65 protein-coding genes (1 of these 65 only partly in view) are annotated in these 53,073 nt (G+C 66.3%); 16 read left to right on the top strand and 49 right to left on the bottom strand.

Annotated elements, in window-relative coordinates:
* A protein-coding gene (gene gltX / locus AC1DOM_RS15195) for a glutamate--tRNA ligase (protein WP_498964781.1) crosses the window boundary here: on the bottom strand, nucleotides 1-388 show its beginning. Its footprint begins 1,019 nt before the window's first position; 388 of the gene's 1,407 nt are visible here — the first part of the coding sequence; the start codon lies at nucleotides 386-388; the stop codon falls past the left edge of the window.
* A 61-nt stretch (nucleotides 389-449) separates the two neighbouring features.
* Here gltX and AC1DOM_RS15190 point away from each other — a divergent pair, with 61 nt between their 5' ends.
* Complete coding sequence (locus AC1DOM_RS15190) at nucleotides 450-1,172, top strand: UDP-2,3-diacylglucosamine diphosphatase (RefSeq protein ID WP_498964779.1); 723 nt, start codon at nucleotides 450-452, stop codon at nucleotides 1,170-1,172.
* A 1-nt stretch (nucleotide 1,173) separates the two neighbouring features.
* Here the strand turns inward: AC1DOM_RS15190 and AC1DOM_RS15185 are convergent, their stop codons facing one another.
* The 6 genes from AC1DOM_RS15185 to serA are packed head-to-tail and all read right to left on the bottom strand — an operon-like array spanning nucleotide 1,174 to nucleotide 8,027.
* Entirely contained in the window at nucleotides 1,174-1,989 is an 816-nt protein-coding gene (locus AC1DOM_RS15185; RefSeq protein WP_498964777.1) for a ferritin-like domain-containing protein, read from the bottom strand.
* Nucleotides 1,990-1,993: 4 nt separating this feature from the next.
* Nucleotides 1,994-3,463, bottom strand: coding sequence for an amidophosphoribosyltransferase (gene purF / locus AC1DOM_RS15180; protein WP_498964775.1), 1,470 nt, complete (start codon nucleotides 3,461-3,463; stop codon nucleotides 1,994-1,996).
* 21 nt (nucleotides 3,464-3,484) lie between these two features.
* The gene (locus tag AC1DOM_RS15175) at nucleotides 3,485-4,474 is read right to left on the bottom strand and encodes an SPOR domain-containing protein (protein WP_498964773.1); all 990 of its coding nucleotides are present in this window, start codon (nucleotides 4,472-4,474) and stop codon (nucleotides 3,485-3,487) included.
* Nucleotides 4,475-4,520: 46 nt separating this feature from the next.
* Entirely contained in the window at nucleotides 4,521-5,813 is a 1,293-nt protein-coding gene (gene folC, locus AC1DOM_RS15170) for a bifunctional tetrahydrofolate synthase/dihydrofolate synthase (RefSeq protein ID WP_498964771.1), read from the bottom strand.
* On the bottom strand, nucleotides 5,813-6,457 hold the full coding sequence (locus AC1DOM_RS15165; protein ID WP_498964769.1) for a histidine phosphatase family protein: 645 nt from the start codon (nucleotides 6,455-6,457) through the stop codon (nucleotides 5,813-5,815). The genes folC and AC1DOM_RS15165 overlap by 1 nt, the downstream gene beginning before the upstream one ends.
* Nucleotides 6,458-6,464: 7 nt before the next feature.
* Nucleotides 6,465-8,027: a phosphoglycerate dehydrogenase gene (serA, locus tag AC1DOM_RS15160; protein ID WP_498964767.1), complete on the bottom strand. Its 1,563-nt coding sequence runs from the start codon at nucleotides 8,025-8,027 to the stop codon at nucleotides 6,465-6,467.
* Nucleotides 8,028-8,212: 185 nt separating this feature from the next.
* On the opposite strand from serA, the gene AC1DOM_RS15155 reads away from it, so the two are divergent.
* Nucleotides 8,213-8,611 carry a DUF3224 domain-containing protein gene (locus AC1DOM_RS15155; protein ID WP_498964765.1) on the top strand — a complete coding sequence of 133 codons (399 nt, stop codon included), beginning with the start codon at nucleotides 8,213-8,215 and terminating at the stop codon, nucleotides 8,609-8,611.
* Between the two features lie 3 nt (nucleotides 8,612-8,614).
* Here the strand turns inward: AC1DOM_RS15155 and AC1DOM_RS15150 are convergent, their stop codons facing one another.
* Nucleotides 8,615-9,079, bottom strand: coding sequence for an SgcJ/EcaC family oxidoreductase (locus tag AC1DOM_RS15150; protein WP_498964763.1), 465 nt, complete (start codon nucleotides 9,077-9,079; stop codon nucleotides 8,615-8,617).
* An 88-nt stretch (nucleotides 9,080-9,167) separates the two neighbouring features.
* Nucleotides 9,168-11,309 (bottom strand): S46 family peptidase, encoded by a 2,142-nt coding sequence (locus AC1DOM_RS15145; protein WP_498964761.1) that lies wholly within the window; start codon nucleotides 11,307-11,309, stop codon nucleotides 9,168-9,170.
* Nucleotides 11,310-11,419: 110 nt separating this feature from the next.
* Here AC1DOM_RS15145 and tdh point away from each other — a divergent pair, with 110 nt between their 5' ends.
* Together tdh and kbl are read left to right on the top strand one after the other, a co-directional pair.
* Nucleotides 11,420-12,442, top strand: coding sequence for an L-threonine 3-dehydrogenase (tdh, locus tag AC1DOM_RS15140; RefSeq protein ID WP_498964826.1), 1,023 nt, complete (start codon nucleotides 11,420-11,422; stop codon nucleotides 12,440-12,442).
* A 4-nt stretch (nucleotides 12,443-12,446) separates the two neighbouring features.
* Nucleotides 12,447-13,637 (top strand): glycine C-acetyltransferase, encoded by a 1,191-nt coding sequence (gene kbl, locus AC1DOM_RS15135; RefSeq protein WP_498964759.1) that lies wholly within the window; start codon nucleotides 12,447-12,449, stop codon nucleotides 13,635-13,637.
* Here kbl and AC1DOM_RS15130 read toward each other — a convergent pair.
* From AC1DOM_RS15130 to AC1DOM_RS15115, 4 genes are all read right to left on the bottom strand, one after another.
* Complete coding sequence (locus AC1DOM_RS15130) at nucleotides 13,627-14,373, bottom strand: pseudouridine synthase (RefSeq protein WP_498964824.1); 747 nt, start codon at nucleotides 14,371-14,373, stop codon at nucleotides 13,627-13,629. The genes kbl and AC1DOM_RS15130 overlap by 11 nt on opposite strands.
* A 6-nt stretch (nucleotides 14,374-14,379) precedes the next feature.
* A complete protein-coding gene (locus AC1DOM_RS15125) occupies nucleotides 14,380-14,943 on the bottom strand; it encodes a hypothetical protein (protein ID WP_498964757.1) in 564 nt (187 codons plus the stop codon).
* Nucleotides 14,944-15,087: 144 nt separating this feature from the next.
* Nucleotides 15,088-16,197, bottom strand: coding sequence for an OmpA family protein (locus tag AC1DOM_RS15120; protein WP_498964755.1), 1,110 nt, complete (start codon nucleotides 16,195-16,197; stop codon nucleotides 15,088-15,090).
* A gap of 162 nt (nucleotides 16,198-16,359) precedes the next feature.
* Entirely contained in the window at nucleotides 16,360-17,814 is a 1,455-nt protein-coding gene (locus AC1DOM_RS15115; protein WP_498964753.1) for a bifunctional 2-methylcitrate dehydratase/aconitate hydratase, read from the bottom strand.
* 159 nt (nucleotides 17,815-17,973) lie between these two features.
* Between AC1DOM_RS15115 and AC1DOM_RS15110 the strand changes: the two genes are divergently transcribed.
* The 5 genes from AC1DOM_RS15110 to AC1DOM_RS15090 all read left to right on the top strand — a co-directional run bounded on the left by AC1DOM_RS15110 (nucleotide 17,974) and on the right by AC1DOM_RS15090 (nucleotide 22,692).
* Nucleotides 17,974-18,759, top strand: a complete 786-nt coding sequence (locus AC1DOM_RS15110; protein WP_498964751.1) for a dioxygenase family protein — start codon at nucleotides 17,974-17,976, stop codon at nucleotides 18,757-18,759.
* Nucleotides 18,760-18,820: 61 nt separating this feature from the next.
* Nucleotides 18,821-20,875, top strand: a complete 2,055-nt coding sequence (locus tag AC1DOM_RS15105; RefSeq protein WP_498964749.1) for an oxidoreductase — start codon at nucleotides 18,821-18,823, stop codon at nucleotides 20,873-20,875.
* A gap of 51 nt (nucleotides 20,876-20,926) precedes the next feature.
* Nucleotides 20,927-21,283: a DUF1428 domain-containing protein gene (locus AC1DOM_RS15100; RefSeq protein WP_498964747.1), complete on the top strand. Its 357-nt coding sequence runs from the start codon at nucleotides 20,927-20,929 to the stop codon at nucleotides 21,281-21,283.
* 251 nt (nucleotides 21,284-21,534) lie between these two features.
* Nucleotides 21,535-21,993: a cell wall hydrolase gene (locus AC1DOM_RS15095; protein ID WP_498964745.1), complete on the top strand. Its 459-nt coding sequence runs from the start codon at nucleotides 21,535-21,537 to the stop codon at nucleotides 21,991-21,993.
* Between the two features lie 84 nt (nucleotides 21,994-22,077).
* Nucleotides 22,078-22,692, top strand: a complete 615-nt coding sequence (locus AC1DOM_RS15090; protein ID WP_498964743.1) for a glutathione S-transferase family protein — start codon at nucleotides 22,078-22,080, stop codon at nucleotides 22,690-22,692.
* Nucleotides 22,693-22,774: 82 nt separating this feature from the next.
* Here AC1DOM_RS15090 and prpC read toward each other — a convergent pair whose 3' ends face one another.
* Genes prpC through AC1DOM_RS15070 form a run of 4 tightly spaced genes read right to left on the bottom strand, consistent with a single transcriptional unit; the run spans nucleotide 22,775 to nucleotide 27,106 of the window.
* Nucleotides 22,775-23,920, bottom strand: coding sequence for a bifunctional 2-methylcitrate synthase/citrate synthase (gene prpC / locus AC1DOM_RS15085; protein WP_498964741.1), 1,146 nt, complete (start codon nucleotides 23,918-23,920; stop codon nucleotides 22,775-22,777).
* A 2-nt stretch (nucleotides 23,921-23,922) separates the two neighbouring features.
* Nucleotides 23,923-24,810, bottom strand: coding sequence for a methylisocitrate lyase (prpB, locus tag AC1DOM_RS15080; RefSeq protein ID WP_498964739.1), 888 nt, complete (start codon nucleotides 24,808-24,810; stop codon nucleotides 23,923-23,925).
* A 49-nt stretch (nucleotides 24,811-24,859) separates the two neighbouring features.
* Nucleotides 24,860-25,843, bottom strand: a complete 984-nt coding sequence (locus AC1DOM_RS15075; protein WP_498964737.1) for a malate dehydrogenase — start codon at nucleotides 25,841-25,843, stop codon at nucleotides 24,860-24,862.
* 57 nt (nucleotides 25,844-25,900) lie between these two features.
* A complete protein-coding gene (locus AC1DOM_RS15070) occupies nucleotides 25,901-27,106 on the bottom strand; it encodes a pyridoxal phosphate-dependent aminotransferase (protein ID WP_498964735.1) in 1,206 nt (401 codons plus the stop codon).
* Between the two features lie 28 nt (nucleotides 27,107-27,134).
* On the opposite strand from AC1DOM_RS15070, the gene AC1DOM_RS15065 reads away from it, so the two are divergent.
* The 3 genes from AC1DOM_RS15065 to AC1DOM_RS15055 are packed head-to-tail and all read left to right on the top strand — an operon-like array spanning nucleotide 27,135 to nucleotide 29,667.
* The gene (locus AC1DOM_RS15065) at nucleotides 27,135-27,893 is read left to right on the top strand and encodes a hypothetical protein (RefSeq protein ID WP_498964733.1); all 759 of its coding nucleotides are present in this window, start codon (nucleotides 27,135-27,137) and stop codon (nucleotides 27,891-27,893) included.
* Entirely contained in the window at nucleotides 27,890-29,068 is a 1,179-nt protein-coding gene (locus AC1DOM_RS15060) for a M48 family metalloprotease (RefSeq protein WP_498964730.1), read from the top strand. Before AC1DOM_RS15065 ends, AC1DOM_RS15060 begins: the two co-directional genes overlap by 4 nt.
* The gene (locus AC1DOM_RS15055) at nucleotides 29,068-29,667 is read left to right on the top strand and encodes a hypothetical protein (RefSeq protein ID WP_498964728.1); all 600 of its coding nucleotides are present in this window, start codon (nucleotides 29,068-29,070) and stop codon (nucleotides 29,665-29,667) included. Before AC1DOM_RS15060 ends, AC1DOM_RS15055 begins: the two co-directional genes overlap by 1 nt.
* Before the next feature lie 7 nt (nucleotides 29,668-29,674).
* Here the strand turns inward: AC1DOM_RS15055 and AC1DOM_RS15050 are convergent, their stop codons facing one another.
* Nucleotides 29,675-30,169 (bottom strand): peptidylprolyl isomerase, encoded by a 495-nt coding sequence (locus AC1DOM_RS15050; RefSeq protein WP_498964726.1) that lies wholly within the window; start codon nucleotides 30,167-30,169, stop codon nucleotides 29,675-29,677.
* 118 nt (nucleotides 30,170-30,287) lie between these two features.
* Here AC1DOM_RS15050 and typA point away from each other — a divergent pair, with 118 nt between their 5' ends.
* The 4 genes from typA to AC1DOM_RS15030 all read left to right on the top strand — a co-directional run bounded on the left by typA (nucleotide 30,288) and on the right by AC1DOM_RS15030 (nucleotide 35,217).
* A complete protein-coding gene (typA, locus tag AC1DOM_RS15045; protein WP_498964724.1) occupies nucleotides 30,288-32,141 on the top strand; it encodes a translational GTPase TypA in 1,854 nt (617 codons plus the stop codon).
* 20 nt (nucleotides 32,142-32,161) lie between these two features.
* A complete protein-coding gene (locus AC1DOM_RS15040) occupies nucleotides 32,162-32,638 on the top strand; it encodes a DUF2127 domain-containing protein (protein ID WP_498964722.1) in 477 nt (158 codons plus the stop codon).
* Between the two features lie 193 nt (nucleotides 32,639-32,831).
* On the top strand, nucleotides 32,832-33,398 hold the full coding sequence (locus AC1DOM_RS15035) for a DUF4760 domain-containing protein (RefSeq protein ID WP_498964720.1): 567 nt from the start codon (nucleotides 32,832-32,834) through the stop codon (nucleotides 33,396-33,398).
* Nucleotides 33,399-33,492: 94 nt separating this feature from the next.
* A complete protein-coding gene (locus AC1DOM_RS15030) occupies nucleotides 33,493-35,217 on the top strand; it encodes an amidase (RefSeq protein ID WP_498964718.1) in 1,725 nt (574 codons plus the stop codon).
* Here the strand turns inward: AC1DOM_RS15030 and AC1DOM_RS15025 are convergent.
* The 31 genes from AC1DOM_RS15025 to AC1DOM_RS14875 all read right to left on the bottom strand — a co-directional run.
* Complete coding sequence (locus AC1DOM_RS15025) at nucleotides 35,168-36,226, bottom strand: WD40/YVTN/BNR-like repeat-containing protein (RefSeq protein ID WP_498964717.1); 1,059 nt, start codon at nucleotides 36,224-36,226, stop codon at nucleotides 35,168-35,170. The two genes, AC1DOM_RS15030 and AC1DOM_RS15025, sit on opposite strands and share 50 nt — an antisense overlap.
* Nucleotides 36,223-37,617: a class II 3-deoxy-7-phosphoheptulonate synthase gene (locus tag AC1DOM_RS15020; protein ID WP_498964715.1), complete on the bottom strand. Its 1,395-nt coding sequence runs from the start codon at nucleotides 37,615-37,617 to the stop codon at nucleotides 36,223-36,225. The genes AC1DOM_RS15025 and AC1DOM_RS15020 overlap by 4 nt, the downstream gene beginning before the upstream one ends.
* Nucleotides 37,618-37,696: 79 nt before the next feature.
* Nucleotides 37,697-38,203 carry a disulfide bond formation protein B gene (locus AC1DOM_RS15015; RefSeq protein ID WP_498964713.1) on the bottom strand — a complete coding sequence of 169 codons (507 nt, stop codon included), beginning with the start codon at nucleotides 38,201-38,203 and terminating at the stop codon, nucleotides 37,697-37,699.
* A gap of 113 nt (nucleotides 38,204-38,316) precedes the next feature.
* Entirely contained in the window at nucleotides 38,317-38,691 is a 375-nt protein-coding gene (gene rplQ / locus AC1DOM_RS15010) for a 50S ribosomal protein L17 (protein WP_498964711.1), read from the bottom strand.
* Nucleotides 38,692-38,875: 184 nt separating this feature from the next.
* Complete coding sequence (locus AC1DOM_RS15005; protein ID WP_498964709.1) at nucleotides 38,876-39,874, bottom strand: DNA-directed RNA polymerase subunit alpha; 999 nt, start codon at nucleotides 39,872-39,874, stop codon at nucleotides 38,876-38,878.
* A gap of 68 nt (nucleotides 39,875-39,942) precedes the next feature.
* On the bottom strand, nucleotides 39,943-40,572 hold the full coding sequence (gene rpsD, locus AC1DOM_RS15000) for a 30S ribosomal protein S4 (RefSeq protein WP_498964706.1): 630 nt from the start codon (nucleotides 40,570-40,572) through the stop codon (nucleotides 39,943-39,945).
* 14 nt (nucleotides 40,573-40,586) lie between these two features.
* Entirely contained in the window at nucleotides 40,587-40,982 is a 396-nt protein-coding gene (gene rpsK, locus AC1DOM_RS14995) for a 30S ribosomal protein S11 (RefSeq protein ID WP_036167714.1), read from the bottom strand.
* 12 nt (nucleotides 40,983-40,994) lie between these two features.
* A complete protein-coding gene (gene rpsM, locus AC1DOM_RS14990) occupies nucleotides 40,995-41,351 on the bottom strand; it encodes a 30S ribosomal protein S13 (RefSeq protein WP_498964704.1) in 357 nt (118 codons plus the stop codon).
* 331 nt (nucleotides 41,352-41,682) lie between these two features.
* Complete coding sequence (gene secY, locus AC1DOM_RS14985) at nucleotides 41,683-43,035, bottom strand: preprotein translocase subunit SecY (protein WP_498964702.1); 1,353 nt, start codon at nucleotides 43,033-43,035, stop codon at nucleotides 41,683-41,685.
* A gap of 7 nt (nucleotides 43,036-43,042) precedes the next feature.
* Nucleotides 43,043-43,480 carry a 50S ribosomal protein L15 gene (gene rplO, locus AC1DOM_RS14980; protein ID WP_498964700.1) on the bottom strand — a complete coding sequence of 146 codons (438 nt, stop codon included), beginning with the start codon at nucleotides 43,478-43,480 and terminating at the stop codon, nucleotides 43,043-43,045.
* Between the two features lie 4 nt (nucleotides 43,481-43,484).
* Entirely contained in the window at nucleotides 43,485-43,682 is a 198-nt protein-coding gene (gene rpmD, locus AC1DOM_RS14975) for a 50S ribosomal protein L30 (protein WP_498964698.1), read from the bottom strand.
* Complete coding sequence (gene rpsE, locus AC1DOM_RS14970; protein ID WP_498964696.1) at nucleotides 43,675-44,214, bottom strand: 30S ribosomal protein S5; 540 nt, start codon at nucleotides 44,212-44,214, stop codon at nucleotides 43,675-43,677. The genes rpmD and rpsE overlap by 8 nt, the downstream gene beginning before the upstream one ends.
* 135 nt (nucleotides 44,215-44,349) lie before the next feature.
* The gene (rplR, locus tag AC1DOM_RS14965; protein ID WP_498964694.1) at nucleotides 44,350-44,703 is read right to left on the bottom strand and encodes a 50S ribosomal protein L18; all 354 of its coding nucleotides are present in this window, start codon (nucleotides 44,701-44,703) and stop codon (nucleotides 44,350-44,352) included.
* Nucleotides 44,704-44,731: 28 nt separating this feature from the next.
* On the bottom strand, nucleotides 44,732-45,259 hold the full coding sequence (gene rplF, locus AC1DOM_RS14960; RefSeq protein ID WP_498964692.1) for a 50S ribosomal protein L6: 528 nt from the start codon (nucleotides 45,257-45,259) through the stop codon (nucleotides 44,732-44,734).
* A gap of 13 nt (nucleotides 45,260-45,272) precedes the next feature.
* Nucleotides 45,273-45,668, bottom strand: coding sequence for a 30S ribosomal protein S8 (gene rpsH, locus AC1DOM_RS14955; RefSeq protein ID WP_498964690.1), 396 nt, complete (start codon nucleotides 45,666-45,668; stop codon nucleotides 45,273-45,275).
* A gap of 61 nt (nucleotides 45,669-45,729) precedes the next feature.
* The gene (rpsN, locus tag AC1DOM_RS14950) at nucleotides 45,730-46,035 is read right to left on the bottom strand and encodes a 30S ribosomal protein S14 (protein WP_498964688.1); all 306 of its coding nucleotides are present in this window, start codon (nucleotides 46,033-46,035) and stop codon (nucleotides 45,730-45,732) included.
* 12 nt (nucleotides 46,036-46,047) lie between these two features.
* Entirely contained in the window at nucleotides 46,048-46,587 is a 540-nt protein-coding gene (gene rplE / locus AC1DOM_RS14945) for a 50S ribosomal protein L5 (RefSeq protein ID WP_498964686.1), read from the bottom strand.
* Nucleotides 46,588-46,607: 20 nt separating this feature from the next.
* Nucleotides 46,608-46,922, bottom strand: coding sequence for a 50S ribosomal protein L24 (gene rplX / locus AC1DOM_RS14940; RefSeq protein ID WP_498964684.1), 315 nt, complete (start codon nucleotides 46,920-46,922; stop codon nucleotides 46,608-46,610).
* A gap of 14 nt (nucleotides 46,923-46,936) precedes the next feature.
* Nucleotides 46,937-47,305, bottom strand: a complete 369-nt coding sequence (rplN, locus tag AC1DOM_RS14935) for a 50S ribosomal protein L14 (RefSeq protein WP_036167737.1) — start codon at nucleotides 47,303-47,305, stop codon at nucleotides 46,937-46,939.
* Between the two features lie 16 nt (nucleotides 47,306-47,321).
* Nucleotides 47,322-47,585 carry a 30S ribosomal protein S17 gene (gene rpsQ, locus AC1DOM_RS14930; RefSeq protein WP_498964681.1) on the bottom strand — a complete coding sequence of 88 codons (264 nt, stop codon included), beginning with the start codon at nucleotides 47,583-47,585 and terminating at the stop codon, nucleotides 47,322-47,324.
* A gap of 10 nt (nucleotides 47,586-47,595) precedes the next feature.
* Complete coding sequence (gene rpmC, locus AC1DOM_RS14925; protein WP_498964679.1) at nucleotides 47,596-47,793, bottom strand: 50S ribosomal protein L29; 198 nt, start codon at nucleotides 47,791-47,793, stop codon at nucleotides 47,596-47,598.
* The gene (rplP, locus tag AC1DOM_RS14920; protein ID WP_156641288.1) at nucleotides 47,793-48,206 is read right to left on the bottom strand and encodes a 50S ribosomal protein L16; all 414 of its coding nucleotides are present in this window, start codon (nucleotides 48,204-48,206) and stop codon (nucleotides 47,793-47,795) included. Before rplP ends, rpmC begins: the two co-directional genes overlap by 1 nt.
* 2 nt (nucleotides 48,207-48,208) lie before the next feature.
* On the bottom strand, nucleotides 48,209-48,952 hold the full coding sequence (gene rpsC, locus AC1DOM_RS14915) for a 30S ribosomal protein S3 (protein ID WP_036167748.1): 744 nt from the start codon (nucleotides 48,950-48,952) through the stop codon (nucleotides 48,209-48,211).
* 15 nt (nucleotides 48,953-48,967) lie between these two features.
* Nucleotides 48,968-49,303 (bottom strand): 50S ribosomal protein L22, encoded by a 336-nt coding sequence (gene rplV, locus AC1DOM_RS14910; RefSeq protein ID WP_498964674.1) that lies wholly within the window; start codon nucleotides 49,301-49,303, stop codon nucleotides 48,968-48,970.
* Nucleotides 49,304-49,313: 10 nt separating this feature from the next.
* On the bottom strand, nucleotides 49,314-49,583 hold the full coding sequence (rpsS, locus tag AC1DOM_RS14905; RefSeq protein WP_036167751.1) for a 30S ribosomal protein S19: 270 nt from the start codon (nucleotides 49,581-49,583) through the stop codon (nucleotides 49,314-49,316).
* 6 nt (nucleotides 49,584-49,589) lie between these two features.
* Nucleotides 49,590-50,417: a 50S ribosomal protein L2 gene (gene rplB, locus AC1DOM_RS14900; protein ID WP_498964672.1), complete on the bottom strand. Its 828-nt coding sequence runs from the start codon at nucleotides 50,415-50,417 to the stop codon at nucleotides 49,590-49,592.
* 10 nt (nucleotides 50,418-50,427) lie between these two features.
* Nucleotides 50,428-50,733 (bottom strand): 50S ribosomal protein L23, encoded by a 306-nt coding sequence (gene rplW, locus AC1DOM_RS14895; RefSeq protein WP_498964670.1) that lies wholly within the window; start codon nucleotides 50,731-50,733, stop codon nucleotides 50,428-50,430.
* Nucleotides 50,730-51,335 carry a 50S ribosomal protein L4 gene (gene rplD / locus AC1DOM_RS14890; protein WP_498964668.1) on the bottom strand — a complete coding sequence of 202 codons (606 nt, stop codon included), beginning with the start codon at nucleotides 51,333-51,335 and terminating at the stop codon, nucleotides 50,730-50,732. Before rplD ends, rplW begins: the two co-directional genes overlap by 4 nt.
* Nucleotides 51,336-51,337: 2 nt before the next feature.
* Complete coding sequence (gene rplC / locus AC1DOM_RS14885) at nucleotides 51,338-51,994, bottom strand: 50S ribosomal protein L3 (protein WP_498964667.1); 657 nt, start codon at nucleotides 51,992-51,994, stop codon at nucleotides 51,338-51,340.
* A gap of 11 nt (nucleotides 51,995-52,005) precedes the next feature.
* Entirely contained in the window at nucleotides 52,006-52,317 is a 312-nt protein-coding gene (rpsJ, locus tag AC1DOM_RS14880; protein ID WP_036167766.1) for a 30S ribosomal protein S10, read from the bottom strand.
* Nucleotides 52,318-52,679: 362 nt separating this feature from the next.
* Nucleotides 52,680-53,073 (bottom strand): EF-Tu C-terminal domain-related protein (locus AC1DOM_RS14875; RefSeq protein WP_498964665.1); only part of this gene is annotated, 394 nt, incomplete at its 5' end.

The raw sequence follows: 53,073 nt of genomic DNA, 5'->3' as shown, positions 1-53,073 counted from the left end.
CGTTCGCATCGCGATACGCGCCGTTGTAACGCGGCTTGTCGTTGGCGGCCATCGCCGCTTCGCGCATCGCCTCGAGTTCGGCCTTCGTTTCGTAGGCGTAATACGCCGTGCCGTCGCGCACCATCTGCTCGGCGACTTCGCGATAGCGCTCCAGGCGTTGCGTCTGGTAGATCGGGCCTTCGTCGTAGCCCAGGCCGAGCCATTGCATCGCTTCGAGGATGGCGTCGATCGCCGCCTGCGTGCTGCGCTCCTGGTCGGTGTCTTCCACGCGCAGGATGAAGGCGCCACCGTGGCGGCGCGCCTCCAGCCAGCAATACAGCGCGGTGCGCGCGCCGCCGATGTGGAGGTAACCGGTGGGGCTGGGAGCGAAACGGGTGCGGACGGCCATGGGGATGCGGCGCTGGCGAAAGACCGGCGATTTTACGCCTGCGCCGCTTAGAATGCCCGCGATGACGACCTTGTTCATTTCCGACCTCCACCTCGACGCCGAACGGCCCGCGATCACCGAATTGTTCGGGAAATTCGTGGAGGGCGAAGCCCGTGGCGCCGATGCGCTGTACATCCTGGGCGATCTGTTCGAAGCGTGGGTGGGCGACGACGATCCTTCGGAGGTCGGCGCGTTCGTGGCCGATCGCCTGGCGGCGCTCGATCGCACGGGAACGCCGACGTATTTCATCCGCGGCAATCGCGATTTCCTGCTCGGCGAGGCTTACGCGAATCGCGCGCGCATGCGCATCCTTCCCGACCCGGCGGTGGTGGTGCTCGAAGGCGCGCCCGCGGTGTTGATGCACGGCGATACCTTGTGCACGGACGACAAGGCCTACCAGGCCTTCCGCGCGCAGACGCGCGATCCGAAATGGCAGGCGCAGTTCCTCGCGCAGCCCCTGGCGAATCGGATCGCATTCGCGCAGCAGGCGCGCGCGGCGAGCCAGGCGCATCAATCCGGGTTGAAGCACGCTGGCTTGATGGAAGCGATCACCGATGTCGCACCGGCGACGGTCGACGCGACGATGGGGCGTTTCGGCATTCCGCGCCTGATCCACGGACATACGCACCGGCCGAAGGTGCACGACGAAGCGCACGGCACGCGCATCGTGCTCGGCGATTGGTATGAGCAGGGTTCGGTGTTGCGGGTGGATCGCAACGGCGCGGCCCTGTCCGCGTTGGTCTGAATTACCGCTTCGATTCGGCGTCGAGCTGCAGCAGCGACGCCAGCTCCTCGTCGTCGAACCCCGCCGCGCTGCGCGCTTCCAGGTTGAACGGGCCGTGCAGCACCGGTCGCGCATATTCGGCAAGCAGCTCGCGGAACTTCGAACGCGGTTCGATGCCGTGCACTTCGCAACACCAGCGATACCAGCGCGAACCGGCGGCGACGTGCGCGACTTCTTCGCGCAGGATCACGACGAGGATGTCGGCGGTGGTGTCGTCGCCCAGCGAGCGCAGTTTGTCGATCATGCCGGGCGTGACGTCCAGGCCGCGCGCTTCGAGCACGCGCGGCACCAGCGCCATGCGCGCGAGCGCGTCGTGCGCGGTCTTCTCCGCCATTTCCCACAGGCCGTTGTGCGCGTCGAAATCGCCGTAGTCGTGACGCAAGTCGTGCAGGCGTTCGCGCAGCATCGCGAAATGGCGCGCTTCATCGGCGGCCACGCCCACCCAATCGCGATAGTAGTCGGCGGGAAAATGCCGGAAGCGATACACCGCGTCCCAGGCCAGGTCGATCGCGTTGAATTCGATGTGTGCGACGGCGTGGATGAAGGCTGCACGGCCTTCGTTGCTGCCGAAGCCGCGTCGCGGGAGTTCGCGCGGATGCACCAGGCGCGGGCGCGCCGGGCGGCCGGGCATGCGGATGGGATCGGGTTCGCGCTCGTCTTCGAGTGTTGCGAACTTGCCGTCGGCGAAATCGGCCGCGGCCTGCGCGGTCAACGCAAGCTTGGCCTCGGGCGTGTCCGCGTCGAGGCACGCGCGCGCTGCATCGAACAGCGAAGCCATGGCGTCAGGACGCGATGCGGCGCTTCTTTTTCGCGTCGTCCGAGCGCAACTGGCGGATGCGTTCGAAGTAATCGGGGTCGATGCCGGTCACGTATTCGCCGCTGAAGCACGAGCTGTCGAACTTGCGGCCCGGATGCTTCGGGCCCGCGACGGCGGTCTCCAGGTCCTTGAGGTCCTGGTAGATCAGCCAATCGCAGCCGAGCAACTGTTCGATCTCCGCTTCGGTGCGGCCGTGCGCGATGAGCTCGTCGGTCGAAGGCATGTCGATGCCGTAGACGTTCGGGTAGCGCACCGGCGGCGCGGCGGAGGCGAGGTAGACCTTTTTGGCGCCGGCGTCGCGCGCCATCTGCACGATCTGGCGCGAGGTGGTGCCGCGCACGATGGAGTCGTCGACGAGCAGCACGTTGCGGCCGCGGAATTCCAGCGGGATCGGGTTGAGTTTGCGCCGCACCGACTTCGCGCGCTCGCCCTGCCCCGGCATGATGAAGGTGCGTCCGACGTAGCGGTTCTTGATGAAGCCCTCGCGGTACTTCACGTTGAGCGTATTCGCGATCTCGAGCGCGGAATCGCGCGAGGTGTCGGGGATCGGGATCACCACGTCGATGTCGTGGTCCGGGCGCAGGCGCAGGATCTTTTCGCCGAGCGTCACGCCCATGCGCATGCGCGCCTTGTGCACCGAGATGTCGTCGATCATCGAATCCGGACGCGCGAAGTACACGTACTCGAAGATGCACGGCGTCAGTTCGGACGGCGCGGTCTGCTGCGTGAACAACTCGCCGCGCGCGGTGATCACCACCGCTTCGCCGGGCGCGACGTCGCGCACGCGTTCGAAGCCGAGGATGTCGAGCGCGACCGATTCGGAGGACACGCAGTATTCGTCGCCGCCGGCGGACGTGCGCTTGCCGAGGACGAGCGGGCGGATGCCGTGCGGATCGCGGAAGGCGACCAGGCCCAGGCCGAGCACCGCGCACACGACGGCGTAGCCGCCCTTGGCGCGACGGTTCACGCCTTCGACGGCCTTGAACACCGATTCGGGCGTGAGCGCCTTCTGCGTGTCGAGCTCGTGCGCGAAGACGTTGAGCAGGACTTCGGAATCGGACTCGGTGTTGACGTTGCGGCGATCCTGTTCGAACACTTCGCGGCGCAGCGCGTCGGTGTTCACCAGGTTGCCGTTGTGCGCCAGCGCGATGCCGTAGGGCGAGTTGACGTAGAAGGGCTGCGATTCGTCGGCGCCTTCGGAACCGGCGGTCGGATAGCGACAGTGCGCGATGCCGACGCGGCCTTCGAGCAGCGCCATCGACGCGGCGTCGAATACATCGCGGACCAAACCGTTGCCCTTGTGCACGCGCAGCCTGTGGCGATCGGTGGTGGCGATGCCGGCCGCGTCCTGGCCGCGGTGCTGCAGCACGGTGAGGCCGTCGTAGAGCTGCGCTGCGACTTCCGAGGTTCCGACGATTCCGACGATGCCGCACATGGGTATGGGGATTCCTGACGCTTAGGGATGCGGACGGACGACGCCGTCCAGGCCGACTTTGCTCTTGACCTGCGCTTTGAGTTGGTCCGCTTCGGCGCGATTCAACACCGGGCCCACCCGGACACGGGTGAGGGTTCCCTTGTCCGTGGACACCGCTTCGGTGAAAGCGCTGAAGCCGGCGGCGCGGAGCTTGTCGCGCAGGGCGTTGGCATCGGCCGATTTGCTGAACGCGGCCAACTGGACGGCGAACCCGGTGCCCGACGCGGCGGGCACGGATGCGACCACCGCCGGCTTCGCGGCCACGGTGCGCGGCGCGGCCGGCTTGGTCACGGGCTTGGCCGCGGTGGCGACCGGCTTGGCCGGCGTGTCGGCGGGGACTTCGGCATCGAGCGCGACCACGCGCGGCGTCGCCGTGCCCTTGACCTTGGCCGCGCGCAGACGGGCCTCTTCGGCCTGCGGGCGCGTGGCGAAGGGACCGACGCGCACGCGCTGGACGGTCTTGCCGTCGACGCTGCCCGCTTCACGGAAGGCGGCGAGCCCGGCGGTGCGCATGGCCGCAACGAGCGTGTCGGCGGCGCCGGCGGTGCCGAAGCTGCCCACGTTCACGGCGTAGTTGCCGCCTGCGGTGGGCGCGGGGTAGATCGCGGCGGGCGCGGGCGGTGCGGCGTCTTCGGGAATCGATTGGGTGGTCGCGGCCGTCGCGGCGTCCTTGAGCGGCGCGCTGTCGAGGGTCGCGGGCGATGCGGGTTTGACGCTCGCCGCGCTCGCGATGGCGGACTGCGGCGGTGTGTTCTCCATCCCGAGCGCGCCTTCGGCCGGCGCGCCTTCGGGCGCCACCAGCGGGAGGTCGCGGGTTTCGAACTCGCCCTGCGGTGCGGCCGGCGCTTCCAGCGGGACATCGGCCACGCCGCTTTCGGGCGCGGGCCCCTGGATCAACATGGGAAGGAAGATCACGGCCAGCGCGACCAACACGGCTGCGCCGACGAGGCGCTGTTTCAGTGCGGGTTCCATCGAAAGGGCTTGGACCACGGCGACCGGGCGATGTTGCCGGCGGCAATTATAGCCTTCGCACCGCGCCACCTTCTGAACCCAGGGCACGCATCGCATCGGCCACGGTGTGGAACGAACCGAAGACGAGCACCCGATCGCCTGCCCTGCCCTGTGCGAGCGCGGCGGCAAGGGCCTCCGAAACCGTTGCGTGGCGCGCGCCGTCCGCGGCCGCGGTGCCCTTCAGGCGTTCGGCGAAGGCATCGACATCGGTGCCGCGCGGCCCCGCATCGCCGATCCCCGCGAGCCACCAGGCATCGACGTGGGGGGACAGGGCCGCAACCACGTTCGCGACATCCTTGTCCGCGAGCGCGGCGTAAACCGCCAGCGTGCGGCCTTCGACCGGCGCGGCGGCGAGCCATTGCGCCAGGGTGCGCGCGGCCTGCGGGTTGTGGCCGACATCCAGGACGACGTCGACGCCATCGCGTTGCATGCGCTGCAGGCGACCGGCCAGGTGCGCGCCCGCGACGCCTTCGGCGATCGCCTCGCGCGTCATCGGGACGTCGAGCGCACGCAATGCCGCGATCGCCGTGGCCGCGTTGCGCATCTGCACGGGCGCGGCGAGGGCCGGCATCGGCAGGTCGAGCGCGAAATTCACCTCGCGCCAGCGCCAGGTGCCGTCGTCGTTGCCTTCGAAGAAGAAATCACAGTTCGCGCGGATCGCCGAGGCGCCGATGCGATACGCGTGGCCGAGCACGCTCGAGGGCGGATCGTCTTCGCCCAGCACCAGCGGTTTCCAGCCACGCGCGATGCCGGCCTTCTCCTTGCCGATCGTTTCGCGGTCGTCGCCGAGCCAATCCTGGTGATCAAGGTCGACCGTGGTGATTACCGCGACATCGGCATCGACGATGTTCACCGCATCCAGGCGGCCGCCCAGGCCCACTTCGAGGATCGCCAGGTCGAGGCGTTCGCGATCGAACAACCACAACGCGGCGAGCGTGCCGTATTCGAAATACGTGAGCGGGGTGTCGCCGCGCGCGGCGTCGACGGCTTCGAAGGCGTCGACCAGGTGCGCATCGTCCGCCTGCGCACCGTCGATGCGCACGCGTTCGTTGTAACGCAACAGATGCGGCGAGGTGTAGGTGCCGACGCGCAAGCCAGAGGCGCGCGCGATCGCTTCGAGGAAAGCGACGGTCGAGCCTTTGCCGTTCGTGCCCGCGACGACGATGGATTTCTCGGCGGGCGCCACGAGTTCCATCCGCTCGGCGACCGCGCGCACGCGATCGAGCCCGAGTTCGATGGACTTCGGATGCTGGCGTTCGATGTAGTCGAGCCAGTCGGCGAGAGTGCGCTGCGCCGACATCAAAGCGCCCGATGCACGGCTTCGCCGAACAGTGCGGTGTGGTGCGTCGCGTCGTTCATGCGCACGACGTCGAGATGATCGACGTCGGCGCCTTCGAGCAGGTTGAGCGTGGTCGGCGCCTGGCGGAAGGTCCACAGCTTCGCGAGCGGGATGCCGAGCACGTTGCACAGCAGCACGCGGTTCACCGCATCGTGCGCGACGACCAGCAACGTGTCGTGCTCACCGAGGCCTTCGGCGGCGCGCGCGAGCGCAGGCCACGCACGGTCGAACACGTGCTGCAACGATTCGCCTTCGGGCATCAACACTTCGTGCGGCGCATGGCGCCACGCGTGCAGGCGATCCGGATCGCGTTCGCGGATCTCCGCGGCGAGCAGGCCTTCCCACGTGCCGTGCGCGATTTCCATCAGGCCCGCGTCGGTCGTGAGCTTCGCGAGGCGGTCGTCGCCCAGCGCGAGTTCGGCGGTGCGCAGCGCGCGCTTGAGCGGCGAGGCGACGGCGCGGTCGATGTGCACGTGGCGCAGGCGTTCGCCGAGCGAGCGCGCCTGCGCTTCGCCGACCTCGGACAGCGGAATGTCCTCTTGGCCCTGATATCGACCTTCGGCATTCCACGATGTTTCGCCATGGCGGGCGAGGAGGATCTTCATGTCGATATCAGACCTGTTGCAGCGAAAGCACGCCGGGCGTGGCGCGCAGGGTGGCCAGTTGCGCGTCGTCGAGCGGCTGGTCGACGGTGATGGCGGCGCGCGCCTGTCCGTCGCCGGCTGCGCCGAGCGCGAAGTTCACGATGTTGATGCCGGCCGCGCCGAGTTGCGAACCGACGGTGCCGATCATGCCCGGACGGTCTTCGTTGCGCAGCAGCAGCACATGGGCCTGCGGGTCGAATTCGATCTCCACGCCATCCAGGCGCACGACGCGTGGCCCGCGATGCAGCGTGGCTTCGATCTCGCGCACGCGGTCGGCGCCTTCCACGCGGATGCGCAGCAGGCGGTCGAAACCGTCGCCGTCGCCGCCCACCGTCTCGGCCACGACCAGGCCGCGCGCATGGGCTTCCTGCAGTGCATTGACGGGCGTGACGCGACCGGAATGCTGGCCCAGCAGCGCGGCCACGAGCAGGCGCGTAAGCGGGCGCGTATCGAGCGCGTCGGTGCGTCCGGCATAGGTCACGGTCAACTGGGTCGGCGCGCGCACCAGGCGCGCTGCGAGGCGGCCAAGCGCCGACATCAGCGGCATCCACGGGCCCACTTCGCGCGCCGCCTCCGCGGTGAGCGGCGGCAGGTTGACGCACCCGGCGACGGCGCCGGTGGCGACGAAGTCGATCACCTGCCGCGCGAGGATCGTGCTCACCGCCTGCTGGGCTTCGCTCGTCGATGCGCCCAGATGCGGCGTGAGGATGAGCTTGGGATGCGGGCGCAGCGGCGAATCGCTGGGCAGCGGTTCGGTCGCGAAGGTATCCAGCGCGGCGCCGGCAATGTGCCCTTCGTCGAGCAGGCGCAGCAACGCGGCTTCATCGACGAGCCCGCCGCGCGCGGCATTGATGAGGTACGCACCGGGCTTCATCGCGCGCAGCCGCGCTTCGGACAACAGATGCGTGGTTTCCTTCGTGCGCGGGATGTGCAGCGTGACGATGTCGGCCCATGCGAGCAGATCGTCGAGTGTCTTCAGGGGCACGCTGCCCTTCCCCGCCGCCGATGCGGGCAGGAAGGGATCGTAGGCCGCGACTTCCATGCCAATGCCCTGCGCCTTGCGCGCGACGGTGCCGCCGATGCGGCCCAGGCCGACCACGCCGAGGCGTTTGCCCTCGAGTTCGAAACCGGTGAGGCCCGCCTTCGGCCATTGACCCGCTTTCATGCCGGCATCGGCGCGCGGAATGTGGCGCGCCAGTGCGAACAACAGCGACAGCGCGTGTTCGGCGGCGGCGAGCGTGTTGCCGTCGGGCGCGTTCATCACCGCGATGCCCTTGGCCGTGGCGGCTTCGACGTCGATGGTGTCCACGCCGGCGCCGGCGCGGCCGATCACGCGCAGGCGGCGCGCATGTTCGAGCGCGGCGGCAGGCACCGGGGTGGCCGAACGCACGAGCAAGGCGTCGACGTCGGCGAGGGCCGCGGACAGGTCGTCGGGATTCTTGATGGGATCGGCGATGGCCACGTCCCAGCCCGCGAGCCGGAACAGCGCCAAACCGTCTTCATGGATGCCATCGCAAGCCAGCACTTTCATCCGCACGCTCCGATTGAGGAAGGAGCGCGGACAACCTGCGAGCCGGCGGGACGGACTGCGACATCGTCGGGCATGCGCCCGGTGGTACCAATTGCTTCACTGCGTGTCGGAAAACGGGGCCGGCTGGCATGGGAATCCGCGACGCCTGCAGCCTAACATGCACTTCCCTCCACGGAGCAACCCCGATGACGCAGGCGAAAGGGACGTTCGAGGTCAAGCGCAGTGCGCAGCCGGCACTCGACATGGGCGATGGCGTGGAAGCCGGGCATTTCCGTTTCGACAAGACCTTCGCAGGCCCGCTGCAGGCCACGAGCGTCGTGCACATGATGGCCGCGATGACCGCAACGCCGGGCTCGGGGTGTTATGTCGCGATCGAGCGCGTCGTCGCCACGCTCGAAGGCCGCAGCGGCACGTTCTTCTTCCGCCACCTGGGCGTGATGGAGCGCGGCACGCCGGCGCTCGACCTGGCCGTGGTTCCCGATTCGGGCACCGACGGCCTGGCCGGATTGCAGGGGCGCATGGCCATCGACATCGTCGAGGGCCAGCACTTCTACACCTTCGACTACACCCTGCCCGACGCGTGAGGCTCAATCCGGTTCGTGGACCGAGGGCATCGCCGAGGAGTGGTGGTTGGCGATGAGCCAGCGCTTGCCGTCGTAGACATAGACCAGCGTGTAACGCGCTTTCACATGCCCGCCCTGCGCGAGCGTCAACGTGTACACACCCGAATCGATGGCGGCGTTGCAGCCCAGTTGCACGCGGTGTTCGTCGACGTGGCCGACGGCGCGCTTCTGGTCGAACTTCGAGAAGAATTCGATGCGCTGGGCTTTCGTGTAGCGCGGCTTGTTCGACACGGCGGGCAACAGGACGGCGTCGTCGGTGTACAGCGCAGCCAGTTGGGCCGGCGTGCCTTTCATCGCCGTCGCGTTCCAGGTGTCGAACAGTTTGACGACCTGCGCCCGGTCGATCTTCGCGCAGGTCACCGGATTGGCGGCCTGGGCCGCCAGCGGCAGCAGCAGGCTGGCGGCCGCCGCGATTCGTAGCATGCGCATGGCGCGCTCCTCGTATCGGGCCGGATGGCCCGCGACGAGGAGACTGGAGGCGCCCCGGGGCGCGCTCCAGCCGAAACTTCCCGGATGCTTACTCGGCCGGAAGATTCATTTCCCGCAGCAGGGCCGGCGCGGGGTAGACCTTCGCCAGCAGCCAGCGCAGGTAGCGCATGTCCACGTGGATCGCGCGCTTGTAGCGCGGGTCGTAGTACCAGCTCGCGCTCACCGCTTCCCAGTTGCTGTCGAAGTTCAGGCCGATGAGCTTTCCGTCCGCGTCGAGCACCGGCGAGCCGGAATTGCCGCCCGTGGTGTCGAGGTTGGTCATCAGGTCGACCGTCTGCGTTTTGAGCACCGGATCGGCGGTGGTCCCGAAGTCGCCCTTCGCGATCGCATCGAGCAGCGGCCTGGGCGCGTCGAACGGTGCGGTGCCCGTGTGCTTCTCGACGATGCCCTGCACCGTCGTCAGCGGGCGATAGTCGATGCCATCGCGCGGCGACATCGGCGTGATCTTCCCGTAGCTCACGCGCAGCGTGGAGTTCGCATCCGGATACACCGCGCGGCCCTGCGACTTGCTGTAGGCATTCAGCGCGCGCATGTACGAAGGACGCAGGCGCAGCAGGTCGCCTTCGCGCTGCTTGCCCTCTTCCTCGATGCGCAGGTAGGCCGGCAACAACGTCTTCGCGGCGACGAGCATCGGGTCGGTGCTGGCGGCGATGTTCGCGTCCTGCAGCGTCGCCAGGCGCACGGTCTCGTCGCCGAGCTTCGTGCCGGCGTAGAGCGCGTCGAGTTTCGCCGCCGCATCGGCCTGCGTCGTCCCGAAGACCTGGTCGATTTCCGGCACGTGCTGCGCGGCCGGCAGCGCGCTATATTGCGCGAGCAGGTGCGCGAGGATCGCCTTCTCCACCTTCGCGTCGTACCGGCGCTGCACCTGCTTGAACGAGCCGACGATCAGCGCTTCGTCGCGTTCCTGGTAGCCGGATTCGCGCTGCGCATCGGGCTTGGCGCGTTCGATGGCGCGGCGCTGCACGGTGAGCGCGGCGCGCAACAGTTGCGTCGAATTGCGGATCGTGGAAACGAGTTGATCGCGATCGCGCGTGGCCATCGCATTGGACAGCAACGCTTGCGCCGCATCGATGTCCTTGCGCGCGGCGGCACCATCGGGCTGTTTGTCCAGCCATGCGAGCAGCGCGGCTTCTTCGGTATTGCGCACGCGCACCGCGTCGCTGCGGCGCAGGCCGTCGAGTTCGCCCTGCGCGCGCTTGAGGTTGTTCTTCATCGACTGCACTTGCGAGGCGTAGGCCACCTGCGCGGCCTTGTCGCCCTTCGCGGCCGCTTCGACCGTGTCGATGATCCCGTCGAACAGCGCAACGCGCGAAGGCAGCTGCCATTCGATCTGGTTCTTGAATTCGGACGCCATGCGATGGCGGAAGGTCACGCCCGGGTAGCCGGCGAGCATCGCGAAGTCGCCCTGCTGCACGTTGCGCGTGGACACCTGCAGGTGCGCGGGCGGCGCGTAGGGCACGTTGTCGGGCGCGTAGTCGGCGGGCTTGCCGTCCTTGCCGACGTAGGCGCGCAGCAACGTGAAATCACCCGAGTGGCGCGGCCACATGAAGTTGTCGATCTCGTCGCCGTAATTGCCGATCGCTTCCGGCGGTGCGTACACCAGGCGGATGTCGCGCAGTTCCAGCTGCCTGATGAGATAGAAGTCGGTGCCGTAATCCATGTTCGCGACGCTGCAGCGCGTGCCGGCCTCGCGTTCGCAATCGGCGACCACGGCCTTGGTGGCGGCGTCGATCGCGTCGAAGTACGCGCGGCCCTGCTTGCCGCGCGCATCACCGAGGATGCGGTCGGTGATGCGGTCGAAACCGGTGGTCACCAGCACGCGGAAGTCGGGATTGGCCGGGAGTTCGCCGGCGCGGTCGGCCGCCACGAAACCATCGTGGATGAGGTCGCGGTCGGGCTTGGCGTTGTACTGGATGACGCCGAAGGCGACGTGGTGGTTGGTCAGCACCAGGCCGTCCTTCGACACGAAGGCGCCGGTGGCGCCGCCCACCTTCACCACCGCGTTCATCGGCGCGCGGGTGAGGTCGGCCAGTTGCGCCGGATCGCCCTTGTAGCCGGCGGCCTTCAGCTGCGTGGCGATGTCGGGCAGTTGCGAGGGCATCCACATGCCCTCGTCGGCCTGGGCGGTGGCTGCGCAGAGCAGCAGGGGTGCGAGCAAGCGACGACGCATCGGGCAGGCGATCCTGGGTGGGTGAACGGCCCGCGAGTATAAGCGGCCGTCCAGCGGCCTATAATTCCGGCCTTCTTCCGTACGGTTCCGGGCAGCACGACATGACGATGATGAAGGCGCTGGTGAAGCGCGAGGCGGGCAAGGGCATCTGGATGGAACAGGTCCCCGTACCGACCCCGGGCCCGAACGAGGTGCTGATCCGCCTGGAGAAGACGGCGATCTGCGGCACCGACCTGCACATCTACCTCTGGGACGAGTGGAGCCAGCGCACGATCAAGCCGGGCCTGGTGATCGGCCATGAATTCGTCGGCCGCATCGTCGACCTCGGCCCCGGCGTCACCGGGTACAAGGTCGGCCAGCGCGTGTCGGCCGAAGGCCACATCGTGTGCGGCCATTGCCGCAACTGCCGCGCCGGTCGCCAGCACCTGTGCCCGAACACCGTCGGCATCGGCGTCAACCGCAATGGCGCGTTCGCCGAATTCATCGTGATGCCGGCCAGCAACCTGTGGCCGATCCCCGACCAGATCCCGAGCGAACTCGCCGCGTTCTTCGACCCCTACGGCAACGCCGCGCATTGCGCGCTGGAGTTCGATGTCGTCGGCGAGGACGTGCTGATCACCGGCGCGGGCCCGATCGGCATCATTGCCGCGGGCATCTGCAAGCACATCGGCGCGCGCAACGTCGTGGTGACCGACGTCAACGACTATCGCCTCAAGCTCGCCGCCGACATGGGCGCCACGCGCGTGGTCAACGTGTCCAACACCAGCCTCAAGGACGTGATGGCCGACCTGCACATGGAAGGCTTCGACGTGGGCCTGGAAATGAGCGGCAACCCGCGCGCGTTCAACGACATGCTCGATTGCATGTACCACGGCGGCAAGATCGCGATGCTCGGCATCATGCCCAAGGGCGCCGGCGCCGACTGGGACAAGATCATCTTCAAGGGCCTGGTGCTGCACGGCATCTACGGCCGTCGCATGTACGAGACCTGGTACAAGATGACGCAGCTCGTGCTCGGCGGTTTCCCGCTCGGCAAGGTGTTGACGCACCAGTTGCCGATCGACGACTTCCAGGAAGGCTTCGAATTGATGGAATCGGGCAAGGCCGGCAAGGTCGTGCTGAGCTGGAACTGACGACATGACCCTCACCACGCGTTACGCGCAAACGCTCGACGAAATCCGCGACGCCGGCCTGTTCAAGTCCGAACGCATCATCACCAGCCCGCAGTCGGCGGAAATCACCCTCGCCGACGGGCGCACGGTGCTGAACTTCTGCGCGAACAACTACCTCGGGCTGGCCGACCATCCCGACGTGATCGCGGCGGCCAAGGACGCGCTGGACACGCACGGTTTCGGCATGGCCAGCGTGCGCTTCATCTGCGGCACGCAGGACCTGCACAAGCAGCTGGAAAAGACGATCGCGGACTTCTTCGGCACGCAAGACACGATCCTCTACGCCGCGTGCTTCGATGCGAACGGCGGCCTGTTCGAACCGCTGCTGGACGAGAACGACGCGATCATTTCCGACGCGCTCAACCACGCGTCGATCATCGATGGCGTGCGCCTGTGCAAGGCCAAGCGTTATCGCTACGCCAACTGCGACATGGCCGACCTGGAAGCCCAGCTCAAGCAGGCAAAGGCCGACGGCGCGCGCACGATCATGATCACCTCCGACGGCGTGTTTTCGATGGACGGCTTCATCGCGCCGCTCGATGAAATCACGGCGCTCGCGCAGAAGTACGGCGCGCTGGTCCACATCGACGAATGCCACGCCACCGGTTTCCTCGGCAAGACGGGACGCGGCTCGGCCGAGGTCAAGGGCGTGATGGAGAAGATCGATATCTTCACCGGCACGCTCGGCAAGGCGATGGGCGGTGCGCTCGGTGGTTTCACCACGGCCAAGCGCGAAGTGATCGAACTGCTGCGCCAGCGTTCGCGTCCCTACCTGTTTTCGAATTCGCTGCCGCCGCACGTCGTGGCCGCGGGGATCAAGGCGTTCGAGATGCTGTCCTCGGCCGGCGAGTTGCGTGAGCGCCTTGCGGAGAACACGAAATATTTCCGCGAGCGCATGACCGCCGCCGGCTTCGACATCAAGCCGGGCGTGCATCCGATCGCACCGGTGATGCTGTACGACGCACCGCTTGCGCAGAAGTTCGCCGGGCGGCTGCTTGAGGAAGGCATCTACGCGATCGGCTTCTTCTTCCCCGTCGTGCCGAAGGACAAGGCGCGCATCCGCACGCAGATCAGCGCGGCGCATACGCGCGAACACCTGGATCGCGCCATCGACGCGTTCGTTCGCATCGGCAAGGAACTGGGCGTCATCCAGTAAGGGCGTCGATTTCGGAGGGCGTCAGCTCGCGCCAGGCGCCCTTCGCCAGTTCGCCCAGTTCCAGCGGGCCGATCGCGACACGCACCAGTCGCAACACATCGACATCCAGCACGGCGAGCATCCGGCGGATCTGCCGGTTGCGGCCTTCGTCGAGCACGATGTCCAGCCAGGCGGTGCGTTCGCCCGTGCGCAGGACCGTCGCGGATTTCGCGCGCAGGGTTTCGCCTTCGTCCTCGACGCCCGCGTTGAGCGCCGCGAGCAACGCATCGTCCGGAAGCGCGTCGATCTGCACGTGGTAGCGCTTGTCGGGGCCGGTCGCCGGATCGGTGATGCGGGCGGCCCACGCCGGATCGTTGGTGAACAACAGCAGGCCTTCGCTGGCCTTGTCGAGCCGGCCGACGGGCGCGAGCCAGGGCAGGCCTGCACCGTCGAAACAGCGATACACCGTGTCGCGGCCGCGCTCGTCGCGTGCGGTGGTGACCAGCCCGCGGGGTTTGTTGAGCGCGAGCACGCGGCGTTCGGGGGCGTCGTCGAGCGAGCGGCCGTCGACTGCGATGCGATGGCGGCCGGCGATAGTCGGGAATTCCGGGTCGCGCACGACGCGCCCGTCGACGCTCACGCGACCGGCGCGGATCCACTCGGTTGCTTGCGTGCGCGAACACACGCCGCGCTTGGAAAGCGCGCGTGCGAGTCCGTGGCGAGGTGTCGCGGAGTTGGCCAGCGGCGTATCAGGCAGCTTCGATCAGGGCTTGGCGGGCGTCGCGGTGGGCGGTGCGACGGGCGCAGCGGGTGCGGCGGGCACGGTGGTCGAGGATGCCGCGGGCACAGCAGTCGACGTTGCAGCCGCGGGCGCGGCGGCCGGGGCGCTACCGCCCTTCGCGACGCGCACGCCGCGCGCCTTCATCCACTGGTCGAATTCCTCGGCCGTCATGCGCTTGCCGTTCTGGTTCATGTCGAACCGCCACGGCGAATTGTCGAACTGCGTCTTCGGTTTATACGTGGAAGAATCGACCACGCCGTTGGCGGGCGATGCGGCAGGCGCCGCGTTCGCGATGCTGCGGCAACCCTCGAGCTTGAGGCGGAAGAGCACGTTCTCGACGGTCTGCGACTCGTCGTAGGCCTGGGCGAGCACGCCGGTCGGCGCGCCGAGCTGGTGGCTGGGGACGGTGAGTTCGGGCGCGAGCGCGGGCAGGACGGTCGGCTGGATCGGCAGCGCGCGCGGCGCGGTGGCCAGGCTGCAGTTGTTCTGTGCGTGGGCCATGCCCGACAGCGCCAACAATCCCAGGGCAACGAGTGTGTAGCGCATGGCCGATCTCCGAAGTCTCGTCGGAGTGTAGGCACCCTGCCGATGCGTAACAACCGAATCACGCGCAATTGCGTGTGATCGGCGTTAGAAAAAAAGAAGCCCGGCGTTGGCCGGGCTTCTTCTTGTTGCGTGGAACCGTCGAACTTAGTTCTGGACGTTCAGCTCGGTGCGGCGGTTGCGCGCACGGTTTTCCGGATTGTCCGAACCATCGTCGTTCGTGTTCGGCGCAAGCGGGCGGCTCTCGCCGTAACCGTTCGGGCCGATCAGGCGAGCGGCGTCGACGCCGTTGCTGGTCAGGTAGTCGTACACCGCCTTGGCGCGACGCTCCGACAGCTTCTGGTTGTAGGCGTCGGAACCGACGGAGTCGGTGTGACCGGCGACTTCAACCTTCAGCTCGGGATAGCGCTTCAGGATTTCGGTGGCTTCGCCGAGGATCGCGACCGCGTCCGGACGCAGCGTCGACTTGTCGAAGTCGAAGTTGACGCCCTTCAGGTCGATCGTGACCGGCACCGGGCAGCCGTCCGGACCGATGGTCTGGCCAGCCTGCGAACCGGGGCACTTGTCGTCGCAGTTGTTGACGCCGTCACCGTCGTCGTCCGCATCGGCGCACGACGGGGCCGCCGGGGCCGGGGCAACCGGGGCTGCCGGCTCCGGACCGAGGGCCACGGTCAGGCCGACCGAAGCGAGGATGTCGGTGAAGTAGTCTTCCTGCTGCTGGGCCGGACGCGCCTGGATGTCGTCGAAATCGATACGCGTACCGACTTCCGTGCGGAGGTCGACGCGACCGAAGTCGAACTGCAGGCCGGCGCCGAGGTTCACGGCGGCGTTGTTGTCCGAATGCTCGGCCGGGAAGCCGCCGTCCGGGGTACCGAACGCGGGATCACGGATGAATTCTTCTTCGTGACGCTGCCAGCCCAGGCCCGCGCGGACGTAGGGCCACCACTTCGCGTCGGCGCTGCGGAAGTGGTAACGGGCATCGGCCGAGGCGCCGTACTGGCTCCACCAGAGGTTCGGATTCGACTGCTTGTCCGGGTTCTGGTAGTTCAGTTCGAAGTCGACCGACCAATTCGGGTTCAGGAACTTGCCGAAGCCGAGGGTGCCGAAGATGGAATCTTCGGTATCACGGTCCGTGTCCTGGAAGTTCACGCCGGTGGAACCCGCGACATACCAACGGTCGTCGAAGGTCTGCGCGGCGGCCGCCTGCGCGACGCCAAGGCCACACAGAAGCGCGGCGCAGAGGAGTTTCTTGTTCATGTTCAGCTCCTTGATCAGGGTAAAGAAACCAATCGCTTTTTCAATTCAAGACGGCCGCGATCCGCACGGCATCCAGGCCAACTTAATTCGGGGCGCATGAAGGCCTTGTTAACGCTAGCATAACAGTTGGTGGGTGCCAACCCTCTGTAAGGCGGCCGAATCTTACACCCGGTAAAGGTTCATGAAGTCCGAGATGGACATCGCTTCCAGTTCCGCCGGCTTGCCGGCCAGGGCCATCAGCCGGTCGGCCGAGGCCGCCTGGAGGTGCGCCCGGATGGCGGCCTGGAACTTCGCCATCAGCACGGGGATGCCTTCGGCGCGGCGTTTCCGGTGGCCGATCGGGAAATCGATCGACACCTTCTCCGTGCTCGTGCCGTCCTTGAAGAACACCTGGACCGCGTTGCCGATGTAACGCTTGTCCGGGTCGAAATAGTCCTTCGTGAACTGGGGGTTTTCCTTCACGACCATCTTGGCGCGCAGGGCGTCGATGCGCGGGTCGGCCGCGACGTCGTCGTTGTAGTCGTCCGCGGTCAGGCGCCCGAAGATCAGCGGCACGGCCACCATGTACTGGAGGCAGTGGTCGCGGTCGGCGTAATTGGCCAGCGGGCCGGTCTTGTCGATGATGCGCACGCCGGCTTCCTGCGTCTCCATCTCGATGCGCTCGATGTCCTCGATGCGGCCCCGCACCTGCGGATGCAGCTGCATGGCGCATTCCACGGCGGTCTGGGCGTGGAATTCGGCCGGGAAGGAGATCTTGAACAGGACGTTCTCCATCACGTAGCTGCCGAAGGGACGCTCGAACTCGAACGCCTTGCCCTTGAAGGCGACGTCGTAGAAGCCCCAGGTCTTCGCGCTCAGCGCGCTGGGATAGCCGACCACCTTCTTCTCCACCGCGTTCAGCGCGTGGGTGACGGCGCGGCGGCAGGCATCGCCTGCGGCCCAGCTCTTGCGCGGGCCGGTGTTCGGCGCATGGCGGTAGGTGCGCAGCACGCCGTTGTCGATCCACGAGTGCGAGACGGCGGTGACGATCTCGTCCTTCGTGCCGCCCAGCATCGCGGTGGCGACCGCGGTGGAGGCCAGGCGGACGAGGATCACGTGGTCCAGGCCGACGCGGTTGAACGAATTCTGCAGCGCGTAGACACCCTGGATCTCGTGGGCCTTGATCGCCCAGCCGAGCACGTCGCGCACGGTGATCGTCTTGCCGCTGTCTTCGCGCAGGGCCTTGCGGTTCAGCCAGTCGGCCACGGCGAGGATGGCGCCGAGGTTGTCCGACGGATGGCCCCATTCGGCGGCGAGCCAGGTGTCGTTGAAGTCGAGCCAGCGCACCAGCGTGCCGATGTTGAAGGCGGCCTGGACCGGATCGAGCTCGTAACCGGTGCCCGGCACGACGGCGCCGCCCGGGAGCGTGGCGCCCGGCACGATGGGGCCGAGGTGCTTCACGCAGCCCTCGAACTTCATCGCCAGCATCGCGCAGGCGAGCGAGTCGAGCAGCATGTGGCGCGCGGTGTCGTACGCCTCCTGCGAGCCGATCGTGTAATCGATGACGTAGTCGGCGATGTCGACCATCGGCTGGTCGGGATTGGGGCGAACGGCGGAACGAACGTCGAAGTGGCTCATGCGTAGGCGGTCGGCGGAGGGAAGCCGCGCATTTTGCCAGACGGCGACGCGTTTCACGGCCCGACTATCGGTCTGGACCGCCACGCGTTGCAGGGATGCAACGCACCTACGCGGCCAGACCGGTTGGTCCGGTGCGCCAAGGCGCGCATCTTCAAGCGCATGGACCAGCCCTTGCCCACCCTCTTTCTTTCCCACGGTTCGCCGATGTTGGCAGTGCAGGATTCGGCTGCCGGTCGCTTCCTCGATGGCCTGTCGCGCCAGTTGCCGACGCCGCGCGCGATCGTCGTCGCCTCGGCGCACTTCGCCGCCGTGCCGACGCACGTGGGTGCCGCCGCGCTGCCGCATACGATCCACGACTTCGGCGGTTTCCCGCAGGCGCTGTATGGCCTGCGCTACCCGGCACCCGGCTTGCCGGTCCTCGCCCAGGCCATCGCCAAGGTGATCGGAGATGCGGGACTTCCGGTCCGCATCGCGGCCGAACACGGTCTCGACCACGGCGTGTGGGTCCCGCTGCTGCGGATGTTCCCGGAGGCCGACATCCCGGTCGTGCCGATTTCGGTGGATCCGCGCGGCGACGCGCAGGCCCACATCGCACTCGGCCGTGCGTTGGCGGCGTTGCGGAACGATGGCGTCCTCGTGATCGGCTCGGGCGGCTTCGTGCACAACCTCGGCGACCTGGACTGGCAACACCCCGACGCACCGCTTGCGTCGTGGGCGGCGGACTTCGCCGCGTGGATGCGCGACCGCCTGCAGGCCAACGACCTCGATGCGCTCGCCGACTGGCAGAAGCGCGCACCGAACGCGAAGCGCGCGCACCCGACCGTCGAACACCTGATGCCGCTGTTCGTCGCCCTCGGCGCCGCGGGCGAGGCGCCGAAGATGCGTCACCTGCACCGGTCGCACGAACTCGGCTCGCTGGCCCTGGACGCTTTCGCTTTCCACTGACCGATTGTGCGACGCCCGAAATGCGGGCATGGTGCGCCATCCCGTACGCCAGCGTATGCGCATGTCCGCCCTGCCCTCCGAAACCACGCCCGACGTCGACGCTTCTCCCTATCCGCACCTGTTCCGCCCGCTCGACCTCGGGTTCGCGACGCTGCGCAATCGCATCCTCATGGGCTCGATGCACACGGGCCTGGAGGATCGCGCGCGCGATTTCCCGAAGCTCGCGGCTTACTTCGCAGAACGCGCGGCCGGCGGCGCGGGGCTGATCGTCACCGGCGGCTTCGCACCGAACCTGGTGGGCTGGCTCAAACCGTTCGCGGGGAAGTTGTCCTGGCGGCATGAGGTCCGCCCGCATCGCCAGGTCACGCAGGCCGTGCACGCGCAAGGTGCGCACATCTGCCTGCAGTTGCTGCACGCGGGGCGTTACGCGTACCACCCCTTGTCGGTCGCGCCGTCGAAATTGAAAGCGCCGATCAATCCGTTCACGCCGCGTGCGTTGTCCGCGCGGGGCGTCGAACGCCAGATCGATGCGTACGCGCGCGCGGCGGTGTTCGCGCGCGAAGCCGGTTACGACGGCGTCGAGTTGATGGGATCGGAGGGCTATCTCATCAACCAGTTCACGGTCGCGCGCACCAACAAGCGCGCCGACCGCTGGGGCGGCGATGCGGCGCAACGCATGCGCTTCGCCGTCGAAATCGTCCGCCGCGTGCGCGAAGCCTGCGGGCCCGACTTCATCCTCGTGTGCCGCCTGTCGATGCTCGACCTCGTCGACGGCGGCGGCGACTGGCACGACATCGTGCAGCAGGCGCAAGCCATCGAACAGGCGGGTGCCACGCTGATCAACACCGGCATCGGCTGGCACGAAGCGCGCATTCCGACGATCGCCACGTCCGTGCCGCGCGCGGCGTTCGCCGGCGTGACCGCGAAACTGCGTCCACACGTTCGCCTGCCGCTCATCGCGACCAATCGCATCAACATGCCGGACGTCGCCGAACGCGTCCTCGCCTCTGGCGGCGCCGACATGGTGTCGATGGCGCGCCCGCTCCTCGCCGATCCGCAATGGCCGAACAAGGCGCGTGCCGGACGCGCGCATGCGATCAACACCTGCATCGCGTGCAACCAAGCGTGCCTGGACCATGTGTTCGAAAACAAGCGCGCCAGTTGCCTGGTGAATCCGCGTGCGTGCGCGGAAACCGAACTCGTGTCCGTGCGTGCAACGACACCGCGCCGCATCGCCGTCGTTGGCGCGGGACCCGCGGGACTGGCCTGCGCCACGGAAGCGGCAGCGCGTGGCCACAAGGTCGATTTGTTCGAAGCGAGCGATGTGATCGGTGGGCAATTCAATCTTTCGCGCCGCATTCCCGGCAAGGAAGAGTTCGAGGAAACGCTGCGCTATTTCCGCCACCGCATCGAAGAAACCGGCGTCGCGCTGCATCTTCGGACACGCGTGGAAGCCGATGCCTTGAAGGACTACGACGCCGTCGTCGTCGCCACCGGTGTGAATGCGCGCGCGGTTTCCTTCCCCGGCGCGGACCACGCGAAGGTGGTCGGCTATGCGGACGTGATCGAAGGGCGCGTGGTGTGTGGCCCGTGCGTGGCGATTGTCGGCGCGGGCGGCATCGGCTTCGACGTCGCGGAATTCCTCGTGCACCAAGGCACGTCGCCGTCGCTGGATCCGCACCTGTGGATGCGCGAATGGGGCATCGATCCGGCATTCGACGCACGCGGCGGACTCGCCACTGCGCACCCGGAACCGCCCGCGCGCGAGGTGTGGTTGCTGCAACGCACGGAAGGCCGCCCCGGTGCGCGCCTGGGCAAGACGACGGGCTGGATCCATCGCGCGACCCTGAAGGCCAAGCGCGTGCAGATGCTCGGCGGTGTCGAATATCTCGGCGTCGACGATGCGGGCCTGCGCATCCGCGTCGATGGCGAAGAGCGCTTGCTGCCGGTCGACCACGTGGTGGTCTGCGCGGGCCAGGAACCGCGACGCGCCCTGTTCGATGCCTTGTCGAACGCGACCGGCAACGTGCATGTCATCGGCGGCGCCGATATCGCCGCCGAACTCGACGCCAAGCGCGCCATCGCCCAGGGCACGGCGCTCGCGGCGCGGCTTTAACGCGGCCGGTCGTAGGCTCCGCGGCCTCCCCCGACCGCGGAGTGCCGCCCCATGTACGTCGATGGATACGTCCTGGCCGTTCCCGAAAAGAACCTCGCCGACTACCGCAGGATGGCCCGCAAGGGGGCCGCGATCTGGCTCGAATACGGCGCGCTCGAATACTGCGAGAACGTCGAGGACGACGTGCAGCCCGGGAAGCTCACCAGCTTCCCGCAGGCGGTCAAGCGCAAGCCCGGCGAGCTCGTCATCTTCTCCTGGATCATCTACAAGTCCAGGGCCCAGCGCGACCGCATCAACGCGAAGGTCATGAAAGACCCGCGCCTGGCCGAGTTCTCCAATCCGAAGAACATGCCCTTCGATGGCAAACGCATGTTCTGGGGCGGATTCAAGCCGCTCCTGTGGCGCTGACCTAGCGCATTCACATTAAAAACACAAGCAAATCCGTAACTTACGAAATCGGTTCAGGCTTCGTTGGGAACCGGATCGTTAACGTGCGCACACTTTCACGCCCCGCCAGTCGATGCGGGGCACCCTCGCGGCCCGCCTTCCAAGGGCCGCGATCGGGCAAAGGCAGCCGTTAGAGCCGCCGCCCTCCCCAGTACGCCATGTCGCAGGTCCTCAAGGGCCTACGTCGCAACGGAGCAAGGAGTCCGACGCAAATGAAGCTGGCCTGGATCCTCTGGCTGTCGCACGTGTTGCCGCAGCCGGCCGCAGATTCGCTCTGCCTGAGCACCACCGTGTACCTCGAGGCGCGCGATCAATCCGCCCTCGGGCAGCAGGCCGTCGCCGAGGTGGCGCTGCGCCGCCGCGATAGCGGCCTGTGGGGCGACAACCTGTGCTCGGTGGTCACCGCGAAGAAGCAGTTCGCGCCGACCATCGTGCCTGCCGACACGCGCCTGCGCGGCGGGCAAGCGTGGTCGGACGCGGTGAACGTCGCGCTCCAGGCCGAACGCAACTGGGCATTGCCTTACGGGCAGCGACAGGAAATCGTGCCGGGCGCGAGCCACTTCGCCGCGCATGCCATCGCGACGCCTGCGTGGAGCAACGCGTTCCAGGTGGCGAAGATCGGCGACCACACCTTCTATCGCGTGCAGCCGCTCAAACCGCGCCACGGTTGAACTTCACTGTTGCCTTTTCGCGTGATTGTCGATCGACACCACGCTGGGGATGATGGCGGTCTCCTAATTTCGCGGAGTCGCCCCATGAAGCTCTACTACACACCCGGCACCTGCGCGCTGTCGGACCACATCGCATTGGAGTGGATCGGCAAGCCCTTCGACGCGCAATTGGTGACGCGCGAGCAGCGCACGCAACCCGAATATCTGGAGATCAATCCCGCCGGCGCGGTGCCGGCGCTTGAATTGACGGACGGCAAGGTACTGCTGCAAAACGTCGCGATCCTGAACTACCTCGCCGACTCGTTCCCCGAAGCCCAGCTCGGGGGAGACGGAACGCCGGAGTCGCGCGCCGAGGTCAACCAGTGGTTGTCGCTCGTCAACTCCGACGTGCATCCGCAGTTCCATTCCTTCTTCGGCAAATACGACTTCCTCGGCGACGCGAAGGCGATCGAACGCACCCAGGACAAGTCCCGCGAGAATTTGCGCAAGCTCTACGAGCGCATCGATGCGCAGCTGGATGGCAAGCAATGGTTGGCGGGCGAGCGCTCGATCGCCGATCCCTACCTGTTCGTGACGCTGCGCTGGGCGAAGGCGCAGGATGTCGACCTGTCGGGCCTGGACAACCTGCACGCGCACTACGACCGCATGCGCAACGATCCGGGCGTGCGCAGGGCGATGGAAACGCAGGGGTTGGCCTGAGGTTCGTCGTTGCTCACCCCACCCAAAAAGAAACCCGCCGATGGCGGGTTTCTTTTTGACCTCCCCTGGAGGGGAGGTGCGCTCAGCGCTTTTCGATCGGGACGTAGTCGCGGTCGTCGGGGCCGATGTAGTTCGCGCTCGGGCGGATGATCTTGCCGTCTTCGCGCTGCTCGATCACGTGCGCCGCCCAACCGGTCGTGCGCGCCACCACGAACAGCGGCGTGAACATCGGCGTCGGAATGCCCATCATGTGATAGGCCGACGCGCTGTACCAATCCAGGTTCGGGAACATCTTCTTCATGTCCCACATCAGCGTCTCGATGCGCTCGCTGACGTCGAACAACACCTGGTTGCCGCCCTCGGCGCAGAGCTTGCGCGAGAGTTCCTTGATGATCGGGTTGCGCGGGTCGCCCACGGTGTAGACCGGGTGGCCGAAGCCGATGACGATTTCCTTGCGCTCCACGCGGGCGCGGATGTCGGCTTCGGCTTCATCGGCGGTCGCGTAGCGCGAGATGATGTCCATCGCCACTTCGTTCGCGCCGCCGTGCTTCGGGCCGCGCAGCGCGCCGATCGCGCCGGTGATGCACGAATACATGTCCGAACCGGTGCCGGCGATCACGCGGCCGGTGAAGGTGGAGGCGTTGAACTCKTGCTCGGCGTACAGGATCAGCGACTTGTCGAGCGCATCGGCGTGCAGCTTCGACGGCGGCTCACCGTGCAGCAGGTGCAGGAAGTGGCCGGCGACGTTGTCGTCGTCGGTTTCCACGTCGATGCGGCGGCCGTTGCGGGTGAAGTGCCACCAGTACAGGAGCATCGAACCGAAGCTGGCGATCAGCCTGTCGGCGATGTCGCGCGCTTCGGAGGCCGGATGGCCTTCGCGCTCCGGGAGTACGGTGCCGAGCACCGAGCAACCCGTACGCATGACATCCATCGGATGCGCGTTGGCGGGCACCAGTTCCAGCGCTTCCTGCACGATGGCCGGCAGGCCGCGCAGGCGCGAGAGCTTGGTCTTGTAGGCCTTCAGCTGCGCGGTCGTCGGCAGCACGCCGTGCACCAGCAGGTGCGCGACTTCCTCGAACGTTGACCTGGTCGCCAGGTCCTTGATGTCGTAACCGCGGTAATGCAGGTCGTTGCCGCTGCGGCCGACCGTGCACAGCGCGGTGTTGCCCGCGGCGGTGCCGCTCAGCGCGACGGACTTCTTGGCCTTGGGGAGCACTTGTTCGCTCATGGTCATCCCTTCTTTTCTTGCGAAAACAATTGGTCGAGCTTGTCTTCGTACGCGTGGTAACCGAGGAAGTCGTACAACTGCGCGCGCGTCTGCAGGGTATCGACGATGTTCTTCTGCGTGCCTTCGCGGCGCACGGTTTCGTAGAAATTGAGCGCGGCCTTGTTCATCGCGCGATACGCGCCGCAGCAGTACAGCGCGATGTCGACGTTCGCACCGCGCAGTTCGTCGGTGGTGAAGAACGGCGTGGACCCGAACTCGGTGAGGTTGGCCAGGATCGGCACCTTCACCGCGGCCTTGAAGCGCTTGTAATCCTCGAGCGTGTTCATGGCTTCGGGGAAGATCATGTCCGCGCCGGCTTCGACGTAGGCGCAGGCGCGGTCGATCGCCGAATCGACGCCTTCGACCGCCGCCGCATCGGTGCGCGCCATGATCACGAACGACGCGTCGGTGCGCGCGTCCACCGCGGCCTTCACGCGATCGATCATTTCGGCCTTCGACACGACTTCCTTGCCCGGGCGATGGCCGCAACGCTTCTGGCCGACCTGGTCTTCCATGTGCACGGCGGCGACGCCGACGTTGATGAAGGAGCGGATCGTGCGCGCGATGTTGAACGCGCCACCCCAACCGGTATCGATGTCGACCAGCAGCGGCAACTGCGTGGCGTCGACGATGCGCCGTGCATCGACCAGCACGTCTTCCATCGTGCTGATGCCGAGGTCGGGCACGCCGAGCGAATTGGCGGCGACGCCGCCACCGGAGAGATACAGCGCCTTGTAACCCGTGCGCTTGGCCATCAGGCCGGCGTACGCGGTGATGGCACCCATCACCTGCAGCGGGCTTTCGTCGCGGACGGCGGCGCGAAACCTCGCGCCTGCGGAATCTTGCGTCATGTCATGCATCCACAATGGACGAGGCGACCTTGCGGTCGCCTCGGGTGAATCACAGCAGGTGCGCCACGCCGGCGCGCTCTTCCTCGAGCTCGGCGAGCGTCTTGTCCATGCGCTGCCGGCTGAAGTCGTCGATCGGCAGGTCGCGGATCATCGTGTACTCGCCGCCCTGCGTGGTGACCGGGAAGCCGTACAGCACGTCCTTCGGAATGCCGTAGCTGCCGTCGGAGGGAATGCCCATCGTCACCCACTTGCCGTTGCTGCCGAGCAGCCAGTCGCGCACGTGGTCGATCGCGGCATTGGCGGCCGACGCGGCCGACGAGAGGCCGCGCGCTTCGATGATCGCGGCGCCGCGCTTGCCGACCTTCGGGATGAAGTCGTTCGCGTTCCAGTCGGCGTCGTTGATCTTGTCCTTCAGCGAGGCATTGCCGACGGTGGCGAAGCGGTAGTCGGGATACATCGTCGGCGAATGGTTGCCCCACACGACCAGCTTGTCGATGTCGGCGACCTGCACGCCTGCCTTGATGGCCAGCTGCGACAGCGCGCGGTTGTGATCCAGGCGCAGCATCGCGGTGAAGTTCTTCGCCGGCAGGTCCGGCGCGGACTTCATGGCGATGTAGGCGTTGGTGTTGGCCGGGTTGCCGACCACGAGCACCTTGACGTTGCGCGAAGCGACGTCGTTCAGCGCCTTGCCCTGTTCGGTGAAGATCTTCGCGTTCTCGAGCAGCAGGTCCTTGCGCTCCATGCCCGGGCCGCGCGGACGCGCGCCGACGAGCAGCGCGACATCGGCGTCCTTGAACGCGACGCGCGGATCGTCCGTGCCGACCATGCCGGCGAGGAGCGGGAACGCGCAGTCCTCGAGCTCCATCATCACGCCCTTGAGCGCGGCCTGTGCCTTGTCGAGCGGCAGTTCCAGCATCTGCAGGATGACCGGCTGGTCTTTCCCGAGCATTTCGCCGGAGGCGATGCGGAACAGCAGGGCGTAGCCGATCTGGCCGGCGGCGCCGGTGACGGCAACACGGACGGGGGTCTTCATGGTGCGGTGGCTCCGGAAATCTGTGGGGATGGTGCGTGTCGGACGTTAAAAGGCGCGTTACTTCAGTTCTTCGAAGAATTCCTTGAAGCGTTGCAGGCCCGGCGCGAGTTGCGGCGTCGGACACGTGTAGCTGATGCGCAGCGCGCGCGGCTCGCCGAAGGCCGAGCCCGGCACGCAGGCCACGCCCTTGGCTTCGAGCAGCGCATTGCAGAAGTCGACGTCGTTGGCGATCTTCTGGCCCGTCGGGCCATGCGTCTTGCCGAAGGCGACGCTGATGTCGGGGAAGACGTAGAACGCACCCTGCGGACGCGGGCACACCACGCCCGGCAGCGTGGCGAGCATCGCCAGCACCTGGTCGCGCTTGGCCGCGAATTCGGCGTTCTTCTGCGCGGGGATGTCCTGCGGGCCGGAGAGCGCGGCGATGGCCGCGGCGGTCACGACTTCCGGGATGTTGGTGATGTGGTTGGAGTTCATCGTCGCGACGGCACTGGCGACATTCTTCGGGCCGGCGAGGAAACCGACGCGCCAACCGGGCATGCCGTAGGTCTTGGACAGCGAGTCGAGGAAGATCACGCGATCGCGCAGTTCGGGACGCGCGTGCACGAAGTTGTGGTAACCCAGGCCGTCGAACACCATGCGGTTGTAGATGTCGTCGGTGATCACCCACGTATCGGGATACTTGGCGATGACATCGGCCAGCGCGGAGATCTCGTCCTTCGAATACACCATGCCCGTCGGGTTGGACGGGTTGTTGAACAGGAAGACCTTCGGCTTCTTCGCCAGCGCGGCGTCGAGCTGGGCCGGGGTCATCTTGTAGTCCTGCGACGCCGGGCACGGAAGCAGCTCGACCTTCGCGTTCACGATTTCCGCGATGTCGAAGTAGCTGGTCCAGTAGGGCACCGCGAAGCAGATGGTGTCGCCTTCGTCGAGCAGCGCTTCGGCGAGGTTGAAGATCACGTGCTTGGCGCCGATGCCGGTCGCGATGTTCGCGCGTTCGTATCCGTTCAGGCCGATCTGCGCGATGTGAGCGAGGAAGGCGTCCAGGAGCGCATCGCTGCCGCGGTTGCTGCCGTACTGCCCGCTGTCTTTCGCCAACGCTTCACGAGCAGCGGCATAGACGTGGTCGCCCGGGAGGAAGTTCGGCACACCGATGGAAAAGCTGATGATGTCGCGGCCTTCGGACTTCAGACGCTTGGCCTTTTCGGCCACCACCATGATTGCGCTAGGCTTGGCGCGACCAATGCGCCGGGCGAGCTCAGGCATCGCGAAAACCTCTTCAAGGAAGCCGGAAATGCTAGCACAGGGGATGCTGTCGGCCGCAGTGCACCGGCCAGTGGCGCGCAGGTTTTCCATCGTTTCCGGTCTGTTCCTCCTGATCCTCGCGGCCCTGCCGGGGTGCATGTCGACGCAGGTCCGGCAGGTCGAGGACGCGGGCGGCAAACCGGTGGTCCTCTCGGGCACCACCGTGGTCCTGGTGGAACCGGACATCGAGCTCTACGCCGTCGGCGCCGGCGGCATGGCCGAACCCCGCAAGGCGTGGACCGAGGCGGCGCGCAAGAACTTCCCCGATGCCGCGCGCCAGCGCCTGGAAGCGGTCGGCTTCACCCTGAAGCCCGATTTCTACCTGCCCAAGGACGCCGGCCCCGAAACCCGGCTGCGGCAGCTGTACCTGCTGAACCAGGCGGTGTCGATCAGCATCCTCAACTACGGGCGGCCGGGCACGCTGCGCAACAAGCACGACAAGTTCGACTGGACCCTCGGCCCCGGCGTTTCGACGCTGCGCGAAGCCACCGGCGCGGACTACGCGCTGTTCACCTACGTGCGCGACAGCTACACCAGCGGCGGGCGCGCGGCGATGCGCGTCATCGGCTTCCTCCTGCTCGGCGGCGACATCGGCGGGGGCCAGCAGATGGGCCTGGCCTCGCTGGTCGACCTGCGCACCGGCCAGGTGGTCTGGCACAACCTGCTGGTCGACCAGACCGGCGACCTGCGCGACGAGGCCGGCGCGCGGGAAACCGCGGGCGACCTGCTCAGGGACATCCATCGATGAGGCGCCGGTCTGCGAAAGCGTTCATCGCGGCCGCCCTGTTCGCCGTGCTCGCCGGCTGCGCCACGCAGCAGCCGATGCGCAAGAACGAACCGGGTTCGCGCCCCGTGGCGGGCACCGATGAAGACGAGCTGTGGTACGCGATGGAGAAGTCGGAGGAAGAACTCCAGCGCTCGCCGATGCGCGTGCGCGATCCGGCGCTCAACGCCTACGTCACCGACGTCGCCTGTCGTGCATCGGCCGGTTACTGCAAGGACCTGCGCGTCTACATCATGAACGTGCCCGCCTTCAACGCGAGCATGGCGCCCAACGGCACGATGATCGTGTGGACCGGCGCGTTGCTGCGCATGCGAGACGAAGCCGAACTCGCCTTCGTTCTCGGCCACGAGGCCGGCCACTTCCGCGCGCAGCACACGCTGCGGCAATGGCGGCGCATGAAGGACACCAGCGCCTTCCTCAGCGCCTTCCAGGTACTCGCTTACGGCGCGGGGTTTCCGAACACCGCGATGTTCGGTTCGCTCGGCATCTACGCGACGATCTTCAAGTTCAGCCGCGACATGGAACGCGAGGCCGACAAGCTCGGTTTCGAGGCGGTCGTCGCGCAGGGCTGGGATCCGCGCGCCGGCGCGGACGTCTGGGCGCGCATGCTGCGCGAGGAAAACACGCTGAAGTACATCAGCCGCAGCACGGTGTTCGCTTCGCACCCGGCCACCGAGGAGCGACTGGCCGACGTGCGCGCCGCCGCCGCGTCGGTGCCGAATCCGCCGAGCACCCGCAACAAGGAACAGTACCGGCACGCCACCCGTCCGTTCCTCGAGAACTGGTTGGTCGCCGAACTCGCGCAGCGTCGCTACGCCAGTTCGCAACTGGTCATCCAGGAATTGCTGGACGACGCGCCGCAGGAAGACAAGGGCATGCTGACGTTCTACCTGGGCGAGGCCTATCGACGCCACGACCGCCCCGGCGACGACGCGAAGGCCGCGCAACTCTACGCAAGCGCGATCACCCTGCCCGGCGCGCCGGTCGGCGCATGGCGCGAACACGGTTATGCCCTGGCGCAACAAGGCCGCAACGCCGAAGCACGCGCGGCATTGGAGACCTATCTGCAGAACGCGCCGAAGGCCGACGATCGCGCCTTCGTGCAGCGCGCGCTCGACAAACTCGGAGGCACGCACTGATGCATCGCATGGGATGGATCCGCAACGCGTTCGTCGCGGCCGCGGTCGCATTGCTGCTCGCCGCCTGCGCCAGCGGCAGCAGCACGAGCCGGCTCGTCACGCCGGGCGAAGTGCGCGCCGGCAAGCTCGTGCTCAACAGTGAAATGGAGTGGACGCGCGCCACGACCAATCGTTCGCAGCTGTGGACGATCGATGGCGAGCTGCTGAACATGCTCTACCTGATCCACACGGTGAAGGACGGCGACTACATCTTCCTCGGGCAGCGCGAGAGCAAGCGCCGGCCGGACGCGCCCTACTATCACAAGGGCATGCGCGAGGATGAGCTGCGCGACCTGGTCGCGGACGGACTGCTCAGTGCAGGCTTCGTCGGGGTGACGCCGAGCAACCTGCGGCCGGCGACATTCGGCACGCACCAGGGCCTGCGCTTCGACGTGGACCTGCAGACGGCCGAAGGCCTGCAGTACCAGGGCCTCGTCGCGATGTTCGAACACGACAAGGGCCTGGCCCTGGCGATCTTCATCGCACCGCGCGAGTACTACTTCCCGCGCGATGGGGCGAAGGTGTCGAGGATGTTCGACACCTTGCGCTGGGAGGGTTAGCGGAACCTCAGGCGGCGAGGATCTTGTTCCACTCCGCCACGCGGTCGGCCTTCGCCGCCAGCGCCGCGTCGGCGTCGCCTTCGATGCGCACGCGCTCGATCTTGTCGCCCTGCTTCACGGCGTCGACCACGTCCATCCCCTCGATCACCTTTCCGAAGACGGTGTGCTTGCCGTCGAGCCAGGGGGTCGGGACGTGCGTGATGAAGAACTGGCTGCCGTTGGTGTTCGGGCCGGCATTGGCCATGGAGAGCACGCCGCGGTCGTGGCGCAGGCCATTGCCGATCTCATCCTCGAAGCGATAGCCCGGGCCGCCACGGCCGGAGCCCTCGGGACAGCCGCCCTGGACCATGAAATCGGCGATCACGCGGTGGAAGTCGAGCCCGTCGTAGAAGCCGCGTTTGGCGAGATTCACGAAGTTGGCGACCGTCAGCGGGGCCTTGTCGGGGGCCAGCTCGATGCGGATGGGGCCACGGGCGGTTTCGAAAACGGCGACCAGGGACATTGCGGGGCTCCTGCGGGAAAGCCGCCGAGGATACTCCAGTCAGTGTTTGGACCCCGCCTACGGGTATACTCGCCGGCTCTCTCAAGCCGCCCCGCGCCGCCCCCGGCGCGCATTCATCATGTCCGCTTCCGTCGAACGCCTCCGCAACATCGCCATCGTCGCCCACGTCGACCATGGCAAGACCACCCTCGTCGACCAGCTGCTCAAGCAGTCCGGCACCCTCAGCGAGCGCGCCGTGGTCCCGGACCGCGTGATGGACAGCAACGATCTGGAAAAGGAACGCGGCATCACGATCCTTTCGAAGAACACCGCGATCCGCTGGACCAACCCGACCACGGGCGAGGTGTGGCGCATCAACATCGTCGACACGCCCGGGCACGCCGACTTCGGCGGCGAAGTGGAACGCGTGCTGTCGATGGTCGACTCGGTGCTCATCCTCGTCGACGCGATGGACGGCCCGATGCCGCAGACGCGCTTCGTGACGCAGAAGGCCTTCGCGATGGGCTTCAAGCCCATCGTCGTGGTCAACAAGGTCGACCGCCCGGGCGCGCGCGCCAGCTGGGTGCTCGACCAGACCTTCGACCTGTTCGATCGCCTCGGCGCCACCGACGACCAGCTCGACTTCACCACCGTCTACGCTTCCGGCCTGCAGGGCTATGCCGGCATGGACGAGAGCGTGCGCGACGGCGACATGACCCCGCTGTTCGAAGCGATCTGCAACCACGTGCCCGCGCCGCCGGTCGATCCGGACGGCCCGTTCCAGATGCGCGTGACTTCGCTGGACTACAACAACTACGTCGGCATCATCGGCGTGGGCCGCATCCAGCGCGGCAAGGTCAAGACCAACCAGCAGGTCACCGTCATCGACCGCGACGGCAAGACGCGCAACGGCAAGGTGGTGCAGGTGCTCGGCTTCATGGGCCTCGAACGCGTGGAAGTGCCCGAAGCGCAGGCCGGCGACATCATCGCCTTCTCCGGCATCGAAGGCCTCGGCATCTCCGACACGCTGTGCGACCCCATGGCCGTCGAACAACTGCCGGTGCTCACCGTCGACGAACCCACGATTTCGATGACCTTCCAGGTCAACGACTCGCCCTTCGCCGGCGTGAAGGACCGCAGCGGCGGCAAGTTCCTCACCTCGCGCCAGTTGCGCGACCGGCTCACGCGCGAGACGCAGCACAACGTCGCGCTGAAGGTCGAGGACACGAGCGACGCCGACAAGTTCAAGGTCAGCGGCCGCGGCGAACTGCACCTGTCGATCCTGATCGAGAACATGCGTCGCGAAGGCTACGAGCTCGCGGTCTCGCGCCCGGAAGTGATCATCAAGACCATCGATGGCGTGGTGTCCGAACCGTTCGAATCGCTCGTCGTCGACATGGAAGAACAATTCCAGGGCGGCGTGATGGGTCGCCTCGGCGAGCGCAAGGCGCTGCTGCAGAACATGGAACCCGACGGCAAGGGCCGCGTGCGCCTGGACTACCTGATCCCCGCGCGCGGGCTGATCGGTTTCCAGACCGAGTTCCGCACGATCACCGCCGGCACCGGCATGCTCTTCCACGTCTTCGACCATTACGGCCCGAAGGCCGAAGGCCAGATCGGCCAGCGCCAGAACGGCGTGCTGATCTCCAACGGCACCGGCCCGTCGCCTGCGTACGCGCAGATGGCGATGCAGGAACGCGGCCGCCTGTTCATCGAACCGGGCGAGGAGATCTACGAAGGCCAGATCGTCGGCATCCATTCCAAGGACAACGACCTGACGGTCAACGCGCTGCGCGGCAAGCAGCTGACCAACTTCCGCGCGTCCGGCAAGGACGACGACGAAGGCCTGATCCCGGCGATCAAGTTCTCGCTCGAGCAGGCGCTGGAATTCATCGACGACGACGAACTCGTCGAGATCACGCCCAAGGCGATTCGCCTGCGCAAGAAGTCGCGCACGGAAACCGATCGCAAGCGCGCTTCGCGCGCTGCGTGATGCACGAGCCGGCGCCGCGCATGGAAGCGGAGCGCTCAAGGGTCTACGTGCACGACCCGCGGGCCCATCCGGGCCTGCGGGCCATCGCGGTGATCGAAGGCATCAAGGGTCTGCTCGCGCTGTCGGCGGCGAGCGGCCTGGAACTGATCGGCCCCATCCCGCTCAAGCGCTGGGTGCACGAGCTGATCACGCGCTTCCAACTGGAACCCGACCACGGCGCGATGGCGTGGCTCGCCAACGCGATCAATCCGCATTCGGTGCACTTCGCCGCCGCGGCGGTTTGCCTCTATGGCGTGCTGCACCTGGTCGAAGCCTGGGGCCTGTGGCGCGACAAGGCGTGGGCCTCGTTGCTCGGCTGCCTCGCCGCGTCGATCTACCTGCCTTTCGAAATCCATGAGTTGATCGGCCATCCGGGATGGGCGTCGGTGATCGTGCTTGCGATCAACGTGATCGTGGTTTGGGTGTTGGCGCGCGATTTGTTGAAGCGGCGGAAGTGAGAGCGGCGATTCTCCGTGGTGAAACGTCTCGAAGCGATCGAATGCGATTGACGGTGTGTGGACTTGGAAATAGTTTCGATCCCACACACACAAACGGGAGAGACGCGATGCGCGAACACGACTTCGGCATCAACTGACGCCAAAAGCCCAACCGCCAAAAGGCAGCCTCCGCCGGCTGCCTTTTTTTATTGCCATGCCAATCGAATTTCTCTCCGACAATCCAACGGTCCCACTGCTGTTCGTGGGTACCGTCGTGGCCGTCATCAGCTTGCGTTCGCAACGTCACCTTGCACGCGCAAAGAACACGCTCGACTTCGACAAGGATTTCCGGGAACACGAGATTCAGAATTTGCGTGTTGCCATTCGCCTGATTCGGACGACAACACCCGACGCCCTTGAACGTCTCGGCCGGCTCGACCTTCCCAATGACGAAGCTGCCGCCCTGACCCGCGCGTTGAATGTATGGGAAGGCGTCGCAATCGGCATTCGCAATGGCGTCTACAGCGAACGCCTGCTGCGCGAAGCGTACGGAACGACAATCGCTTGGCTCTTCGGGCAGGCCCGACCCTTCATCCATCAGCGTCGACAGACCAATCCCCGGTATTACGCCAATTTTTGCTGGCTCGGCGCGCGTTGGAAGTCCGATCGTGCAGTGTGGGCGCACGGCGCGCGTCGTGCGGGTCACAAAGGTTCGGCCCGCGATCGCATCCTTCGGATTCCCATCCTCGAAGGTGTGACCCGCCGCGCAACTCGGCCCTGAGCTAACGGGCCGCCGCTCCGCTTCCGGTTGCGGGTCGCCCGCCGCCGCGCGATGCTCCGCCTTCGCGGCACGCCGCCGCCCAGGGGACCTTGCCATGCGCCTTGCCTTGCTCGCCCTCGCCCTCCTCGCGGCCACGGGCTGCCAGCCCCGCGATGCCGCCGAAAAAATAGCTGCACCGACGCCGACGAAACCCGGTACGCCGGCTGCATCGACGGTGCCCGCCTTCGCCTTCGACGAGGCCGACATCGCCGGCCTGCAACAACGCATGGCGAAGGGCGATTTGACGAGCCACGCGCTGACGCAGGCCTACCTCGATCGGATCGCGGCGATCGACAAGGCGGGCCCGACGCTCAATTCGGTGATCGAACTCAATCCCAGGGCGCTCGCCGAAGCCGATGCGCTCGACGCCGAACGCAAGACCGGCAAGGTGCGCGGCCCGATGCACGGCATGCCCGTGTTGCTGAAGGACAACATCGACGCGGTGCCGATGGTGAACTCCGGTGGCTCGCTCGCGCTTGCGAACAACAAGCCGTCCCGCGACGCATTCCTCGTGCAACGCCTGCGCGCCGCCGGTGCGGTGATCCTGGGCAAGACCAACCTCAGCGAGTGGGCCAACTTCCGCTCCACGCGCGCGAGCTCGGGCTGGAGCGGCCGCGGCGGTCAGACGAAGAACCCCTACGCACTGGATCGCAATCCCTGCGGTTCCAGCGCAGGCACCGGCACGGCGATCGCGGCGAACCTCGCCGTCGTCGGCGTCGGAACCGAAACCGACGGCAGCATCATCTGCCCGGCGTCGGTCGCCGGCCTGGTCGGGTTGAAGCCGACAGTGGGCCTGGTGAGCCGCGACGGCATCATTCCCATCTCGAGCAGCCAGGACACCGCGGGGCCGATGACGCGCACGGTGTCGGATGCGGCGGCGATGTTGTCCGCGATGGTCGGTCGCGACGACGGCGACGCGGCGACGGCAAACAGCGTCGGCAAGGCGGTGTTCGATTATGAAAAGCGGCTTGATGCCAATGCGCTGCAAGGCCTGCGCGTGGGCATCCTGCGCAAGGAAATGGGCTGGCATCCGGATGTCGATGCGGCGATGGAACGCGTCGTCGCCACGCTGAAATCGGCGGGCGCGCAGGTCGTCGACGCGGACATCGCGACCAAGGGCAAGTGGGACGATCCGGAATTCGAAGTGTTGCTGTTCGAGTTCAAGGCCGGCGTGGAGAACTACCTGCAGAAGCACGAGGTCGCACCGAAGACGCTCGCGCAGCTGATCGAATTCAACAACCAGCATGTCGCCGAAGAGATGCCCTACTTCGGCCAGGAAATCTTCGAGAAGGCGAACGCCAAGGGGTCGCTCGGCGATCCGGCGTACCTGGAAGCGAAGGCGACGGCGCGTCGCCTCGCAGGCCCGGAGGGGATCGACGCGGCACTCAAGAACGCGAACGTCGATGTGCTGATTGCACCGGCGATGTCGCCGGCGTGGCCGACCGACCAGGTGCTCGGCGATCACTTCGTCGGTGCCGGTTACGGCGTCGCCGCGGTGGCGGGTTATCCGAGCCTGACGGTGCCGATGGGCGAAAGCCACGGCTTGCCGATCGGCGTGGTGTTCATCGGGCCGGCGTGGAGCGAATCGAAGCTGCTGTCGGTCGGTTACGCGTACGAGCAGCGCAGCAAGTTGCGGCGTGCGCCGACTTTCCTTTCGACGGTGGTGTTGGGGAAAACGGCGTTGCCCTCGTCGAAGGCGAGCGCGATGCCGGTGTGGACGACGGCGCCGGCTACGGATTCGACGGCGACGATGCCTGCGGCTGCTTCGACGCAAAAGTGATGCGCACGATGCGGCCTTTGTCGCCGCTCGCCCAGGCGGTCATGCCGGCGCGGTCGATCGCGTCGTAGCCGGTCTTCGACAGCGGCCGCCAGGTGGCCTGCGCGCCGCCGGGCGGCGCGTCGATCGCCTCCATGCCGGTCGGGCCCACGGCGATGCACAGCGAGACGGAGAAGCACGCCGCGCCCGAGCGATAGCCGGGCGGCGGCGGCAGCATCCTGACGGCCAGTCCCTCCGCGCCCTGGTCGAGGAATGCCGCGCTGCCTTGCGTTTCGTGTTCGAAGTCGCCGCCGACGATCAATGCGCGCGGTCCGACGGTATTGCTGATGGAGAAGATGCCCGCCGCGGGCACGCGGTGCGGCATGTCGGTGGGAAGCGGCGCCCACGCGGTTGCGTCCGCGCGCGAAGACTGGATGCGCGAAGCGGCGCCACCGCCCGCGATGTACAACGCACCCTTCGCACCGCGCGCGATGCAGGTTCCGCTCGCCGCGAACGCGGCTTCATCCGGCAAGGCTTGCGGGCCCTTCGCCTGCAACGCCCACGTGCGTCCGCCGTCGCGCGTTTCGCGCACCTGGTAACGCCCGTCGACTGGATCGCCGAGCATCCAACCGCTCTGTCCTTCGAACACCATGCAATCGAAGAACGCGCGCTCGTCGTCGTTCTTCAGCGTGAGCTTCCACGATTTGCCTGCGTCCTGCGTGCGATAGACACGCGACTGATCGCCGGGCCCGATGCTCAGCACGATGGCGGTGTTCGCGTCGAAGCCTTCGACGTCGCGGAAATCGAGCGCCTTCGCTTCGGGCACCGACACGTTGGTCCAATGCGCGCCGCCATCGATGGTGCGCAGCACGGTGCCTTCGCGCCCGCTCGCCCAGGCGATGTTGGCGTCCACCGCGGAGATACCACGCAGTCGAACGGCCACGCCGCTATCCTGCGTTTCGACGGTCGGGTTGGCCGCGAATGCGCTCGCCGCGAAAGTCGCCGCGGCGATGGCGATCGACGCGCGCCTCACGCGTGCACCGGTGCCATCAATTGCGCCTGCTTGCGCACGATCAGCATCGCGGTTTCCAGGGCCTGTTCGTAGTTCAGGCGTGGATCGACCGTCGAGCGATACGCGCGCACCAGATCGCTTTCGGTGAGCTCGCGCGCACCGCCGAGGCATTCGGTGACGTCTTCGCCCGTCAGCTCCAGGTGCACGCCACCCAGGCGCGTACCGGCGACGGCGTGCAGTTCGAAGGCCTGCTCCAACTCGTTGCGGATGTTGCCGAAGCGGCGCGTCTTGTAACCATTGGCCGTGCTTTCGGTGTTGCCGTGCATCGGATCGCAGACCCAGAGGACGCGGCGGCCTTCGCGACGGACGACGTCGAGCAGCGCCGGCAACTTGCCGCCGATCTGCGTGGCGCCCATGCGATGCACGAGCGTCAGGCGGCCGGGTTCGTCTTCCGGGTTCAGCACGTCGATCAGTTTCATCAAACCATCTGGCGTCGTGCTCGGTCCGATCTTCACCGCGACCGGATTGCGGATGCCGCGGAAGTATTCGACATGCGCGCCGTCCAGCGCGGCCGTGCGCATGCCGATCCACGGGAAGTGCGTGCTGAGGTTGAACCAACCCCACTGGCGCGGCACCTGGCGTGTCTGCGCTTCTTCGTAGGGAAGCAACAGCGCTTCGTGCGCGGTGTAGAAGTCGACGCGGTTGAGGTTGTGCACCTGCGAACCGGACAGCGTTTCCATGAAGCGCACGGCATCGCCGATGCTCGCCACCATGCGGTGGTATTCGTCGGCGAGCGGCGAGTGGCCAACCCAGCGCAGATCCCAGTATTCGGGATGGTGGAGATCGGCGAAGCCGCCGTCGATCAGCGCGCGTACGAAATTCATCGTCATCGCCGAGCGCGCATGCGCTTTGATCATGCGGCGTGGATCGGGCAAACGTTCGGCGGCGGTGAAGCCGGGCGCGTTGACGATGTCGCCGCGATAGCTCGGGAGCGTCACGCCGTCGCGTGTTTCGTCATCGGTCGAGCGCGGCTTGGCGTACTGGCCCGCGAAACGACCGACGCGCACGACCGGCAGGCGCAAGCCGTGCACGAGCACGAGGCTCATCTGCAGCAGCACCTTCAGGCGATTGGAGATCACGTCCGAATTGCATTCGGAGAAACTCTCAGCGCAGTCGCCGCCCTGCAACAGGAAGCGCTTGCCTTCCTGCGCCTCGGCCAGGTGCTGCTTGAGCGCGATGATTTCCCACGAGGTGACGAGCGGCGGCAGGCCGCGCAGTTCGCGCAGCGCGTCCTGCAACGCGTCCGCATCCGGATACACGGGCATCTGCGTCGCCGGGCGCGCGCGCCAGCTGTCGGGCGCCCAGTCGGCGGGAAGGTTCACGGGATGCAGCGAGCGATCGGTATTTGCCATGGGGCGACGCCAAATGGTGCAGTGCGTCGTCGCATCATGGGCCGGCGGCGGATCGCCCGCAACCGGCGGATTGCACCGTTCAGCGGCGGCGGAATGCGCTCATCGCAATCAGGCCCGTCAGCAGCACGAACCACAGCAGCGACCACGCCGGCATCGACATGCCGAACAAGTGCCAATCGACCTTGGCGCATTCGCCCGAGCCTGTGAGCACCTGGCGGACGACGTCGGCGAAGGGGCTGGCGTCCATCATGAATTCCAGCGGCGGGCCGCAGGCGGGCACCTGGTCCGGCGGAAGATGCGTGAGCCAAACGTGGCGTGCCGCGATACCGACGCCTGCGAGTGCGGGAATCAATGCGATCACGCCGAGGATGCGGCGGCCCGTGGTGCCGCGCGGCGCGATGAGACCACCCATCAGGAATGCCAGGCCCAGCGCGGCAAACGCGATGCGCTGGAAGATGCACAGCGGGCACGGGTTGAGGTGCCAATGCGTTTGCGAGAACAGCGCGAACCCGATCAGCGCCGCGCATGCGACGAACCCGAGCAGGAAACGGAGGCGGAAGGCGGAAGCGGCGGCGGTGTCGTTCATGCGGCAAGCGTGGCTGAGCTTGCGCCCGATGGGAAGTGGCGAGCGTCCCGCGTGCACCAAAAAAGAAACCCCGGCACCGGGCCGGGGTTTCGGGTCTCGCATGGGGCGACCGATTACTCGGTGGCCGCCTCGGGACGGTCCACCAGTTCGACATACGCCATCGGCGCGTTGTCGCCGGCGCGGAAGCCGCACTTGAGGATGCGCAGGTAGCCGCCCGGACGGGTGGCGTAGCGCGGACCGAGGATGGTGAAGAGATTGCCGACCGCTTCCTTGTCGCGCAGGCGCGAGAAGGCAAGGCGGCGGTTGGCGACGCCGTCGATCTTCGCGAGCGTGATGAGCGGCTCGGCGACGCGGCGAAGTTCCTTCGCCTTCGGCAGCGTGGTACGGATCAATTCGTGCTTGAACAGCGAGGCGGCCATGTTGCTGAACATCGCATCGCGATGGGCGCTGGTGCGGCTGAACTTGCGTCCGGCTTTCTGGTGGCGCATGGGTTGGTTTCCTTTGGAATCTTGGGTCGTTGGACTTCGCTGTCGCCATCCTGGCGTTGACGCTCGGGCTACGCTGGCCCTGGCCGACCCTCCGTGGGCGGCGCGCCGCGCGGTTATGACCGCGTCGGATGTTGCTGATTACGACAAATGCCTGCGCGGAAAACCGCGCAGGCATCGATGCTGCTTAGCCCATCATCCCGTGCGAGGCGATGCCGGCCGGCGGCCAGTTTTCCAGCTTCATGCCGAGCGAAAGGCCGCGCTGGGCGAGGACTTCCTTGATCTCGGTGAGCGACTTCTTCCCGAGGTTCGGCGTCTTGAGCAGCTCGACTTCCGTCTTCTGGATCAGGTCGCCGATGTAGTAAATGCTCTCGGCCTTGAGGCAGTTGGCCGAACGCACCGTCAACTCGAGGTCGTCGATCGGGCGCAACAGCACCGGATCCACGCCGCTGGCCTGCGGCTTCGCCGCACCGCGGTCGCGGTGGGTGAAATCGCCGAACACCGACAACTGGTCGCTGAGGATGTCGGCGGCGGTGCGCACGGCTTCCTCGGCGTCGATCGTGCCGTTGGTCTCGATGTCCAGGACCAGCTTGTCCAGGTCGGTGCGCTGTTCGACGCGCGCAGCTTCCACTGCGTACGCGACGCGGCGGACCGGCGAGAACGAGGCATCCAGCATCAGGCGGCCGATCGCGCGGGTCTCTTCGTCCGGACGACGACGGGCGGCGGCCGGCTGGTAGCCGAACCCACGCTCGATCTTCAGGCGCATGTTGAGCGCCGTGTCCTTGGTGAGGTGCGCGATCACGTGCGCCGGATTCAGGATCTCGACGTTGTGGTCGACCTTGATGTCGCCGGCGGTGACGACGCCCGGGCCCTGCTTCGCGAGGCTCAGGGTGGCCGAATCGCCGGTGTGCATGCGGATCGCGACGTCCTTGAGGTTCAACAACACCTCGAGCACGTCCTCCTGCAGGCCTTCGACGGTGGTGTACTCATGCAGCACGCCGTCGATCTCGACTTCCGTGATCGCGAAGCCGGGGATCGAGGACAGCAGCACGCGGCGCAGTGCGTTGCCGAGCGTGTGGCCGTAGCCGCGTTCCAGCGGTTCGATCACGACCTTGGCGCGGTTTTCTGCGATACGCTCGATCTGCGGACCGCGGGGGCGCAAGACTTGGTTTGCGGTAACCGTCATGTTGTAACGTCTCCAATAGGGCGGCACGCGACCACGTCTGGTCGCATGCCTGGTGCAGCTGCGAACCGTTACTTCGAATACAACTCGACGATCAGCGCTTCGTTGATGTCAGCAGGCAATTCGGCACGGTCCGGCACGGCCTTGAACACGCCGGCGAACTTCTTGGCGTCGACTTCGACCCACGCCGGCGACAGATCCATCTGCTGCGCGACGGTGACCGATTCCTGCACGCGAAGCTGCTTCTGCGCGCGCTCGGAGAGCGCGATCGCGTCGCCGGCCTTGACGGCGAACGACGGCAGGTTCACCGGCTTGCCGTTGACCGTGACGCCGCGGTGCGAAACCAGCTGGCGCGCGGCCGGGCGGGTGACGGCGAAGCCCATGCGATAGACGACGTTGTCCAGGCGCGTCTCGAGGAGCTGCAGCAGGTTTTCACCCGTGTTGCCCTTCTTGGTGGACGCCTTCTTGTAGTAGTTGCGGAACTGACGCTCCAGCAGGCCGTAGATGCGCTTGACCTTCTGCTTTTCGCGCAGCTGGGTCGCATAGTCGGACAGCTTGCCCTTGCGGGCGGTGGCGCCGTGCTGGCCGGGCTTCTGCTCCAGCTTGCACTTGGAATCGAGCGCGCGCGCCGGCGACTTCAGGCCGAGATCGGCGCCTTCGCGACGGGCGAGCTTACAGGTGGGACCAATATAACGAGCCATTTTTCTTCAGCTCCTCAGACGCGGCGCTTTTTCGGCGGACGGCACCCGTTGTGCGGGATGGGCGTCACGTCGATGATGTTGGTGATCTTGTAGCCGACGTTGTTCAACGAACGCACGGCGCTTTCACGACCCGGACCCGGTCCCTTGATGCGGACTTCGAGCGACTTGACGCCGTAGTCGAGCGCAGCACGGCCCGCCTTTTCGGCGGCGACCTGGGCGGCGAAGGGCGTGGACTTGCGCGAACCGCGGAAGCCCGCGCCGCCCGAAGTCGCCCACGACAGCGCGTTGCCCTGGCGGTCGGTGATCGTGACGATGGTGTTGTTGAACGAAGCGTGGACGTGCGCAACGCCGTCGGTGACGACGCGCTTGATCTTCTTCTTCGTTTTTGCGGCAGCTGCCGGCTTGGCCATGGTGTGGGTTCCTTACTTCTTGATGGCCTTGCGCGGACCCTTGCGGGTGCGTGCGTTGGTCCGGGTGCGCTGGCCACGCAGCGGGAGACCACGGCGGTGACGCAGGCCGCGGTAGCACGCCAGGTCCATCAGACGCTTGATGGCCATGCCGACTTCACGACGCAGGTCGCCTTCGACCACGTACTTGCCGACTTCCGCGCGCAGGCGCTCGACATCGGGTTCGGACAGGTCGCGGATCTTGATGTTCGAAGCAACGCCCGCAGCGGTGCAGACCTTCTTCGAACGGGTACGGCCGATGCCGTAGATGCTTTGAAGCCCGACCCAGACATGCTTCTGGGCAGGCAGGTTGACGCCCGCAATACGCGCCATGACGCGATCTCCAAAACTGATGGCCGCCGGACGTGTTCGACCCGGCAAGGGAACATGAAAGTTTAGCGTGGTCTCGTGGAACTTGGAAGTCCCGGGCCAAACGGCCCTGAACCCGGCATGGGGAGTGTGCCCATGCTCCGGCGACGGATTCCGGACTGCTCGGGCAACGCGGCGAACCCCGCCCTGCCCTTGCCCCGCGCGCTACTCCGGCGCGCGGTCTGGTCCGGACCCACCCGCGCACGAGACCGCCGCGCGAGTCGCCCTGGTCGACCCGGGCGAAACCCGGGTCGGGGTGCGGAACCGGCTGGGCCGGTGCCGCGGTGTGTTTCGATCAACGGCCGGTCAGGCCGCGCGAACCCTTGAGGTTCGCCTTCTTCAGCAGGCTCTCGTACTGGTGGGACGTCAGGTGCGCCTGGATCTGCGCCATGAAGTCCATCACCACCACGACCACGATCAGCAGCGAGGTGCCGCCGAAGTAGAAGGAGGCGCCGATTTTCGTGCGCATCACTTCAGGAAGCAAGCAAACCAGCACCAGGTAGGCCGCACCCGCACCGGTCAGGCGCGTCAGCACGCCGTCGATGTAGTCCGCGGTCGCCTTGCCGGGGCGGATGCCCGGGATCAGCGCGCCCGACTTCTTGAGGTTGTCGGCCGTTTCCTGCGAGTTGAAGACCAGCGCCGTGTAGAAGAACGCGAAGCCGATGATCAGGGCCGCGAACAGGATCATGTGCAGCGGCTCGCCCGGGGCCAGCGACTGTGCCGCGCGCTGGAGCCAGTTGGCCTGCCCCGCCTGGCCGAACCAGGTGGAGGCCGTGGCCGGGAACATGATCAGGCTCGAGGCGAAGATCGGCGGGATCACGCCCGACATGTTGAGCTTCAGCGGCAGGAACGAGGTCTGGTTCATGTACGCGTTGCGACCGCCACCCTGGCGACGCGCGTAGTTGACCGTGACCCGGCGCTGCCCGCGCTCGACGAACACGACGAGGAAGGTGAAGGCCAGCACGATGGCCGCGATCGCCATCACCTGCAACGCGGTGATGTCGCCGTTGCGCGCCTGTTCGAACGTGGTGAGCACCGCGCCCGGCAGGCCGGAGACGATACCGGCGAAGATGATCAGCGAAACGCCGTTGCCGATGCCCCGCTCGGTGACCTGCTCGCCCAGCCACATCAGGAACATCGTGCCCGCGGTCAGCGAAACCACCGCGGTGAGCACGAACCCGGGGCCCGGGTTGTAGACCACCGGCATGCCGCCGGAAGCCACCTGGTGCTGCAGCGCGAAGGCGATCGAACCGGCCTGCACGATCGCGAGGAACACCGCGCCCATGCGCGAGTACTGCGTGATCTTGCGGCGACCGGACTCGCCTTCCTTCGACATCGCCTTCCAGCTCGGCAGGATCTGCGTCATCAACTGCACGACGATCGAGGCCGAGATGTACGGGACGACGTTCAGGGCGAACAGGCTGAAGTGCTGGAGCGCGCCACCGGAGAACATGTTGAACATGTCCACGATGGTGCCCTTCTGCGACTCCATGAGCTGGATCATCGCCTGCGGGTTGACGCCCGGCACCGGGATGTAGCACCCGATGCGGTAGACGATCAACGCGCCGAGGACGAAGAACAGGCGCTGACGGAGCTCGGTGAATTTACCGAGCCCGCCACCGAGATTCGCAGCTGCGCCTCGCGCCATGCGTCGCTTACTCCCCGACCTGGCCGCCGGCCGCTTCGATCGCGGCCTTCGCGCCGGCCGTGGCCATCAGGCCCTGGAGCACGAACTTCTTGGTCACTTCGCCCTTCTTCACGACCTTCACCTTGCGGGCGGCCTGCGGGATGAGCTTGGCGGCGCGCAGCGCGGCGATGTCGATCGTGCCGGCGTCCAGCTTGTCCAGCTGGTACAGCAGCACTTCGGCCGTGTCCTTGAGCAGCTTGCTGCGGAAACCGATCTTCGGCAGGCGACGCTGCATCGGCATCTGGCCGCCTTCGAAGCCGGCCTTGATCTTGCCTTTGCCGCTACGGGCGAACGAGCCCTTGTGGCCGCGGCCCGCGGTCTTGCCGAGGCCCGAACCGATGCCGCGACCGACGCGGGTGCGTTCCTGGCGGGCGCCGTCGGCTGGCTTGAGGGTATTCATACGCATGTGATCAATCCTCCACGCGAACGAGGTAGTGCAGCTGCGTGATCAGGCCACGCACCTGCGGGCTGTCCTTCAGCTCGCGCACATCGTTGAGCTTGTTGAGGCCGAGGGCGCGCACCGACAGGCGATGACGCGCCTGCGTGCCGCGAAGGCCCTTGACGAGGCGCACCTTGACGGTGCCAGTGTTTGCGGGCGTCTTAGCCATGGTTCAAGTCCTCGACCTTCTTGCCGCGCTTGGCCGCGATCTTGTTCGGCGAGCTCGTCTCACCCAGGCCGCGCAGCGTGGCGCGCACCAGGTTGATCGGATTGCGCGAACCGACGGCCTTCGCCAGCACGTTCTTGACGCCGACCGCTTCGAGCACGGCGCGCATCGCGCCGCCGGCGATCACGCCGGTACCTTCGGAAGCCGGCTGCATGAACACGCGCGCGGCACCGTGGCCCGACTTCACGGCGTGCCAGAGCGTGCCGTTGTTGAGGTCGACCTGGATGAAGCTCTTGCGGGCGTATTCCATCGACTTCTGGATCGCGACCGGCACTTCGCGCGCCTTGCCGTAACCGAAGCCGACCTTGCCGTTGCCGTCGCCCACCACCGTCAGCGCGGTGAAGGTGAACTGGCGACCGCCCTTGACCGTCTTGCTGACGCGATTGACCGCGATCAGCTTCTCGATCATGCCGTCATCGACTTCCTCGCGATCGCGATTGCGATCGCGGCCCCGCGATTCACGTTGTTCTGCCATTGTCTTGTCTCGGTAGTTAAGGAATTTACGGCTCTTGGCCGCTTAGAGTTGTTGGTGTGTCGCGGGTGTTCCGCGAACGGGAGAACTCCCGCCCGCGTCCGATACCGACCGTATCGACGGTTGAAAGTTTCTTGCTTAGAACTGCAGGCCGCCTTCGCGGGCTGCATCGGCGAGCGCCTTGATGCGGCCGTGGTAGCGGTAGCCCGAGCGGTCGAACGCGACCTTCTCGACGCCGGCAGCCTTCGCCTTCTCGGCGATCATGCGGCCGACCTTGGCGGCGGCGTCGGCGTTGCGGCCGTTCTTCAGGCCTTCCTTGACGTCGGACTGCACGGTCGAGGCCGAAGCCAGGACCTTGGAGCCGTCGGCGGTGAAGACCTGGGCGTACAGGTGCTGGCCGGTGCGCAGCACCGACAGGCGCGGCACGCCGAGTTCGCGGATGTGCGCGCGCGTCGACTTGGCGCGGCGCAGGCGGGCGGGTTTCTTGTTCATGCGTATGTCTCCGAAAGCTGAAAGCCGCTTAGGCCTTCTTGGCTTCCTTGCGGATGATGTTCTCGCCGGCGTACTTCACGCCCTTGCCCTTGTACGGTTCCGGCGGACGGAAACCGCGGATCTTCGCCGCCACTTCGCCGACGCGCTGCTTGTCGGCGCCGGACACGACGATTTCCGTCTGCGTCGGCGTGGCGATGGTGATGCCTTCGGGAGCCTTGAACAGCACCGGGTGGGAAAAGCCCAGCGAGAGATTCAGGTCCGTGCCCTGCATCGCGGCACGGTAACCGACGCCGACCAGCTCGAGCTTGCGCTCGAAGCCCTGGCTGACGCCCTGCACCATGTTCGCGAGGATGGCGCGGAGCGTGCCGGCCATCGGGAGGAGCGACGGGTCGTTGGCCGAGAGCAGCGCATTGCCGTCTTCGACCTTGACTTCGACGCCGGCCGGCTTGGCGATCGACAGGGTGCCCTTCGGGCCCTTGACGGTCACGTTCTCGGCCTGGATGTTCATTTCGACGCCCTTGGCCAGGGCAATCGGTTGCTTGGCGACGCGCGACATAGTCGTTACTCCCTTAGGCCACGACGCACAGGACTTCACCGCCGACGCCCTGCTGGCGCGCCTGCGAGTCGGTCATGATGCCCTTGGACGTGGAGATGATCGCGACACCGAGGCCACCGAGGACCTTGGGCAGCGCGTCCTTGCCGCGGTACTGGCGGAGGCTGGACTTCGACACGCGCTGGAGGCGTTCGATGACCGGCTTGCCTTCGTAGTACTTCAGCGCGATTTCGAGGACCGACTTGGCGCCGTCCTTGGTCACGCGCGACGACGCGATGTAGCCCTCTTCCTGGAGGACCTTCGCGATCGCGACCTTGATCTTGGACGACGGCATCGAAACAGCCGGCTTGCCGACGGCGGCCGCATTCTTGATGCGGATCAGCATGTCGGCGATGGGATCAGTCATGCTCATTGAAAATTACCTTTGAGTGCACCGATATCCGCGGGATGCGAATACTTCTACTTGGAACTTGTTACCAGGACGCCTTGCGGAGGCCCGGGACGTCGCCGTTCATCGTCGCCTTGCGCAGCATGTTGCGCGCCAGGCCGAACTTCTTGTAGACGCCACGCGGACGGCCGGTGATCGCGCAACGCGTGCGCTGGCGGCTTTCCGAGGAATCGCGCGGCAGCTTCTGCAGCTTGACCACGGCTTCCATCTTTTCTTCGTACGAAGCGGTCGTGCTGGAGATGATCTTCTTCAGCGCGTCGCGCTTGGCACCATGCTGCTTCGCCAGCTTGGCGCGCTTGACTTCGCGGTTGACCATCGAGGTCTTGGCCATGGTGTCGTGCCCTTAGTTGCGGAACGGGAAGCGGAAGGCTTCGAGCAGGGCCTTGGCCTCAGCATCGGTCTTCGCCGTGGTGGTGATCGCGATGTCCATGCCGCGCATGGCGTCGACCTGGTCGAAATCGATCTCCGGGAAGATGATCTGTTCCTTGACGCCCATGTTGTAGTTGCCGCGGCCGTCGAACGAACGACCCGACACGCCGCGGAAGTCGCGGACGCGCGGCAGCGAGATGTTGATCAGGCGATCGAGGAACTCGAACATGCGGGCGCGGCGCAAGGTGACCTTGCAGCCGATCGGCCAGCCGTCGCGGATCTTGAACGAGGCCACCGAGATGCGCGACTTGGTGACCAACGGCTTCTGGCCGGAGATCTTGGCCATGTCGGCCACCGCGTTCTCGAGGATCTTCTTGTTCGCCGCCGCCTCGCCCACGCCCATGTTGAGCGTGACCTTGACGAGCTTCGGCACTTGCATCGGATTGGTGTAGCCGAACTGCTTCATCAGCTTCGGCACCACGTCTTCCTTGTAAATCTTTTCAAGCCGGGTCATGACATTTCCTCGGACGGCGATCAGCCGTCGATCGATTCACCACTGGAGCGGAACACACGCAGTTTGCGTCCATCCTCCAGGACCTTGAAGCCGATGCGCTCGCCCTTGCCGGAGGCAGGGTTGAACAGCATGACGTTCGAAATGTGGATCGGCGCTTCGCGCTCGATCACGCCGCCGGCCTGGCCGAGCTGCGGGTTCGGCTTGGTGTGGCGCTTGATGACGTTGATGTTGGACACGACGACCTTGTCGCCGGCCACGCGCACCACGTCACCACGCTTGCCCTTGTCCTTGCCGGAGATGACGACCACCTGGTCGCCCTTGCGGATACGGTTCATATGGGTTCCTTCGCTCAGAGCACTTCGGGCGCGAGCGAGACGATCTTCATGAACTTCTCGGAACGCAGTTCGCGGGTCACGGGCCCGAAGATGCGCGTGCCGATCGGCTCATGCTTGTTGTTGAGCAACACCGCGGCGTTGCCGTCGAAGCGGATCAGCGAACCGTCGGCGCGGCGCACACCCTTGCGGGTACGGACCACGACGGCGTCGTAGACGTCGCCCTTCTTGACCTTGCCGCGCGGGATCGCGTCCTTGACGGTCACCTTGATGATGTCGCCGATGTGGGCATAGCGGCGCTTGGAACCACCAAGCACCTTGATGCACATCAGTTCCTTCGCGCCCGAGTTGTCGGCGGCGTCGAGATAGCTCTGCATCTGGATCATGGCTGTCTCTCCTTCCTTACTCGGCTGCGCGCGTCAGAATTTCGACGACACGCCAGTTCTTGGTCTTCGACATCGGCGCGCACTCGGCGATGCGCACGAGGTCGCCTTCCTTGCAGGCGTTCTCGGCGTCATGCGCGTGCAGCTTGGTCGAGCGGCGGATGTACTTGCCGTACAACGCATGCTTGACCTGGCGCTCGACGAGCACGGTGATGGTCTTGTCCATCTTGTTGCTGACGACGCGGCCATCGACCGTGTGCAGCTTCTTGGCATTCTCGTTCATCGTCGAGTCCTTACTTCTTTGCCACGTCGCCGAGCAGCATGTTCACGCGCGCGATTTCGCGGCGGACACGGCGGGCTTCATGGGTCTTGGCCGGGGGCAGCTGGCCCGTGGCTTTCTGCATGCGGAGCGCGAACTGCTCCTTCTGCAGGTCCACGAGGTGGGCCTTCAGTTCGCCGGCGTTCTTCTGACGCAGGTTCTTGAGTTCCATCAGCGCACCGTCCGGGTAACGAAAGTGGTGGTGACCGACAGCTTGGCCGCGGCCAGGCGGAACGCCTCGCGTGCGACTTCTTCGCTGACGCCTTCGATCTCGTAAATCATGCGACCCGGCTGGATCTGCGCGACCCAGTATTCGACGTTGCCCTTACCGGAACCCATTCGAACTTCGATGGGCTTCTTGGTGATCGGCTTGTCGGGGTACACACGGATCCACATCTTGCCGCCGCGCTTCACGTAGCGGCTGATCGAGCGGCGGGCCGCTTCGATCTGGCGCGCGGTGAGCTGGCCGAAAGCCGTGGACTTCAGGCCGAACTCGCCGAACGAAACGGCATTGCCGCTCCAGCTCAGGCTGTCGTTACGGCCCTTGTGCATCTTGCGGTATTTGGTTCGCTTGGGTTGCAACATGATTAATCCCTCGCCTCGCGCTCACGGCGCGGACCACGCGGACGGTCGGCGCGATCGCCGCGCTCACCACGCTCGGCGCGCGGCGTGTCGTCCTGCTTTTCCTGGCCGACCTGGCTGAAGTCGAACACTTCACCCTTGTAGACCCACACCTTGATACCGATGATCCCGTAGGTCGTCTTCGCTTCGGCGAAGCCGTAGTCGATGTCGGCGCGCAGCGTGTGCAGCGGCACGCGACCTTCGCGGTACCACTCCGAACGCGCGATTTCCGCACCGTTGAGGCGGCCTGCGACGTTGACCTTGATGCCCAGGGCACCGAGGCGCATCGCGTTGCCGACCGCGCGCTTCATCGCACGGCGGAACATGATGCGGCGCTCGAGCTGCTGCGCGATCGATTCGGCGACCAGCTGCGCATCGAGTTCGGGCTTGCGGACTTCGGTGACGTTGATGTGCGCCGGAACGCCCATCAGGTCGCTGACTTCCTTCCGCAGCTTTTCGATGTCCTCGCCACGCTTGCCGATCACCACGCCCGGGCGGGCGGTGTGGATCGTCACGCGCGCGTTCTGCGCCGGACGCTCGATCAGGATTTTCGAAATACCGGCCTGCGCGAGCTTCTTGCGCAGCATGTCGCGGACCTTGAGGTCCGCGATCAGGTAGTCGGCGTAATGCTTCTTGCCGGCATACCACTTGGAGTTCCAGTCCTTGGCGATGCCCAGGCGGATACCGGTCGGATGAACTTTATGACCCATCGTCTTATCTCCGCCTTACTTGCCGGCACCGACAACCACGGTGATGTGGCTGGTGCGCTTGAGGATCCGGGTGCCGCGGCCCTTCGCACGCGCCATGAAGCGCTTCAGCGTGGGACCTTCGTCGACCATGATGGAGGTGACGCGCAGGTCGTCGACGTCGGCGCCCTGGTTGTTCTCCGCGTTGGCGATCGCCGATTCGACGACCTTGCGGATCATGCCGGCGGCCTTCTTGTCGGAGAACTTCAGCAGGTTGACGGCACGCTCGGCCGAGAGGCCGCGCACCTGGTCTGCGACCAGGCGGGCCTTCTGCGCGGAGATGCGCGCAGAGCGCAGGATGGCTTTCGCTTCCATGGTCATCTCCTTACTTCCCGCTCTTCTTGTCGCCGCCATGACCCTTGAACGTCCGGGTCAGTGCGAATTCGCCAAGCTTGTGGCCAACCATGTTTTCGTTGACCAGGACCGGGATGTGGTTCTTGCCGTTGTGCACGGCGATGGTGAAGCCGACCATTTCCGGCATGACCATCGAACGACGCGACCAGGTCTTGATCGGCTTCTTGTTGTTGCCCGCGGTCTCCACCTTCTTCATCAGGTGGTGGTCGACGAACGGACCCTTCTTCAGTGAACGTGCCATGGCCGATTAACCCCTGCGATCGCGCACGATGAATTGCGTGGTGCGCTTGTTCTTGCGCGTCTTGTAACCCTTGGTCGGGACACCCCACGGGGTGACCGGATGCGGGTTGCCCTGGCCAGCCTTCGCCTCGCCACCACCGTGCGGGTGGTCGACCGGGTTCATGGCGGCGCCGCGAACGGTCGGCTTGATGCCGCGCCAACGCTTCGCACCGGCCTTGCCCAGCTTCTCGAGGTTGTGCTCGACGTTGCCGACTTCGCCGATCGTCGCGCGGCATTCGGCCGGCACCTTGCGCATTTCGCCGGAGCGAAGACGCAGGGTGGCGTAACCGGATTCGCGGGCGATCAGCTGCACGCCGGCGCCTGCGGCGCGGGCGAGCTGCGCACCCTTGCCGGGCTTCATCTCGATGCAATGCACCGTGGAGCCGACGGGGATGTTGCGCAGGGGCAGCGTGTTGCCGACCTTGATCGGGGCGTCGCGGCCCGCGATCACCTGGTCGCCGCTCTTCAGGCCCTTGGGGGCGATGATGTAGCGACGCTCGCCATCGACGTAGCACAGCAGCGCGATGTGCGCGGTGCGGTTGGGATCGTATTCGATCCGCTCCACGCGCGCCGGAATGCCTTCCTTGTCGCGCTTGAAGTCGATGATGCGGTAATGCTGCTTGTGGCCACCGCCGATGTGGCGGGTGGTGATGCGACCGTGGTGGTTACGGCCGCCGGTGTTGCTCTTCTTCTCGACCAGCGCGGCGAACGGAGCACCCTTGTGGAGGTCCGGCGTCACGACACGGACCGCCGAACGGCGACCGGGGGAAGTGGGCTTGAAAGTCATCAATGCCATGGGTCTGTCCTCAGGCCTTGGCCATCATCACGTCGATCGACTGGCCTTCGGCCAGCTTGACGTACGCCTTGCGCCAATCGCCGCGCTTGCCCTGGCGAAACTTGAAGGACTTGTTCTTGCCCTTCACGTTCACCACGTTCACCGCTTCGACCTTGACGTCGAAAATCTGCTCGACCGCAACCTTGATGTCAGCCTTGGTGGCGGTCTTCGCGACTTCGAAGACGTACTGATTCGACACTTCCTGCAGGCGCGCGGTCTTTTCGGACACGCGCGGCGCGCGGATTACTTCGTACACGTTGTTGGTGATCGCGCTCATGCCAGCCACTCCTCGATCTTCTTGACCGCATCGGCCGTCATCACGACCGAATCGGCGCCGACGAGGGCGACCGGGTCGAGACCCTGCACGTCGCGCACTTCGACATACGGCAGGTTGCGCGCGGACAGGTACAGCGATTCCGACGCATCCTCGGTCACGATCAGCGGACGACGACCGACCGACAGATCCTTGAGCTTGGACATCAGGCCCTTGGTCTTCGGACCGTCGAGGTCGAAGGATTCGACGACGGTGATGCGGCCCTGGCGGTTGAGTTCCGACAGGATCGCGGCGATCGCCGCGCGGTACATCTTGCGGTTGACCTTCTGCGCGAAGCTGCGCGGCTTGGCCGCGAACGTCACGCCGCCGCCGACGAAGATCGGAGCCGTCAGCGCGCCATGACGCGCACCGCCGCCCTTCTGCTTCTTCGACTTCTTCGTGGTGCCGTTGACTTCCGAACGCGTCTTCTGCGCCTTGGTGCCGGCGCGGCCCGCGTTGCGGTAGGCGACGACGACCTGGTGGACCAGGTCCTCGGAGAATTCGCGACCGAACACGGCGTCCGAAACGGACAGCGTGTTCTTGCTGTTATTGATGGACAGTTCCATCGTCAGACTCCCTTGCTCGTCGGACGCACGATGACGTCGCCGCCCGGCGCACCCGGCACGGCACCGCGCACGGCGATCAGGCCGCGCTCGGCGTCGACCTTGACCACGCGCAGGTTCTGCGTCGTCTGCTGCTCGGCGCCCATGTGGCCCGACATCTTCTTGCCCGGGAACACGCGGCCCGGCGTCTGGCGCTGGCCGATCGAACCCGGCGAACGATGCGACAGCGAGTTGCCGTGCGTCGCGTCGCCCATGGTGAAGTTCCAGCGCTTGATCGTGCCCTGGAAGCCCTTGCCCTTGGTGATGCCCTGCACGTCGACGGCCTGGCCGACTTCGAAGATGTCGGCGCGAATTTCGCCGCCCACCTGGAAGTCGGAGATCTTGTCGTCGGCCACGCGCAGTTCCCACAGGCCGCGACCGGATTCCACCTTCGCCTTCGCGAGGTGGCCGGCGGCCGGCTTGTTCACCAGGGCGGCGCGCTTGACGCCGACGGTGACCTGCACGGCGCTGTAGCCGTCGGTCTCGACCGTCTTCACCTGGGTGATGCGGTTGGGGGTGGCTTCGATCAGGGTCACCGGGATGGACTTGCCATCTTCGGTAAACACGCGGCTCATGCCGGCCTTGCGGCCGACGATGCCCAACGAATGCTTCTTCGCGGTCATGGTGGCGGGCCTCAGGTCAGCTTGATTTGCACGTCGACGCCAGCCGCGAGTTCGAGCTTCATCAGCGCGTCCACGGTCTTGTCGTTCGGGTCGACGATATCGAGCACGCGCTTGTGCGTGCGGGTTTCGTACTGGTCGCGCGCGTCCTTGTCGGCGTGCGGCGAGGTAAGAATGGTGTAGCGCTCGAGCTTGGTCGGCAGCGGGATCGGGCCGCGCACTTGCGCGCCGGTCCGCTTGGCCGTCTCGACGATCTCGCTGGCCGAGCGATCGATCAGGCGATGATCGAATGCCTTCAGCCGAATCCGGATCTTCTGGTCCGCCATGACGGGTATTCCTCTGGAAAGAGCGGGAGGTCGGCCTCTGGTGTGCCGGCCCCGGGTTTCTTTGAAACGGGGTGCTTTGGAACGGGGTGCGTCCTGCAAAATCAAGGGCGGGCCGGTTACCCGGTCCGCCCAGACGGAATCTAGAACGCGCAAGCGGCCCCGCCATGTGTGTCCCGAAAATCTTCGGAACGGGCGGAGCACCACCGCGCGACATATCCCTGTCTGGCGAAAACGAGGTGCATCCTGCCCCTCAGTTCGCTGGTCCCTGCAGCCTTCCGTTCAAGGCAGGCCGCGAGGGTCTTGCATTCTAGTGGGTCTCCAGGGGGAATGGCAACCCATTCCCCCGGAAAATCACAGACTTATTACTTGAGGATCTTCGCCACGACGCCGGCGCCGACCGTACGGCCGCCTTCGCGGATCGCGAAGCGCAGGCCATCGTCCATCGCGACCGGGTTGATCAGCTCGACCACCATCTTGATGTTGTCGCCCGGCATGACCATTTCCACGCCTTCCGGCAGGGTCACGGCGCCCGTGATGTCGGTCGTGCGGAAGTAGAACTGCGGGCGGTAGCCCTTGAAGAACGGCGTGTGGCGGCCGCCTTCGTCCTTCGACAGCACGTACACCTCGGCTTCGAACGTGGTGTGCGGGGTGATCGAACCGGGCTTGGCCAGCACCTGGCCGCGCTCGACGTCGTCGCGCTTGGTGCCGCGCAGCAGCAGGCCCGCGTTGTCGCCCGCCTGGCCCTGGTCCAGCAGC

This window comes from Lysobacter sp. P5_B12 (genome assembly GCF_056400425.1).
Note: the sequence above shows the minus strand (reverse complement) of the source record. Positions and strands in the feature narration are given on the sequence as shown.

Coding starts and splice junctions, on each gene's coding strand:
- rpsD (WP_498964706.1), bottom strand. CDS start 40,572: ATGGCTCGTTATATTGGTCCCACCTGTAAGCTCGCCCGTCGCGAAGGC.
- rpsE (WP_498964696.1), bottom strand. CDS start 44,214: ATGGCAGAACAACGTGAATCGCGGGGCCGCGATCGCAATCGCGATCGC.
- rplR (WP_498964694.1), bottom strand. CDS start 44,703: ATGAACAAGAAACCCGCCCGCCTGCGCCGCGCCAAGTCGACGCGCGCG.
- AC1DOM_RS15155 (WP_498964765.1), top strand. CDS start 8,213: ATGACGCAGGCGAAAGGGACGTTCGAGGTCAAGCGCAGTGCGCAGCCG.
- rpsC (WP_036167748.1), bottom strand. CDS start 48,952: ATGGGTCATAAAGTTCATCCGACCGGTATCCGCCTGGGCATCGCCAAG.
- rpsQ (WP_498964681.1), bottom strand. CDS start 47,585: ATGAACGAGAATGCCAAGAAGCTGCACACGGTCGATGGCCGCGTCGTC.
- AC1DOM_RS15050 (WP_498964726.1), bottom strand. CDS start 30,169: ATGTCCCTGGTCGCCGTTTTCGAAACCGCCCGTGGCCCCATCCGCATC.
- AC1DOM_RS15165 (WP_498964769.1), bottom strand. CDS start 6,457: ATGAAGATCCTCCTCGCCCGCCATGGCGAAACATCGTGGAATGCCGAA.
- rplD (WP_498964668.1), bottom strand. CDS start 51,335: ATGGAACTGTCCATCAATAACAGCAAGAACACGCTGTCCGTTTCGGAC.
- rplX (WP_498964684.1), bottom strand. CDS start 46,922: ATGAACCGTATCCGCAAGGGCGACCAGGTGGTCGTCATCTCCGGCAAG.
- rpsM (WP_498964704.1), bottom strand. CDS start 41,351: ATGGCGCGTATTGCGGGCGTCAACCTGCCTGCCCAGAAGCATGTCTGG.
- AC1DOM_RS15120 (WP_498964755.1), bottom strand. CDS start 16,197: ATGAACAAGAAACTCCTCTGCGCCGCGCTTCTGTGTGGCCTTGGCGTC.
- rplC (WP_498964667.1), bottom strand. CDS start 51,994: ATGACCGCGAAGAAGCATTCGTTGGGCATCGTCGGCCGCAAGGCCGGC.
- rplB (WP_498964672.1), bottom strand. CDS start 50,417: ATGGCATTGATGACTTTCAAGCCCACTTCCCCCGGTCGCCGTTCGGCG.
- rpsN (WP_498964688.1), bottom strand. CDS start 46,035: ATGGCCAAGACCTCGATGGTCAACCGCGAAGTCAAGCGCGCCAAGCTG.
- AC1DOM_RS15070 (WP_498964735.1), bottom strand. CDS start 27,106: ATGCCTGAGCTCGCCCGGCGCATTGGTCGCGCCAAGCCTAGCGCAATC.
- AC1DOM_RS15055 (WP_498964728.1), top strand. CDS start 29,068: ATGCATCGCATGGGATGGATCCGCAACGCGTTCGTCGCGGCCGCGGTC.
- AC1DOM_RS15030 (WP_498964718.1), top strand. CDS start 33,493: ATGCGCCTTGCCTTGCTCGCCCTCGCCCTCCTCGCGGCCACGGGCTGC.
- AC1DOM_RS15105 (WP_498964749.1), top strand. CDS start 18,821: ATGTCCGCCCTGCCCTCCGAAACCACGCCCGACGTCGACGCTTCTCCC.
- AC1DOM_RS15115 (WP_498964753.1), bottom strand. CDS start 17,814: ATGAGCCACTTCGACGTTCGTTCCGCCGTTCGCCCCAATCCCGACCAG.
- kbl (WP_498964759.1), top strand. CDS start 12,447: ATGACCCTCACCACGCGTTACGCGCAAACGCTCGACGAAATCCGCGAC.
- AC1DOM_RS15060 (WP_498964730.1), top strand. CDS start 27,890: ATGAGGCGCCGGTCTGCGAAAGCGTTCATCGCGGCCGCCCTGTTCGCC.
- AC1DOM_RS15015 (WP_498964713.1), bottom strand. CDS start 38,203: ATGAACGACACCGCCGCCGCTTCCGCCTTCCGCCTCCGTTTCCTGCTC.
- typA (WP_498964724.1), top strand. CDS start 30,288: ATGTCCGCTTCCGTCGAACGCCTCCGCAACATCGCCATCGTCGCCCAC.
- rpsK (WP_036167714.1), bottom strand. CDS start 40,982: ATGGCCAAGCCGGCAGCTGCCGCAAAAACGAAGAAGAAGATCAAGCGC.
- AC1DOM_RS15020 (WP_498964715.1), bottom strand. CDS start 37,617: ATGGCAAATACCGATCGCTCGCTGCATCCCGTGAACCTTCCCGCCGAC.
- rplV (WP_498964674.1), bottom strand. CDS start 49,303: ATGGAAGCGAAAGCCATCCTGCGCTCTGCGCGCATCTCCGCGCAGAAG.
- AC1DOM_RS15100 (WP_498964747.1), top strand. CDS start 20,927: ATGTACGTCGATGGATACGTCCTGGCCGTTCCCGAAAAGAACCTCGCC.
- AC1DOM_RS15185 (WP_498964777.1), bottom strand. CDS start 1,989: ATGGCTTCGCTGTTCGATGCAGCGCGCGCGTGCCTCGACGCGGACACG.
- rplN (WP_036167737.1), bottom strand. CDS start 47,305: ATGATCCAGATGCAGAGCTATCTCGACGCCGCCGACAACTCGGGCGCG.
- rplP (WP_156641288.1), bottom strand. CDS start 48,206: ATGTTGCAACCCAAGCGAACCAAATACCGCAAGATGCACAAGGGCCGT.
- folC (WP_498964771.1), bottom strand. CDS start 5,813: ATGTCGGCGCAGCGCACTCTCGCCGACTGGCTCGACTACATCGAACGC.
- purF (WP_498964775.1), bottom strand. CDS start 3,463: ATGTGCGGCATCGTCGGAATCGTCGGAACCTCGGAAGTCGCAGCGCAG.
- AC1DOM_RS15145 (WP_498964761.1), bottom strand. CDS start 11,309: ATGCGTCGTCGCTTGCTCGCACCCCTGCTGCTCTGCGCAGCCACCGCC.
- AC1DOM_RS15005 (WP_498964709.1), bottom strand. CDS start 39,874: ATGACGGTTACCGCAAACCAAGTCTTGCGCCCCCGCGGTCCGCAGATC.
- AC1DOM_RS15095 (WP_498964745.1), top strand. CDS start 21,535: ATGAAGCTGGCCTGGATCCTCTGGCTGTCGCACGTGTTGCCGCAGCCG.
- rplE (WP_498964686.1), bottom strand. CDS start 46,587: ATGACCCGGCTTGAAAAGATTTACAAGGAAGACGTGGTGCCGAAGCTG.
- serA (WP_498964767.1), bottom strand. CDS start 8,027: ATGAAAGTGCTGGCTTGCGATGGCATCCATGAAGACGGTTTGGCGCTG.
- AC1DOM_RS15035 (WP_498964720.1), top strand. CDS start 32,832: ATGCCAATCGAATTTCTCTCCGACAATCCAACGGTCCCACTGCTGTTC.
- prpB (WP_498964739.1), bottom strand. CDS start 24,810: ATGACGCAAGATTCCGCAGGCGCGAGGTTTCGCGCCGCCGTCCGCGAC.
- AC1DOM_RS15190 (WP_498964779.1), top strand. CDS start 450: ATGACGACCTTGTTCATTTCCGACCTCCACCTCGACGCCGAACGGCCC.
- rpmD (WP_498964698.1), bottom strand. CDS start 43,682: ATGGCTAAGACGCCCGCAAACACTGGCACCGTCAAGGTGCGCCTCGTC.
- rpsJ (WP_036167766.1), bottom strand. CDS start 52,317: ATGGCGGACCAGAAGATCCGGATTCGGCTGAAGGCATTCGATCATCGC.
- AC1DOM_RS15065 (WP_498964733.1), top strand. CDS start 27,135: ATGCTAGCACAGGGGATGCTGTCGGCCGCAGTGCACCGGCCAGTGGCG.
- tdh (WP_498964826.1), top strand. CDS start 11,420: ATGAAGGCGCTGGTGAAGCGCGAGGCGGGCAAGGGCATCTGGATGGAA.
- AC1DOM_RS15075 (WP_498964737.1), bottom strand. CDS start 25,843: ATGAAGACCCCCGTCCGTGTTGCCGTCACCGGCGCCGCCGGCCAGATC.
- rplQ (WP_498964711.1), bottom strand. CDS start 38,691: ATGCGCCACCAGAAAGCCGGACGCAAGTTCAGCCGCACCAGCGCCCAT.
- AC1DOM_RS15040 (WP_498964722.1), top strand. CDS start 32,162: ATGGAAGCGGAGCGCTCAAGGGTCTACGTGCACGACCCGCGGGCCCAT.
- rplW (WP_498964670.1), bottom strand. CDS start 50,733: ATGAGCGCGATCACCAACAACGTGTACGAAGTAATCCGCGCGCCGCGC.
- AC1DOM_RS15175 (WP_498964773.1), bottom strand. CDS start 4,474: ATGGAACCCGCACTGAAACAGCGCCTCGTCGGCGCAGCCGTGTTGGTC.
- secY (WP_498964702.1), bottom strand. CDS start 43,035: ATGGCGCGAGGCGCAGCTGCGAATCTCGGTGGCGGGCTCGGTAAATTC.
- rpsH (WP_498964690.1), bottom strand. CDS start 45,668: ATGAGCATGACTGATCCCATCGCCGACATGCTGATCCGCATCAAGAAT.
- AC1DOM_RS15110 (WP_498964751.1), top strand. CDS start 17,974: ATGGACCAGCCCTTGCCCACCCTCTTTCTTTCCCACGGTTCGCCGATG.
- rpmC (WP_498964679.1), bottom strand. CDS start 47,793: ATGGAACTCAAGAACCTGCGTCAGAAGAACGCCGGCGAACTGAAGGCC.
- AC1DOM_RS15125 (WP_498964757.1), bottom strand. CDS start 14,943: ATGCGCTACACACTCGTTGCCCTGGGATTGTTGGCGCTGTCGGGCATG.
- AC1DOM_RS15150 (WP_498964763.1), bottom strand. CDS start 9,079: ATGCGCATGCTACGAATCGCGGCGGCCGCCAGCCTGCTGCTGCCGCTG.
- rplO (WP_498964700.1), bottom strand. CDS start 43,480: ATGCGTATGAATACCCTCAAGCCAGCCGACGGCGCCCGCCAGGAACGC.
- rplF (WP_498964692.1), bottom strand. CDS start 45,259: ATGTCGCGCGTCGCCAAGCAACCGATTGCCCTGGCCAAGGGCGTCGAA.
- AC1DOM_RS15090 (WP_498964743.1), top strand. CDS start 22,078: ATGAAGCTCTACTACACACCCGGCACCTGCGCGCTGTCGGACCACATC.
- rpsS (WP_036167751.1), bottom strand. CDS start 49,583: ATGGCACGTTCACTGAAGAAGGGTCCGTTCGTCGACCACCACCTGATG.